Genomic DNA, 52,500 nt, shown 5'->3' on the forward strand with positions numbered 1-52,500 from the left:
CCTAGCGCGTCTGCCATTCCGCCACGACCGCATATGTTGCAGCGACATTTACAATCATACCAGATTATGAACTGTTTTTCAAGAGTTAATAATTGGTTGGTGCGGGTGAAGGGAGTCGAACCCCCACGCCTTGCGGCGCCAGATCCTAAGTCTGGTGCGTCTGCCAATTCCGCCACACCCGCATTATTGAAAATTTATTTCGCTATCGCGAAAGGAAGATTATTTTGCTAGCGCAAAAAATCTTGGTGAGCCATGAAGGACTCGAACCTTCGACCCTCTGATTAAAAGTCAGATGCTCTACCAACTGAGCTAATGGCTCTTGGCTGGGCTAGCTGGATTTGAACCAACGCATGTCGCAGTCAAAGTGCGATGCCTTACCGCTTGGCTATAGCCCAATATTGATTATTTCATAAAAAATGGCGGTCTGGACGGGACTCGAACCCGCGACCTCCTGCGTGACAGGCAGGCATTCTAACCAACTGAACTACCAGACCGAATGATATTTTAGATAAGAAACAGGAAATGAGTTATATTCATCTCCCGTCCCTGATGACCCCTACGGGATTCGAACCCGTGTTACCTCCGTGAAAGGGAGGTGTCTTAACCACTTGACCAAGGGGCCTAAATTTTTATGGCGGAGAAGGAGGGATTTGAACCCTCGCGCCGGTTACCCGACCTACACCCTTAGCAGGGGCGCCTCTTCAGCCTCTTGAGTACTTCCCCATAAAAATGGCTCCGCAGGTAGGACTCGAACCTACGACCGATCGGTTAACAGCCGATAGCTCTACCACTGAGCTACTGCGGAATAATATGATGTTTCTTCAGCCGAACAAGCAGATCATCTTGTCGACTCTTTACATTATAATGACGTTGTATTATAAAGTCAATACGATTTTTCGATAAAATAAGTTGCAAAATATTTCCTTAATCCCCTTGTAACTCTTTTACCTTTACTAGCTTACCTCTACACTTTCCACACACGTAACGACTTGTATTAATACTTCGTTTTCTTTTGTATTGCTGATGGCATGTTGTACATTGATACAGGAGGATTTTTGTGGAGATGCGTTTCTTAGGTTTGTCTAGCAGCGGACTGCAAAATCTCGGTGCACCTACTTTTTTTAATAACATCTTAAAATCGGAATCACGGTGCTGATATCCTCTTCCTTCTATATGAAGATGGTAATGGCAGAGTTCATGTTTAATAATTCCAATTAGTTCATTTAATCCTAGTTGATCTAAATATTTTTTATTAATATCGATATTGTGAGTCCCAAGCAGGTATCTTCCCCCAGTGGACCGGAGCCTGTTATTAAAAGAGGCTTTATGCCTAAAGGGCTTTCCAAACGATTCAATTGAGACTTTTTCAACCAGTTTTTGTAGTTCTTTATCCTCCATTTAGATTCCCTCCTACTTAAAGCGAACGTGACAACCTATTATAGCATATATTGTATATACCTTTAATGATCTACTTTTCGGGAGGTTGAACTATGCCGACTTGGTTTCAAAACCAGATGAAAAGAGCTTTCTACGAGAAGGACCGATACCAAATTAAACTGTTAAATCAATGCTGGTTTTTTTACAGAAAAAAACACATTTCGTGAGACTTCCAGTTTGCATCAACAAAATCTATTGGTTACCATTTTTCTATTTTCCTTTTTGCTATGGTAGCCAATAACCTCTATTGGTTACCACTTGTTCAATTTTTTTCTAATGTTGATCATCACGAACGCTCTTTGGTTACCACCTTTTCAATTTCTCCCTAATTTTGGTCATTATGAACGCTCTTTGGTTACCACTTTTACAGTTTCTTTCTAATTTCGGTCATCATAAACGTTCTTTGGTTACCACTTTTACAGTTTCTTTCTAATTTCGGTCATCATAAACGTTCTTTGGTTACCACTTTTACAGTTTCTTTCTAATTTCGGTCATTATAAACGTTCTTTGGTTACCACTTTTTCAATTTCCCCCTAATTTCGGTCATCATAGACGTTCTTTGGGTTACCACTTTTTCAATTTCCCTCTAATTCCGGTCATCATGGACGCTCCAGGTGTTATTAAAACACAAAAAAGATGACCATCCATATTAAACGGTCATCTTCTATTAAAATTTCTTTATTTTGACGGCGGCAGCATGGTTAACGCGACTCTGCCCTTTTTCATATCGACTGAGTCTACCCAAACGGTTACGACATCACCAACCGATACGATATCTAATGGGTGTTTTACAAATCGATTACTTAACTTCGATATATGAACCAATCCATCCTGCTTAACACCGATATCGACAAAGGCACCAAAGTCTACTACATTTCTAACCGTTCCTTGCAGCTCCATTCCAGCGCTTAAATCTTCTAATTTAAGAACATCCTTTTTTAATAAAGGACGCGGCAAGTCGTCACGTGGATCGCGTTCTGGTCTTACTAGTGCATCGATGATATCTTTTAATGTTAGTTCTCCAATAGATAATTCAGCAGACATTGCTCTGAGGTCGAGTCCACTAAGCGCATCCCGTAATTCAGCTGTTCCTAAATCCTTGGCTGAAAAACCTAAGCTAGTTAATAGTTTCTTCACTTCATCATAGTTCTCCGGGTGAATTCCAGTTCGGTCTAAAGGCTGCTTTCCATCTAATACACGTAAGAAGCCAATTGCTTGTTCATAGGTTTTCGCTCCCAAACGCGGGACTTTCTTTAATTGCACCCTGCTTGTAAACTTCCCTTCCTCTTCCCTTTTCTTAACAATATTGTGTGCAGCGGTTTTGGTTAATCCCGCTACATATTGGAGTAAGGACGCTGAGGCTGTATTGACATTAACACCTACACGGTTTACTGCTGTTTCCACCACAAAATGCAAGGATTCTGAAAGACGCTTCTGCGTTACATCATGTTGATATTGACCCACACCTACGGATTTAGGATCAATCTTTACTAACTCCGCTAGTGGATCCTGCAGTCTACGTGCAATGGAGACTGCACTTCTTTCTTCTACTTGAAAATCAGGAAACTCTTCTCTTGCTATATCAGAGGCAGAGTACACACTAGCACCCGCTTCATTCACAATTAGATAGTAGATTTCCTCGTCCATTTCTTTTAGGATATCTGCCACAAATTGTTCGGTTTCTCTAGAAGCAGTTCCATTACCAATCGCAGCCATCTCCACTTTATAATCGCGAAGAATTCGAATGAATTTTTCCTTAGCTTCCTTTGTCTTAGATACAGGCGGATGCGGATAAATCACATCAATTTTCAGCACCTTACCAGTTTCATCTACGACAGCAAGCTTACAGCCTGTCCGATACGCAGGGTCAACACCAATAACCACTTTCCCTTTCAACGGCGGCTGTAAAAGCAGGTTTCGAAGATTTTCAGAGAATATATGAATGGCCTGCTCTTCACCTTTATCATTAAGCTCACTTCGTATTTCCCTTTCAATCGAAGGCTGAATCAGACGCTTATAGCTATCTTCAATAGCTTCTATAACATATGCTGCTGCAGGTGAATGCTGAACGCGCACCCATTTTCTTGTTAGGTAGGATAAGATAATATCATTATTTATTTTTATAGATACCCTTAAGATATCTTCCTTTTCTCCACGATTTAACGCAAGGATTCGATGTGGAACAATCTTATTTACAGGTTCCTCATACTCATAGTACATTTCGTAAACCTTTTTCTCGTCCTTCTCTGCGTCTTTAACGGTTGATTCTACTTTTCCAGACTTAAAGGTTTCATTCCGAATCCACTTTCGGCTTTCAGCATCGTCAGAGATCATTTCAGCAATGATATCCTTTGCACCAGCAATCGCTTCTTCAACAGTAAGGACTTCTTTTTCATCAGATAAAAATTCCTTAGCTTTATCCTCGATTGGTGTCATCGGAAAGGTTAATAACCATTCTGCTAACGGCTCTAAACCCTTTTCCTTAGCAACCGTTGCTTTTGTACGTCGTTTTTGCTTATACGGCCGATATAAATCTTCAACTTCTTGCAGCTTTTCTGCTTTCGTTATTTTATGTGTAAGTTCGTCGGTTAGTTTACCTTGCTCCGCAATAGTACGAAGTACTTCTTCTTTCCTTTGCTCAAGGTTTTGTATGTATTGCCAGCGTTCCTGGATATCTCGTATTTGGACCTCATCTAGGGCCCCTGTCATTTCTTTACGGTAGCGGGCAATAAATGGCACGGTATTACCCTCATTCAATAAAGAAATAACACTTTTCACCTGTTTTTGAGATATCGCTAATTCGGCAGCTACCTTTCCAAGAAGCTGTTCATCTTTCACAACTGTATCGTTCACAACACAAACCTCCATTCCTATTACCATATTGTATCAAATTAGCTCAATCGATTCACATAAATAAAAAAAGCAAGCTAATTAGCTTGCTAAAAGCAGAAACAACTATGAGGGCAGAACATCCGTATAAAAAAACGCTCTTTCTTAAAAGAGCGTGCATACATGCTAAAATTCGATGAGACCTATACTTACTCGCAAGGCTTCATCCACTTTTTCCATCATTTCGTCATCGAGATGGGTTATTTTATCGGTTAACCGCTGTTTATCAATTGTACGAATCTGTTCTAAAAGTATGACTGAGTCTCGTTCAAAACCGTAGCGCTTCGCATCAATTTCTACATGAGTGGGAAGCTTCGCTTTTTGAATTTGTGCTGTAATCGCTGCAACAATAACTGTGGGACTAAACCGATTCCCGATGTCGTTTTGAATGACAAGTACAGGACGGACGCCGCCTTGTTCAGAACCAACAACTGGGGATAGGTCCGCGAAATATACGTCACCACGCTTGACAATCAAGGGATTACCCTCCGCTTACAAGACGTTCAACTGTGTGCTCTGCCTCAAATTCTGCTTGAAACATTTCCGATGCAATCGTTAAATTGATCATCGCCATTTCCATGTATCCACGTCTCATGGATTCGCGAATTTGTCTCTTTTTTCGTTCGCGTAAATACATTTTAGTTGCTTGATAAATAAACTCGCTCCGGTTAACGTTTTCTAATTTTACAAAACCATCTAACTCGGTTAAAAGATGTTGCGGTAATTTCACTAAGATTTCCGTAGTTGCGCCGGATTCAGACACAAACATACACCTCCACCATCACTACACACCAATTTTTCTATCTACCATATTTTATAATAACACTTAATGCCCAAAATGCATAGACTAATTATAATACTACTGTATTATAGGCCAAACAAACTACCTTTTATGCACTAAAATTCCGCATTATCATAAATATGTTACATTTTCATTATTAGCCCACTTATTCGTGAAGAAGGTAATTTTTTAATACGACAATTTCCCCACCCTGTTTATATAGACGAGGTACTCTCGTTGATATAATACACGGTACTTCGTAATTGATCGTTTCTAACTTTCGAGCAATTTCATTAACAGAAATGAATTCATCTTCCTGTTTGCCAATTAAGGTAACAGTCGTCCCCACTGGAACAGCATGTGGTAATTTTACCATACATTGATCCATACAAATCCTGCCAACAATTGGAACCCTTTTCCCCTCAACCAATACTTCCTGACCCTGGAGCCGGCGAATCCATCCGTCTGCATAACCGATTGGAATGGTACCTATCCACTCTTCTCCCTCCGTCTCATACGTAGCTCCATAGCTAATCTTCTCACCCTTATCCAGTTTTTTCACATGGACAAGCCTTGAACGGAGTGAAAAAGCTTCATTTAACGCGAGTGGCAGTTCATGTTCAATCTCGGGAGAGGGTGTTAATCCATACATCGCGATTCCAAGACGAACAGCATTAAAATTAGCCTTCGAGAAGCGTAATGCTGCTGCACTATTACTGCAGTGCACGTACTTCGGCCGTTCTTTTAATACAGATAATAAATCATGAAATAACTTCAGTTGTTGTTCGAAATAAGTTAGATCCACTTCATCTGCTGTAGCAAAGTGTGTAAATATCCCCTCAATATTAATACGCTCATCATTAGTTATTAATTGCACAACCGCTGATAACTCTTCCTTAGTACGGATTCCTATCCTCCCCATGCCTGTATCTAGCTTAAGGTGAACGGAAAGGACCTTATCAGAAGGTAAGTAGGATTGAGCTGCTTTGACCCATTCCAATTGGAAAACCGTAATCGTGATGTCCAACTTGACTGCAAGTTCTACATCCTCTGGTCGAGTTGCACCTAATACTAACATAGGCGCTTTTATCCCTTTATTCCTAAGCGCAATGGCTTCATCCATGAATGCAACTGCTAAATAGGTCGCTCCCGCCTGCAGTGCACTCTCCGCAACTTGTACATCTCCATGGCCGTAAGCATTTGCCTTAACCACCGCTATGATATCGACATTTTCAGGCAAAAGTTTTTTAACCGAGGCAACATTTTCAGTAATACAATCTAAATCGACTTCTGCCCATGTATCTCTATAAAAAAAGCCTTGTTCAGTCATTATTCCACTTCCTAATTAACTAATGTCCCTTTATTTTATTTTAATTTTTACCTTATTGATTATCAAACTACTTATTTTAATTGTCAAATTAAAAAACAGGCCCTATACAGAGCCTGTAACCGTAAATCCTATTTTTCTATATCCCCTTGGACAGTTCTCGCAATCTCAACTAGTTCTTTTTCGGTTAAGTCGTTTGAGGCAATCATGTAGTCTACACCATCCATGGTCCATGTAATCGAACCTTCTGATACAGCACCGATTGTCACACCTAAATCAACTAAGTCTCCATCCACATATGTTGGTGATGCAGAAGCTTCTTTCACAGTTACCTTTTCTTGTACAAGTGTAAACGACTTTTCACCCTCATACGTTAAGACAACGCGCTTGCCATTTTCAAGTTTCACTTCTTTTTCATCTATTAATTTTGCGCCTAAATCAGATGTAGGATATTTAACGGTAAATGCTGTGTCCTTGCTATCTGCCATCACAGGCAGGTTAAGATCAGCACGAGTCATATTCTTTTTCATATCAAAATCACTGTCGTCGAAACTTGCATTAAATTTAACCTTAGAAAATTCCACAGTCACAAGAGCATTTCGATCAGGATCCATTACTTTTACAACCGCAGGTGATAAATCTTCTTTGTTAAGTTTAATTTCTTGTATTGGCAGCATACTATTGTTTTGATAGCGAGTTTTCGTTTCAAATACATAATGTTCTTTCGTAGAAGAAAATTTCGCTTCTTTATCCTCAACGATATCTTTGATCAATGATTCGTATAAATAGGCCTGGCTGCTGTTTTGCGGCCAATCACTTTGGAATTTGAAACTCTTCTTAAGAGCAGGAGTTAACACGAATACTCCTTCATTATTCCGTAAAATCATTTGGCTTTGGTCTTTTTCAGCATTTTTTAAATTAACGCGATAAAATGTTGGATCTTTATGCCAAATTTCCACGTTATACACCTGTGAATCAGCACCCATTTTTAACGTCATTTTTGCGTCTACTTTATACCCTGATAAATCATTTAGTTTTCCATTTAACTCTTTCACCACATCTTCTTTTGACTTTGAGCCACAGGCTGCTAGTAGAAAGACGACCATTAACCCCGTGATCAAAAGCAACAACCTTTTCTTCAATTCCTTCAACCCCTTCTTGTCTCATTTTCATATGAATTTAAAGAAGACTTGTCTCTCCCATTTCCCTATGAATATATGAGACAACCTTTTGGAATATGATAAAGGATTGAAAGAAAAGTAAAAGCGCCTCGAGGGGCTGGGCGCCGGAACTAGACAGTCCGTGGACATCATTTTTTCTAATTTTCTTCGATTACTACCTGGGCAACAGCATAATCACGACTGTGTGAAATGGAAAGAAAACCATTGGTATCAGGTTTTACGATATAGGGCTTGCCTAGGGAATCAGTTTCAATTTCAATATCTAAAAACGATAGTTCTTTCCCTATTCCCGTCCCGGCGGCCTTGGAATAGGCCTCTTTTGCAGCAAACCTTCCCGCTAAAAATTCAATCTTCCTTCGGTCCGGAAGCTGTTCAAATGTTTGTTTTTCATTATCAGTCAGTATTCGATCAATTAATTTTCGCTGTCTCGTGACAATCTCTTCAATCCTTGAAAGTTCGATTATGTCAATTCCAATCCCTTTAATCATGGCTAGGTCCCCTTCTATTTATATTAAACAATGCATAATAGTACAACAGGAGCAAAATTCAGTCTATTATAGAGGTAAGTCTATTCAGGAGGTCATTATGTTTACGAGAACAGAAAGTTTTCGCGAATTTATCCGTTATTATCCGGTTGTTTCTACTATTATTGCCATCCATTTCCTATTATATCTTTTTACTGCCTTACCTATTTTTCCAAACTTTTGGTTTAAATCCACCTTTTCAGGGGTGAACCTCTATATTACGGAAGGGGAATATTGGCGGTTGGTAACCCCCATTTTTATGCATGGCGGTTTTACTCATGCTTTATTTAACAGTTTTTCACTTGTCCTTTTTGGCCCAGCACTTGAAAGGCTGCTAGGGAAAAGTAAATTCGTATTGGTTTATCTTGTTTCCGGCATCCTAGCTAACATAGCGACACTGCTGCTTGAACCGTTAACCTATGTACACGTTGGTTCAAGTGGAGCCATCTTCGGATTATTTGGTTATTATATTAGCATCATTCTCTTTCGTAAGCATATGCTCTCACAGCAAAACTCTCAAATCATCCTTATAATTTGTGCCCTAAGCTTAATCATGACCTTTATACAGCCCAATATTAATATTACCGCCCATATATTCGGATTAGCAGGTGGATTTTTACTAGGAGCTGTTTTTTATAAAAGGCTGGGTTAAAGGTTTTTGTTGATTTTATTAATTTTAAGAATCAAAATAGACGGAGTAATTCCGCTAAATTAATTATTTCCATTAAAAAAAGCTCAAATAGACGGAGAGATTCCGCCTATTGGCTTGAAAATTTTAAAAATGAGAGGTTTTGGTTTGGATAACCGGAAAACCTCCTCTTATATGACCCCAAACAGGCTCCATTCTGCCTTTATCCGGAAAGTCTCCGCTAATTCTACTTAGGCTGGTTACTGGGGCACACATCACCAGCATTATATAACCATCGCCTTGTAATTAAAAAAGGGGTTGAGCCATTTATTGGGTTCAATCCCTTTTTTCAGATTCCCTCGAAAACCAAGTGTAGACCTTTTTCACATCATTTCGGTCCATATCGCTTACACGGCCTCCCGCACCACCAAAGCCCACTTTCACAAAAGCCTCTAATGTCACCAGGTCTTTCCTTCTCTGAAAATAACTTTCTTTCAATTCTAGAACTTGAAGTTTATTTTTCTTAATAAACACAGTGGTCCGTACCATAGATCGATAACGAAGACTCAATTGCTGCTCTTCCAATCTCCAGCCGGCGTCCTTATATCTTAATACTCCCCAGAATGTTACTAGGGCAAGAATAAGCAAGGAAAGAAGGCCCCAACCCTTTAGAAAAACTATTGAAGCGACAGCAAGTGGAACGATTATGATCCAGCTTCGAAAAACATATCGGTTCATGGCTCTTTTAGGAACGGGCGTGAAATTTGAAGCGAACCGATAATCCGTAAGAACTGGCCCTAAAATTTTTTCAATGTCCTGCAGTTTAACAAGCGGAAGCAGTAATACCTTTGAACCTTCTTTATTACTAGCTGAACCACCAGCACTTTCAACCATAACAGAACCGTAACCCAGCCATTGCCGGACGATATTTTCATTAATCCTTATGGCTTGAATTCTGGTTAACGGAATGGTAATTTGTCTTTTTTCTAATAGACCTTGAGAAATAACTAAATCATGTTCTGTTTTTGCAACTTGGAAATTTGCATATTTTAACATTGTTCCAAAAAGAGCAACAATCCACGCTGCCACAAAGCCGATAAAAACAAAAATGGCGATTACAATCATATTACTTACCGCCAATTGTCCGACGCCGCGGAATAATTTTTCGTAAGGAATAAAATCATCCAACTGAGAGAAAAAGGCCAATACAGCTGAGATTACTACCCCTACTCCTCCTGATGTAAGTGATAATAAAATAAGCTGTGCCGAAGTCATTTTGAATACTGTGTGATTAGAAGGTTCTTGAACATCTTCAATGTCTGGAACAGAAGGATTTTTAGCTACAGCAACATACTCTTGTATATAGCGTGCCTCTGATTTAGAAATGGCTGACAGAACTGCCTCTGCCTCATCGGTTCCGCTCCCGCCAGCTGTTTCAATCCGAACTTTTACCATCCCACATAAACGCTGAAGAATCCCCTCTGAAATATCCAGACTTTGGATACGTTCCAACGGAATATACCTTTTCTTCCGGACAAAGACGCCGTATTCTATTCGAAGTTCATTCTCCTCTAACCGGTAAGTATAGCGCAGCCATGAAAGGATGCTGATTAGAATAATTCCTATAATCACAATAGCGGAAGCACCAAAAAGCAGCAGCTTCCCGCCATCACCTTTATTCCAAATAAAGAACAATGCGATAAATGAAAAAATAAAATCCTTGATTCGTTTACCGATCGTTAACACAATCACAATGGGATGGAGCCGTTTTGGTTCAGACATCTTCATCCGCCACCCTTGCTAGATTAGAAATAAAGCGCCTTAATTCTTCCGCTTCACTCTCTTCTAATGCAGGAATTTCATGAGCTGTTGCTGCCGTATTAATAATGATGGAGGCTAATTGATAATTACGCAAAATTGGTCCCTGCACAGTATCTACATGCTGTACTCTAACCATCGGAATCAATGTCCGCTTCACAATAAAGATTCCTTCTTGAAGCTCAATTTCCTCTTCCCTCACATCATACCGCCAACGCTTCCACCTAAGTGATGGTAATAAGTAAATAATAAAATACGAAGAAATAAGTTCAATTGCGATTAATAATGGTGATATCCAAAATGGACCCTTAAAGATATGTAAAAGATATATCGCTACGCCAGCTAAAATCCAACTGATTGCAATTTTTATCGCACCTGAGATTCTCCAAACCGTTAATGCTTTCACAGAAATTCTTTTTTGCGGCTCTAGAATCATATTTCCCCCCTACTTCCATACTTTCCCTTAAGTATACACGGAAATGGGTTAGGAAACATCCTTGTTATTCAACAACAAAGCTTGATTGGTCTAGTACCTTAATTCCCCGGCTTTTCAGGTCATCTATCAGTTGAAAGAGTGCCGCATCTTTTTGTTTGGCTTCTATCATGCAATGGATCTCTGGTACAGTTCCTTTTATTGTGTTTAAAAATGTTAAAAGCATTTCTGGATCAACAAAATCAGCATGTGCCCTAAATTCATTTTGTGAACGTGGACTTGATATATGCATTTTAACCGGAAGTGGAGAATCCCTCCAGGTAGTGACAATTCGTTCCCAATCCCGCTGCCACTCCACGTCTTCATGATTTGCCAAATGGTGGTGATAGTCAAATACCATTGGAATCCCTAGCTTTTCACAAAGATACAGCGTTTCTTTTACTGTAAATGTTGTATCGTCGTTTTCAAGCATAATCATTTTTTGAATGGCTGGCTGGATGAATCCCCAATTGTGAATAAACTGTTCAAGCGCCATTTCTTTATCTTCGTAGCCGCCGCCTACATGTAGGACACAGCGATGTTCTGTATCGATACCCATACCTTTTAGCAATTTCTTATGCATGACAAGTGTCTTTAGTGCGTTGGAGAGTATCTCTTTATTCGGTGTGTTAAGCACTACAAAATGGTCAGGGTGAAAATCAACCCGCATGGGGTGGAGGTTAAGATAGTCACCAATCCTTTTTAAAGATCCCTTTAGTGGTTTAATATAATCCCAATCCAGCAACTCCTCGTGGTTAGCAAGAGGAATCAGGCGGGAGCTTAGGCGAAAGAAATGAATTTGATTCCCAGCATTGTGTTTTAATAACCGAAGGCAATTATCTATATTTGACTCAGCAATTCGCTCAAGCTTACGAATAGCTGCATCACGGTCTTTAATTTTGCTAAATTGTGCAAATGTCATCGTTTGAGAAGGCGAGGCGTTCTGAAGCTCCACACTCATTGCAACATAACCAAGTTTAACAATCATCTTAATCACTCCTAACAAGCTGTTACCATTAATGTTCCCAATATACAATTGTAAAATAGAGGCTTGTTAAACTTGTCTGTTGATTTCTTTTTCTCCTTAGCCTCAAATACTTGTTCATATGATGAGTCTGTTAATTTTGAGAGGTGGATGCCTTAATATGGTATAGTAATTACTCGTTACCGTTTACCCCCAAAATATCGCGGTACGGGCATGAATAGACTCTATTTGTTACCATTTTTACTAAATTCCCTCCCCCACGGGCACGAATTACTATTATTCGTTACCGTTTTCACTTAAAATGCTGCGGTACAGGAACGAATATCCTATTCGTGCCAAACCAGCTCCAATACACACTCCTTTGTCCTAATCAAAAGCCAAAAAAAGAGAGCACGGACATTATATGCCCATGCTCCCTTACATTATTATCGGTTAAAGCTTCTTGGTTTTGATGATTTTCCTGATGTGCGTGTTTCACCTGTTCTTGGCTTTCCAGGTGCCTTTTTACGATCACGATTACCGCCGCTGCGTTCCCCGCCACGAGATGAATTATATCCGCCTCTATTGTCGTCTCTTCTTCTGCGATCACGGTCTTGAGGCTTTCTGTCTCTCTTAGAATGAAGCGGTGCTTCTTCTGTTAACTTTACCGGAGTTTGATCTGGTTCTTTTGTTAACATTTTCAAAACTGCTGCAATTACAGTTGAAGCATCATTTTCTTCAAGTAATTCGTTGGCAGCTCGTTTATAATACTGAAGATTATTTCCTTCAATTGTTTGAACAATCTTATCGACTACTGCGCGTTGTTGACCTTCTAACGCTTCATCTAGTGTAGGAGCAGTCATTCTGTCCATCTTATGTCGAGTTGTTCTTTCTAAAATTGAAAGGTAAGACTTCTCACGCGGTGTGATGAATGTCAGTGCCATACCAGATTTACCGGCACGTCCTGTACGACCGATACGGTGTACATAGCTTTCTGGATCTTGTGGGATATCAAAGTTGTAAACATGTGTTACACCAGAAATATCTAGACCCCTTGCAGCTACATCCGTTGCAACAAGGACATCAATCGTTCCTTCTTTAAATTTACGAAGGACTTGAATACGCTTTGCCTGTGTTAAATCTCCGTGAATTCCTTCAGCAGTATAACCTCTTAGCGTTAGTGCTTCAGATAATTCATCAACACGGCGTTTTGTCCGTCCGAAAATAATCGCTAATTCAGGTGATTGGATATCAAGCAGTCTTGTTAAAACGTCAAATTTATTTTTTTCCATTACCTCTAGGTAATATTGTTCAATCGCAGGAACTGTCATTTCCTTTGTTTTAACTCGAACAATTTGTGGATCCTTCATAAATTTCTCTGCCATTCTTTGGATTGGAGCTGGCATTGTAGCAGAGAAAAGCAATGTTTGTCGTTCTGCAGGTGTTGCTGCAAGAATCGATTCAATATCTTCAATGAATCCCATATTTAGCATTTCATCCGCTTCGTCAAGAATAACAGTATTTACTGTGTCAAGACGCATAGTTTTTCTGTTGATATGATCTAAAACACGTCCAGGTGTTCCAACAATAATATGTGGGAATTTCTTTAATGAACGGATCTGGCGGCTGATGTCCTGTCCTCCGTAAATGGATAAAACGCGGACTCTTTTACCAGAACCGATTTTATAAAGCTCTTCCGAAACTTGAATTGCAAGCTCACGAGTAGGAGCGATAATGATCCCTTGAATCGCGTCCTTCGTTACATCAATTTTTTCAACCAAAGGAATACCAAATGCAGCTGTTTTACCAGTTCCTGTTTGGGCCTGCCCAATCAAATCCTTACCGGCTAAGCCCATCGGAATTGTTTCTGACTGAATTGGTGTAGCTTCCTCAAAACCCATTTTAAGGACAGCTTGTAAAGTTGCCTGACTTAGGCCTAAATCTTCAAACTTTGTCAATGTTTTCATTCTCCTTCATTTATATAAAAATTTAATCTATGTGCTGAATACTTGTGATTCGCATCAAAATGCCGTAACTAGGTAACATCTTTATTTTACCAAAAAAAAGACATCCCTCCAAAGGAGTATGCCCTATTTTACTCGTTCTTTAGACACGTTGCTGATAATCATAACATTATTACAAGTATATTGCAATTAATGTAGTTTATTTACGAGTCCCATATCAGCATTACCGCTCCATCAAAAAGTCATAAACTTGGGAAAATAGGGCCTCTTTTTCCTGACAGTGACAAATATGATGGCTAGAATCCTTAATATACGTAAGTCTTTTTGTTTTCGCATTTATTGTCCGGTATAAGTATTCAGCACTTTTGGGAGGGACGATACCGTCACACTCTCCCTGTGCAATCAGCGTTGGCACTTCTACTTGAGGGAGAAGTGGTTTAATGTAAGAAACAAGTCTTCGAAATTGGAAAGTTGCTTTTATGGGAGTTGCTTTTATTTTTCTTTTGTAACGTTGAAATAATTCATTTTCTTCTAAGTTTCCTTTAAATAAATCAACCATCATTGATTTAATTTCACTTGCCATCTGTTTTGGGTTAAGATAATAAGCAGCTGCACTAAGTAGTACAAGCTTGTCCACAGGGTATTTCGCAGCCAGGAGGCTTGCAATCATTCCCCCCATAGAAAACCCAATTACATAAACTTGATCACAGGTTTCAATCAATTTCTTTAATTCAGACTCTGCATGTTCTATCCATTGTTGATAATGGATATCTTTTAGTGAAAGATTTTCGCCATGGCCAGGAAGAGTAGGGACACTGAATACCCAATCCGTATGCTTCGTTAAATACTCAGCAAGCGGTTCTACTTCATATGGTGCCCCTGTAAAGCCATGAATACATAAACAGCCAATCAAAATTCTCCACCTACTTTGCTATAAATGAATTATTTTTCTTTAGTGTTCCATTAACAGCACTTAGCATACAGTCTAGACTTCGATCTTTTATTAATCCTGCTTTTGTTGTAAGGCGGTCACAATTTCCTCCAGTTTCATCCCTCTTGAAGCTTTTACCAGTACTAAGGTACGGTTGTCTACATGTCCCTCTAATACTTTAATTAACTCATTTTTATCGGTAAAAGAAAAAACTCTTTGTTTTCCTAAAGTGGATCGTGCACCTTCAGCCATATGTTCCGCCAATTTTCCATAGGTGAACAACAAGTCTATCTTATCCGGATTTAATCCCTCGCCGATTTGCTGATGATACTGTTCTTCTTGAGGCCCTAATTCAAGCATATCACCGAGGACGAGGATAATTTTTTCATAACCTTTTAAATGTGAAACTAGTTCAATGGCAGCCATCATGGAGGTAGGACTAGCATTATAGGCATCGTTGATGATTTTTTCACCATGACTACCTTCAACTAACTCCATTCGCATATTGGTTAGTTTTACACTGGTTAAACCTTCATTCATTTTTTCAAATGGCACATCAAAATAATGAGCAATAATCATGGCAGCAAGGGCATTTAATATATTATGTGTACCCAATACAGGAAGTTCGAAACTTTCCGAAGACTTATTGATTTTAAACATATTTCCTTGTTCTAATTGAGTAATTTCTGTTGGAAAAAAGTCATTACTATCGGTTCTTCCAAATGTTTGTACATTCACATTGCCTTTATATTTATGAATCCGTTCCATCAGAAGGGGCTCATCTCCATGAAGAACCGCTAAACCATGTTCTTTTAGACCTTGTAAAATTTCTAGCTTGGCTTCTGCAATTCCTTCTCTCGAGCCTAGGTCAAGAAGATGGGATTCACCGATATTGGTGATGACAACTGCATCGGGAGAAGCAAGTTTTGTCAGGAAGGCAATCTCTCCTCTGCCGCTCATCCCCATTTCTAGAACCGCAATATCAGTATCCTCATCCAAACCTAAGACCGTTAAAGGCAAACCAATATGGTTATTATAATTCCCCTCGGTCTTTTGAACTTTATAGTTAGTGGATAACAAAGAATACGTCATATCCTTAGTCGTGGTTTTCCCGTTACTGCCTGTTATACCTACAACTTTTACTTGTAACTGTTTACGATATTCTCTCGCTAATTCCTGTAACGCCACTAAGCAATCCTCAACGATAAGAATCGGTAAATGCAGGGGTGGATTCGGTACATCGCTTTGCCAAAGTGCCGCAGCGGCTCCTTTTTTCAAGGATTCCTCTACAAATTTATGACCATCTGAGTTTTCCCCTTTAAATGGTATAAACAGGTTTCCCCCTTCAATTTTTCTAGAATCGATTGAAACACCACTAATTTCTGTATCAGCAAAAGAGGTAATCTCATTTTTTACAGAAATCATCTCCGATATCTGCTTTAAAGTTCTTTTTATCATGTCAATCCTCCAGTAGGATATTTTAATAAAGACACGGCACTTAGCCGTGTCAATGTTTTCTAGAAGGTGTATTTAATGTTTTGCTTCTGGGCATGGCGTTCCCTTGCAAGATTTACCAATGTTTCAATCAATTGTGGATACTCAACACCCGTATGCTTCCATAACAGCGGGAACATGCTAAATGGCGTGAATCCCGGCATTGTATTCACTTCATTAATTAAAGCCTTACCATCCTTTGTTAAGAAGAAGTCCGCACGCACAAGGCCTGAGCAATCCAACGCCTTAAAGGCTTGAATAGCCATCTCTTTAATTTGCTGATACTCTTCCTTCGTGACATCTGCAGGAATGATTAAAGCTGTGTCACCGTCTTCATATTTCGCTTTATAATCATAAAAATCCTTCTTTGGAACAATTTCACCTGCAACTGAACACTTGGGATCGTCGTTCCCAAGAATACCTACTTCAATTTCACGTGCTGTAACACCTTCTTCGATGATTACTTTTCGGTCAAATTGAAACGCTTCTACAAAGGCTGCTTCTAATTCCGTTCTGTTTGTACATTTGCTAATTCCTACACTCGAGCCTAAGTTGGCAGGCTTTACAAAGCAAGGGTAGCCGAGTTTTTCTTCCACTTTTGTATAAATTGACTCTTTCGTCTTTTCCCATTCTGTTCGAACGAAAGCAACATAATTTACTTGCGGAAGCCCCGCTTGTGCAAATACATTTTTCATCATAACCTTATCCATACCAGCTGCGGAAGCTAATACACCATTACCGACATAGGGCAGGTTTAACAATTCCAATAATCCCTGAACCGTTCCATCCTCACCATTTGGTCCATGAAGCAGCGGAAAAATGACATCTAATGGTTCGCTGTTTTGTTTTTGATCATTGAAAAGAGTCGGTGCCAATGATAAAGGAGATAACTGATTTTCATTTGAAAATTCTAATGCCTGAACATTTTCTGCAGGCGCAGTAAGCTGAGGTCCCTTTATCCACTGACCCTCTACATTTATGTAAATCGGATGAATTTCATATTTTTCCAGATCGAGCGCGCTTATCACCGCAAGAGCTGTTTGTAACGATACTTTATGTTCAGCGGATTTACCTCCGTATAGTAAACCAATTTTTGTTTTCATACTAAACCTCCATTTTCGCATTCACGTTTTTATTTTATCACTTTTATTATTTTATGAAACCTACAGCTTGGCTAAAAACCACTAGTTATACAAACACAAAGAAATCTCCCCAGCAAAATGGAGAGATTAGATAACTGTAAGCTTCCATTCTTTTGTTTTTTTATCAAAGATGATTTTAGCATGGCAGGTTTCGCCTGAAATTTGCTGATATTCTTCGTACATATCATCCATCGATGCAAAATCACCAATTACCCAAATCGGTATTTCCAGCTTGTTTCGCTGATGATCAACATCACGTAAAGAAATACAGATACCTTCCTTAATAAAGGGCGTTAAAGATAAGAGAATTTCCTTATTAATTGGTGGATATGAACGTTTTTTTCTGATTCCGAGAAGTGTCTTTTCAAGCTTCAACTTTCCCAGCTTACTGGAAAGCGCATAACTTAAAAGATGAAAAAAGTCCTTAAAGCTTCGATAATATACTTTATTAAAGAATCCATCGTCGTGCGCCAAATAAACAAAACGGTTCCCTAGCTTATTATAAAAAGGCAGTTTTAAATGCTGCTTTTGATGTCCCAAGTATAATATTTCCGCTATTTCTTGTCCTGTTAGTTCATTTAATCCTTCTTCTTCAACAAAGTCAATCCAGCAGAAATCACCGTAGCCATAAATATCTTCCGCAGCTAAACTTTCGATTCGCTCATCCGGACAATATTCTAGCAGAGTATGCATATTAAAATCACTATCTTCAAAGCGATGTTTTAATAATAGCAAATGATTCAATGTACCCGAAAAAGCAGCAGCAAATTCAGCAAATTCAATACCGTAAGATAGTACATACTGATCATTTTGATTTAAGTGGACATAGACAAGATCCTGTATGTCTTGATGGTGCTTTTTCAAAGCCAAACTCCTCCGATCAGGAAAATAAACATTATGGTAATGAGTTAAAATACTCATTAAAACGCTCACCAATATTAACCAATCTTTCACTATTTTATCATTAATAGTCCAAATAGCTTATTTCAATTCTTTTACAATTCTAAAGAGATTTGTGATACTTTTGAAACAGTTAGCTTTATTCCTTTATGTATAACACATACTAGTCGATAGTAGTATTAACTGCAGTACAATCAACAAATCATTTTTTACATACATGTATAGAAGGATTAAAACGCACCGTTAGAAAGGAGCGTGCTGTCAATGATTAAAGATATGACGAAAGACGAAATGACCCTCCATATTATAAAGTTATTAAAAGAAAACAAAAAGGCAGATTTTCTTACCATCCTTGAAGAATTGCAGCCATATGATACAGCAAAAATATATGAGGATTTACCTGAAAAGCATAAACTTCGTTTTCTCTTATTCTTAAATTTTGAAGTACTCGCTGACCTAATGCAGGAACTTGAAAAAGAAGAGCAGCTTGAGGTTTTAAATAAACTCGGGTTAGAGAAATCCAGTAAAGTCCTTGATCTAATGGACAATGATGATTTGGCCTTGTTCCTTGATGAACTATCACCAGAGAAAAAAGAGTCACTGCTCTCTGGTATGAAGGTAGAAGAGTCTCAAGCTGTTACCGATATTATGAATTACCCTCCTGAAACTGCAGGCAGAATGATGACGAATCGCTTTGTCTGGATTCGAAGTTATTACAGCGTAAGGGAAGCGGTGGATAAGTTAAAAACGTTTGCTGAGTTTGCTGAATCCATTAATTATTTATATGTTGTTAATGAAGAGAGAAAGCTGGTTGGTGTTGTTTCTTATCGAGACCTACTGCTTGCTGACATCAATGAGAAAATTAATAACATCATGTATGAACGTGTAATATCTGTTTCCGTGACTACCGACCAGGAAGTCGTCGCCAGAATGACGGAACGATACGATTTCCTTGCAATTCCTGTGGTTGATGAAAGTAACAGACTTGTCGGTATCGTTACCGTCGATGATATTATTGATGTCGTCATTAAAGAGGCAAATGAGGATATAGAGAAATTATCTGCCTCTGGGAAATCAATTGACTTTGATACAAAAACATTTGTTGCAGCTGCTAGGAGGCTTCCATGGCTTATATTGCTTTTATTTATCGGGTTGTTGTCCGGCAGAATAATCAGCAGTTTTGAACATACATTGGAACAAGTCGTCGCCATTGCCTTTTTTATGCCCATGATTGCAGGAATGACCGGTAATACTGGTACTCAATCACTAGCCGTAGTGGTGCGAGGACTTATTTCTCATGATATCGATAAAGGGGTCATCCTTCGCTTGATCGCCCGTGAACTTGGTGTCGGCGTGACAATCGGGATTACCTGTGCCATCCTTATCTCCATTATCGCTTATATATGGCAGGGAAGCTTTATTTTAGGTGCAGTGGTCGGTGTTTCACTTTTCTTTACACTCATTATTGGCACCCTTGCTGGTACAATCATCCCGCTGATTTTATTCCGTTTAAATATTGACCCTGCTGTTGCCTCCGGCCCGTTAATTACGACAATTAATGATATTTTTTCTCTACTCACTTACTTTGGTATTGCCACAATGTTTCTAAACTATCTCATGTAAGCACGGTCATAGACCGTGTTTTATCTTTTTGAAACATTTTGTCCAGTGAAATCGTCATAATAGTAAAGTTGTTGTAATAAATTACCTAAATATATTGTTACCAAATATTTTCTTTGTTAGCATATCACTATACAAATAGACAAAAATTGGGTGTGGCATATGGACAATTTCACTAAAAAGGCAGACCGCTTTGATTGGACGTTAACATTAATTTTGTTTCTATTTTTTCTCGTAAGTTGTTTAGGAATTTATAGTGCACAAACAGCTGGACAGTACGATGAAAATTTCCTAGTTAAGCAAACTTTCTGGTATGTGGTTGGAGCAGCCATCATTTCCATTACCATTCTTTTTGACAGTTTTCAATATAGACGGCTTTCCTGGTACTTGTATGGATTTGGTCTTATTTTGCTTATTGGTGTCCTTGCTGCCCCAGAAAGCATTGCTCCCATTAGAAATGGTGCCAAAAGCTGGTTTATTACGCCTCTTGGGTCGATTCAACCATCTGAATTTGTTAAAACCTTTCTCATTTTAGCACTTAGCACTGTCGCAACCCAGCATCAAGAGAAATATCTAGAGAAAACATTTAAAAGAGACGGTTGGTTATTACTTAAATTAGTAATCACAACATTCGTACCAATCTTCTTTATTATGAAGCAAAATGATCTAGGTACTTCGCTTGTCTTATTATCAATTTTAGTCGGATTCATTCTCGTATCTGGTATCACATGGAAGATTATTTTGCCTATCTTTAGTACCGGTGCTTCACTTGCCGTTTTCATTATTTATTTGGTTGTTCAAAGACCAGATATACTCGAAAAATACCTGCATGTACAAGAATACAAATTTAATCGAATATATGCATGGCTTGACCCGTTCAACCATTCAAGCAGTTCAGGTTACCATCTGTTGAAATCCTTAAGTGCGATCGGGTCCGGATTGATAACCGGTAAAGGATTTGGCAATCGGGAGGTTTACATTCCTGAAGGTCACACAGATTTTATATTTAGTGTGATTGGTGAAGAGTATGGCTTTGTTGGCGGCAGTGTCGTCATCGGACTGTTCTTTCTATTAATCTATCACTTAATTAAAACAGCATTCGATACCAATGATCCGTTTAATACATATGTGTGTACGGGAATTATCTCTATGCTCACCTTTCATGTATTCCAAAATGTCGGTATGACCATTCAAGTACTTCCGATTACAGGTATTCCCTTACCTTTTATCAGCTATGGCGGAAGTTCATTAATGGGTAATATGTTTGCGATGGGTATCGTCTACAGCATTCGCTTCCATCATCGTAATTACATGTTCTCATCATCAAAGTCTTTAAGCAGTTAAATCAAGGCAGCGGTAAAATCCGCTGTTTTTATTTCTTTCTTCTCTAAACTGTTATAAACTTAGAAAAGCGTAAGTGCCCTGGTCAGCGGCGTATGGCCTCCTCGAAAAAGCTAACGCTTTTTCTTCGTGCGAAGCTTATGCTGCCGAAGCATTCCTTGTGGAGCGCTCCATCTGAGATAAAGGAAACACGAAGAGCCGGAGGCGCATTCGTGCTTGACTTATCGTAGGGCGGAGAGCGAAGGACACTAGCCGCTAGGGCGCTGGAGCTAGACACTTAGAAAAGCGAAAATATTTAAGGTGAAGGTGAACTATGAAAGAATTTATTTTCTCAGTACTAGAGTTCTTATCAGAGTTAGGCTACTTCGGAATTGCTCTAGGGTTAATGATAGAAGTTATCCCTAGCGAAATCGTCTTAGGGTATGGCGGTTATATGATTTCAGAAGGAATCCTCGGCTACCCTGGCGCAATTATTGCTGGAACAGTTGGCGGAACCCTTGCACAGTTATTTCTCTATTGGGCAGGATACTACGGCGGGCGGCCCTTCTTAGAAAAATACGGCAAATATGTCTTTATTAAAAAGAAGCAAATTGACCTGTCCGAACAATGGTTTCGAAAATATGGAGTCGGCGTCATTTTCTTCGCCCGATTTATTCCCGTTGTCCGACATGCGATATCCATTCCTGCTGGGATTGCGAAAATGTCTGCGACCAAATTTACGCTTTATACGGTAGCTGCAGTTATTCCATGGACCATCCTTTTCCTATATTTAGGACATACACTAGGGGAAAATTGGTCACATATTAAAGAATATGCTGCGCAATATACCTTGCCTATTATTATCGGTGCGGTTATTCTTGGTGTTATTTACTTCTTAATAAAGAAAACAAAAAAATCAACTACTGATTGATTACAGTGGTTGTTTTTTTTTGTCATCAAAGCATCATTTGACTTTTTATCGGGTTAGAAAATAAAATAGAAAAGATACATTGTGTTTGTCGATAATAACAGATTTATGTCGAAAGGATTGATTTTTTGAAAAAGTTTGGTTTAGCATGGCAAATTTTAGTCGGATTAATCCTCGGGATTGCTGTAGGTGCAATTTTTTACGGAAACCCTGAGGTGCAAACATATTTACAACCAATAGGTACAATCTTTATACGCTTAATAAAAATGATTGTCATACCAATCGTAGTTTCCAGTCTAATTGTTGGGGTTGCTGGTGTAGGAGATATTAAAAAGCTTGGATCATTAGGCGGCAAAACGATCCTTTATTTTGAAATTATTACGACCATAGCGATTATTATCGGATTAGGTGCAGCTAATCTCTTTCATCCAGGTACCGGCATTGATATGGATCATTTAACCAAGAAAGATATTGGCGGATATATTTCTACCACAGAACAGGTAGAAAGTCATAGCTTTGCAGATACATTTGTTAATATTGTTCCTCAGAATCTATTTGAATCACTTGTAAAAGGCGATATGCTTGCAATTATATTCTTTTCGGTCTTCTTTGGCCTTGGGGTCGCTGCTATTGGGGAAAAAGGGAAACCTGTTCTCGCATTTTTCCAGGGAACGGCTGAGGCGATGTTTTATGTAACAAATCAAATTATGAAATTTGCTCCATTTGGTGTTTTTGCCCTTATCGGAGTTACGGTTTCAACCTTTGGAGTTTCCTCATTAATTCCCTTAAGTAAATTAATTTTTACGGTCTATGGAGCAATGGTCTTCTTTATTCTAGTTGTTTTAGGTTTGATTGCTAAGCTTGTCGGTATTAATATCTTTAACATTATTCGTATTCTAAAAGATGAACTAATCCTTGCTTATTCAACAGCAAGCTCTGAAACAGTACTTCCAAAGATTATGGAAAAAATGGAGCGCTTCGGCTGCCCGAAGGCTATTACCTCCTTCGTCATTCCGACAGGATATTCATTTAACCTTGATGGATCCACCCTTTACCAAGCCTTGGCAGCGATATTTATCGCACAAATGTATGGTATTGATCTTTCCATAAGTCAGCAGATATCACTTATGCTGGTACTTATGGTAACCTCAAAGGGAATCGCCGGTGTTCCAGGTGTTTCGTTCGTTGTTTTATTGGCGACTTTAGGGTCAGTTGGGATTCCACTTGAAGGCTTGGCATTTATCGCTGGTATCGACCGAATTCTAGATATGGCTAGAACAGTTGTAAACGTGGTCGGGAACTCGCTTGCCGCGGTAGTCATGTCAAAATGGGAAAAGCAATTTGATACAGAAAAAGCCGACAACTATATTAAAGAGATTCGTGATGTTAAACCAGTGATGGAATAAAAAAGGGGCTGCTTGGAATCATTTCCAAGCAGCCTTGTTTTTATAGCATTATGCTCGTAATAGCCGCTGTTAATAAGCTTACAAGTGTTGCTCCGTAAAGTAATTTCAGTCCAAACTTTGCTACTTGATTTCCCTTTGCTTCATTTAAGCCCTTAACTGCCCCCGTGATAATTCCAATCGAGGAGAAGTTCGCAAAGGATACAAGAAACACAGAAATAATCCCAACTGTTCTACTTGAAAGAGAGTCCGCGATCTTTGCTAAATCCATCATCGCCACAAACTCATTGGATAATAACTTCGTTGCCATAATCGTACCGGCTTCAACCATATCGACTGCTGGTATACCAACGATAAAGGCAAGTGGTGCAAATATATAACCTAAGACCATCTGGAAGCTAATTCCGAAAATAGCTTCAAAAACTTGGTTAATCATACTAATTAATGCAACGAAACCAATTAACATGGCCCCTACAATAATAGCGACCTTGAATCCATCCATAATATATTCCCCAAGAACCTCAAAGAAAGTTTGTTTTTCCCCTTCTTGAATATCAATAATATCCTCTTCCGGTGGAACCTCGTAGGGATTAATAATATTGGCAACCATAAATCCGCCAAATAAGTTTAACACCAAGGCCGTAATCACATACTTGGGATCAATCATCGTCATATACGCCCCTAATATCGAGGCAGATACCGTAGACATCGCAGACGTACATAAAGTATAAAGGCGGTGCTGAGGGATATATGGAAGCTGCTTTTTTACAGAGATAAACACTTCAGATTGACCGAAAACAGCCGATGCAACCGCATTATAGGACTCCAACTTACCTAAACCATTGACCTTACTTAAAACAATACCAAGATAACGGATGATAATAGGGAGGACCCTAATATGTTGGGCGATCCCAATTAAGACAGAAATAAACACGATAGGTAAAAGGACATTTAAGAAAAATGGTCCTGCCCCCTCATTTGCCATTCCCCCAAAAACAAAGTTAATTCCTTCTGCTGCATAGCTTAGAAGGTGATCGAACAATGTGGAAACAGCTGTAATAATCACAAAACCTACCTCAGTATTAAGCAGCAAAAAAGCAAAGAGCAGCTGCAGTACGAGCATAGTGATAAGCGGTTTAACCTTAATCTTTTTCTTATTGTTACTAGCAATATAGGCTAATAAAAAGATGATAACGATGGCTGCTAGAAAAAGTAAATATTTCAATCCTATTCCTCTCCTGTTCTGGATGTTCTATCAATTATGTAAGGTGATAGAAAATACAATTTATTTCGACAAATAACGACATTTTTATCAAACAACAAAAATGAGTATAATGTTACCGTTTTCTCCTGTCAATTGAATCAGAGATAGTGGTAAAATTCAGGTTTTTCACTTTTTTATTATTCCATCCCGCCTTTTTCTTACTCTTTTGCAAAAAAAAATCCACCTGAAAAGGTGGATGATTAAAATGATGGTCTTTTTATTTTTTTTCCGTTTCAATAACACGTTTCATTGCTTGAATCTGTCCAAGGTGCAAATTCTCGTGAAAAAGAGCAAAATTAACGAGCTCACCAAAGGTCTTCTGACCAAGAAATGGCTCTTTTAACTCCACGCTGAGGCTTTCAACAGGAATTTCCTTCATTCTATTTAATTGGTCTTTTAACTGGCCTACTAAGATAGAAACAGACGGAACATCCCCTTTCCAGTCAGTGGGTTTCGTCCCTCTTGCAAATAGCCCAATATAGTTTGCAGGCAAATGGCTTGTATTTTTCGGAAAGCCAAATACCAAACTCTCGGTTGTTGTTAACACATGCCCTACATGCCAGTGAATGTTGTTGTTAAATCCTGCAGGTTGAACACCAACTAGCCCCTCATCAACAGCAGCCACATTCTTAAGAAAGAAACTTCTTGTTAACTCCATATTATTTAGCAAAAGTTCGCTCATCTCTTTTTCCTCCTCTTTATCTCCCTTTACACTTCTTCATTTTATAACAAATTAACCCACCCATTAAACTATTTTCACTTACATTTCCTCAGGAGCTTCAATCCCTAATAATCTTAAACCTTCCTTTAAAACAATCGTCACAGAATAGACCAGTGCCAAGCGGGCTTGTTGTTCTTCGTTGTCTTCAAGGATTTTAACATCCCCATAATATTTATTAAAGGCTTGTGCGAGGTCCACAATATATTTGGCAATTTGAGAGGGATCAAACTGCTCATATGCCCTTTTAATTGCATTTGTAAATTCAGTAAGCAGACTAACAACCTTCCATTCCTTTTCCCAGGATGGCGACGAGACTGGGGCTGTTACAGCCATCTGCCAGTTCCCTTTTCGTAGAATAGAGCAGGCACGTGCATAGGTATATTGTACATATGGTCCTGTTTCACCTTCAAAACGGAGCATATCTTCTAGTGAAAATTCTATATCATTCATTCTAAAATTCTTTAAGTCATGAAACATGACTGCCCCTACTCCTACCTGTTTTGCCACTGTATTCTTGTTCGTAAGGTTCGGATTTTTTTCCTCAATATTATGTTTTGCCATCGCGATGGATTCATTTAATACTTCCTCTAATAGGACGACCTTCCCTTTTCTTGTTGACATCTTCTTGCCATCTTTAAGCATCATTCCAAATGGAATATGGACCATATTGCTTGCCCATGCGTATCCCATCTTTTCTAACACAGCGATTAACTGTTTAAAATGAAGGCTCTGTTCATTACCAACAACATATAATGACCAATCAAAATCATAGTTCTCTTTACGGTAAAGCGCTGCAGCTAAGTCACGAGTTGCATACAGGGTAGCTCCATCAGATTTTTTTATTAAACATGGAGGCAATCCTTCATCTGTTAGTTCCACCACTTGAGCCTGGTCGGATTCTACCAGCAATTGTTTTTTCTCTAGAAGCTGGACAACATGGTCCATTTTATCATTATAGAAGGCTTCCCCGGCAAAAGAATCAAATTGGACATTCATCAAATCATAAATTCTTGAGAACTCTTTTAAGGACTCATCACGGAACCACTGCCATAGCTTCGCAGCTTCCTCATCACCATCTTCAAGTTTTTTAAACCAGTTTCTTCCCTGTTCCACAAGTGAAGGATCATTTTCTGCTTCATCGTGGAACTTTACATAAAGCGTTAGTAATTCCTTAATAGGGTTCTGTTTAACCTTCTCTGCTTCTCCCCAAAGTTTAAAAGCCGTAATGAGTTTACCAAACTGAGTGCCCCAGTCCCCAATATGGTTAATTCGGATTGGCTTATATCCGCATTTTTCAATAATAAATGCTAAAGAGTTACCAATGACAGTAGAACGCAAATGGCCCATTGAGAACGGCTTGGCGATATTTGGTGATGACAGGTCAATGGTTACAGGTCGGTTATTGCCAATATCTAAAGCACCATACTTCTCCTGCTGCTTAATAATTTCCGCAACCGTATCTTCCGAAACCATTTTTTTATTTAAGAAGATATTGATATAGGCCCCCACCACTTCTACCTTCTCGATAGTTGGTGATTGGATCTTTTCACTTAACTCTTGAGCAATAACTGCGGGTGATTTTCTTTTTACTTTTGCTAATATAAAACAAGGAAAGGCGAAATCACCATGCAGGTGGTTTTTAGGTTTTTCAATTAACATTTCCAGTTCTTTCTCTTGAATTTCATGGTCGAGTGCTTCATATAAAATCTTTGCAAACTCCTGTTTATACTTCATTTTTTAAGACCTCCATTTTTATCTCTTTTGGCTGTGTTAAATTGGGCTGTTGAATGGCGTTCCAATCAACAGGTTCTATAATCAACAGTATTCTGTAGCCATCTCTTTATAAAAACAAAAAACTCCCGTCTCTATGTTGAAGAGACGAGAGTTAACTCGCGGTACCACTCTACTTGTTCTATAAGAACCAGCTTGGCTTGTTAACGGAGAACAACTCCGGTTTGCCCTACTATTTTCAGGCAAACATCTCAAAAGTGCGCTTCATTCTTTGCTTCGTATCAGGCTCCCACCATCCCTGACTCGCTTCGACTTCCCAAAGAACTACTCTCTTTTTCACTGATTTTTTCCGACTTGATTGTTGTTATTATACTGGATAAAAAAGGATTTATCCAGTCGTTGCTGATTATTTTTTAAAATGGGCATCCTACTAATAAAGGAGGGATAGTATGGCCAGAAGAAATAGAAATAAAATTCTCGTCCCTGAAGCAAGGAATGGATTAGACGCATTAAAAGCAAGGGTCGTCCAGGCGCAAAATCCTGAAAACGCCAAATTTGAGGCCGCCGAGGAGGTCGGTGTTCCTTTAAAGAAAGGTTATAACGGTCAGCTCACTTCACAGCAAGCTGGTAAGGTCGGCGGCAGACTAGGCGGAAGCATGGTCCGTGAACTTGTCAAAATGGCACAAGAAAATATGGCTAAAAAAAGGTAAGCAGTGGCCCCCCACTGCTTACCTAACCTTAAGATCCGGTGGATCGATAGTGCCTTACTCCAAATTGCCAGACGAAAATACACGGAAGAATAAAGAGGCTTCCAGCAAGAGGAGTCAGCATATATAGAAGCTCATTCCCCTTTGTTTTTCCAAGAATAAATAAGAGTGGAAGGTAATTTACCGTTCCAAATGGGATGACATAGGTAAAGAATTGAGCTACCCACTTTTGATAAATATTTAATGGGTATTGCGCCATCTCTCTGCCTCCATCTGTAAAGATATTGGCCACTTCTAGACCTTGCACTGTCCAAAAACACATCGTCGCAGCAAGCATATAAATACCTGTAAAAATGAATACCCCGCTCGTAATCATAAAAAACAGAGTGAATACCTTAACGAAGCTCCATTCAATGGGAAGATTATTCAACGCCCAAATTAAAACGATACCACTTTGAAGGAGCCTGCCTATCCGCGTGAATTCAAATTTTGAACCGAGCACCTGAAGAAATGTACTCCGCGGTCTTACAAGGACCCTGTCAAAATCCCCCTTAATGATTAGACTAGAAAAAGTGTCAAAGCCGCGTGCAAAACACTCGCTTAATGAAAAATCCATGTGAATCACAGCAAAACAAAGTGCCACTTCAAAAAAACCCCAGCCTTTTATATGTCCAAACCTTTCAAACAAAAAGTAAAGCCCCGCAAAAACCGAGAAAGGAATAAAAAACTGTCCAATCGATAAAAGCCAAAATGACGTTCGGTATTGCATTTGTGATTTAAATAAAATAAGCAGATACTTAAAATAAAGACTCATCTCCCATTATCCCCCCTGTACGACTACTCTCTTTAATACGCTGTTAAGTGCTAATTTCCCTAACCATAGCAGTCCTAGAAGATAGCCAAGTTGAATAAACACACCTATTAGGGCCTCACTTTGTGCAATATGTCCTGAATATACTCGGAATGGAAAATCAGCTGTCCAACGAAATGGCAGGACATAAGCAATTTTTTGCAGCCACAGCGGCATTAACGGAATCGGAATAATCAAACCTGCAAAGAATTCTCCTAAAACTCCAAATATCAAAAGTGAACCCATTGGAGATAAAGTCACAAATACAGAAATATATAAGAACATTGATATGGCTACTAAGAGAAGTAAGCCTAATAAAAGGGTTATAACAAATAAAATAAAGGTTGTTACATCTGGAGGAAGAGTCATGTTGTAGGGTTTTGGCAAGAAGAAAGCCACTAGTAAAATAGGATAAAAGCGCAATAGTGCACTGGATAACCGCTGTGCTAAAAGTTTGGCATACCAGAAGCCATATAAATCTGTTGGCCGGCAAAGTTCATAGGCAATATTGCCGCTAGTTATGAGATCAAATAATTCATTGTCCCGAAACCAAAGCATAATAAATGCAAGAAAAGCCTGCTGCAGCCAAATATATGTAATTAATTCTTGTAAGGAAATTGGCGGCGTTATGGATGAATGTTCGTAAAAGGCTTGAAAGACCATAATCGAGATAAATCCCCAGAAAAATTGGGTTGCTACTCCAGCTAGTGCAGCAGACCGATACTGCATACCAATTAACACCCTTAGTTTTAGTATCGAAGCATATACCTTCATATTTGGAACTCCTTATAAAGCTGGATGATTACGTCTTCTATTGGCTGTGATTCAATTGTCACATCTAATAGGTCCACCTTTTGGGATAACTCGGTAATAACTTCCGATGTAAGGATTTTTTCTGTATCAATGCTGAGGACAGCATGTTCAGGAGACCAGTGGACGATCGAGGTCCCTGGTATATCAATAGAATTTTTATTTTTACGGTAGTCCACGGTTATCGTTTTATGGGATCCGAAGCGTTTCTTCAATTCCTCAATTTTCCCATCATAGAGCAAACTGCCTTTACCAATTAGAATCACTCGGTTGGCCAAGGCTTCAATATCATTCATATCATGGGTAGTCAGGAGCACTGTTACGCCTTTTTCTTGATTGATGGTCTTGATAAACTGGCGTACGGCTATTTTTGAAACTGCGTCGAGTCCAATCGTCGGTTCATCTAAAAATAGAATCTGAGGATTATGTATAAGTGAAGCAGCAATTTCACAGCGCATTCGTTGGCCCAAACTTAGTTGCCTGACCGGAGAGTTCATTATTTCCTTTAATTCTAATGTTTCTATTAGCAGATTTAACGTAGTTTTATATTCCTGTTCCGGTACGTTGTAAATATCCTTCAATAGCTCAAATGAATCAATCACCGGAACATCCCACCAAAGCTGCGAGCGCTGACCAAAGACGACGCCTATATTTTTCACATAATCCACGCGGTTTTTCCAAGGTGTGTAGCCCATGATACTGCAGTTTCCCCCGTCAGGCACTAATATGCCGCTCATGATTTTAATCGTTGTCGATTTACCAGCACCATTCGGACCAATATAACCAACAATTTCTCCAGGCTCAATACTGAATGTGATATCTTTTAGAGCTTCTACAATCGTATGCTCCCTATAAAAGAGTGCCTTGGTAGCCTGCCTTAATCCGGTGGAACGCTTTGCCACTTTGAAGGATTTAGTAATGCCCTCTAATTTAATCAAATACTTTCCCTCCTTTTTGTCACGGAAGAAAATAGTATCATTCGAGGTTGATAAGTGTCAAGAATTTTCTAAATTGTTTTTTCACCATCCATATGGGCATTTTGTGCAATACTGAATATCATGGTGAAGAGGTGAGCTTCCTTTGACAAACACATATGTTGATAATAACCTACAGTGCATTGCTTCCCTTCAACGTGATTTAAATCTAGTGACTGCCTTCTTATTGTTAACCGGGCAAATTACCGTAGTTGGATTATTTATAACATCAGGAGGATTTCGTGTTTCATTAAGCGGGCCGATACTGGGCGGAGAACGAATCATAGGAAAATACGAAAGTAAATTTTCAAATGCAGTTATTGATATCATTGATGTTGTACTTGCAATCTTATTAATTACCGATCAAATTAGGTTAACTGGTGCCGTAATCGGCCCTAGCCGATTTTCAGTAAATGTAAGCGGCCCAATCTTTGGTGTCCCTTTATATCAGCCTACGCTTCCAGTATTAAAACAAGACTATCACTTTTTTCAGCAGATTGTATCAAAACATTTTAATATTGACCGCAGTATTTTTAAAAATATTGGGAAGGAATGATTACAATGGCTTTAAATCAATTACCCACCATTAGATTATCTGACAATAGCGTGTTTCTCATTGCTATTTCAATTGCTGCTTTTATCTTTTTCTTTACGCGTGTAGAACGGATCGACGGAGAAACTTCTATTTAGGTGTTCATTTTTAAAAAAGGTCTATGGATTTAACTGGGTTTGAAAAATAAACGGCAAAATTCCGTTTAAATCGGGAAATATCCATATTTCCTTAAAAATAAAGGAAGTTTTTCCGTTTATATGATCCAAATCGGTGAATTCTGTCTTATGTAGAGCAGTTAATCGGAATATCTCCGCTTAAATCTGCTTCTTAAGCTTCCTCTATATACTTAGCCGGAAATTCTCCCCTTATCAAAAGTGAAGCAGAGCCTAAACATAAAGAGAGGTTGCGAACAACCTCTTTTTCGTGGTTAATTGGAATGGTGTTTATTTTTTTCCAATGCAGACTTGACGGCCGTTTCAATTTCGATATAGCTTGTGCAGCGGCAAATATTCGATTCAAGCCACTCTTTAATCGTCGAATCATCCGCATCCGGTTTCTTGAGAATAAGGGAATGACAATTCATGATAAACCCAGGTGTGCAATATCCGCATTGAAAAGCAAAATGTTCAACAAATGCCTGTTGGATCAGGGTATTACCTAATCCTTCAATCGTTTTAATTTGCTTTCCCTGCCCTTCTACCGCCATCATTAAACAAGACTTCATTGGCCAGCCATCGACATTAATCGTGCAAGCTCCGCAATCCCCATTCAAACACCCCGGTTTTGCCCCTGTTAATCCAAGCTTCTCCCTAATCGTATATAAGAGTGTGTCTCCAGTTCTAACAGTAACCGTGCGCACTTGATCATTAATGTTTAAAGCAATCGTGTGTAGTTTCACAAAAATCACTTCCTTCCCTTAGTCGAATGCCCCTAAAACATCCTCAAGCAAATTTTGCAAAACGAACAGCCTGTATTCTGAAGAACCTTCAACATCATTAAGAATGGGGCTGGGCACCTCGGCTAATGCACTTTGAATCCGCGCCTTTACGGATAATTCATGGTTATTTAATGCAGCCTCCATCTTCTTTGATCGAAACGGAAACGGGCAAAGGCCGCTGAGCGCCGTCCGTACCTCTCCATCTATTTTTAATGCGGCAACTGTTATTAATGGGTACCCTGTTTCCCACTGCTGCCGGCGTTTAATGCTGATAAAAGGGGCATGGATATATCGATCATCTGTGGCAACTTGGATAAGAAACTCACCTTTTTTCAATTTCAGCTGCTTATTGAAAATCTCATTAATTGGTTTTACTGTTACACCTTCCGGCCCAACAATCACTACTTGACTGTCGGCTAATAAAAACGGCAGTACTGCCTCCCGATAGAATATTTGCCCGCAGATATTACCGCCGAGGGTTATTTTTCCGCGAGCGGTATGGTCTGCTATGTTACTTGATGTATTGGTCAGTAATGGAAACAAATTCGCTTCTTCAATTTTCGTGAGTGTTAAATTAGCTCCTAATACCAGATAACCCTGTTCAAACTGCATAACGTTTCCTTCTACAATGTCTTTTAGATCAATGGCTGCTTCTGTAAAGGCAAGATTAATCCTTCCGAGAGTAAGTAATTCGGTTGCACCCGAAATATACATTGGTTTTTTTCCATTTCGGTCAGCATTTTGAAAAAGCCCAACTGCTTCCTGCAGCGTTTTTGGCCGATAATAGTCAAAATCAAATGACAGCATTATACTTTCCCCGCCTTTGTCTTCCAAATTAACTCTGGGGTTAAAGGAAGGTGGTGTAATGAGACATTTGCCGCCAAAGAAAGGGCGTTCCCGAGCGCACCAGGCATTCCGAGAAGACCATGCTCACCAACCCCGCGGGCCCCGTACGCAGCCTGCAAATCAGGGGTATAAACAAAATCAACAAGATATTCAGGATTTTCGCCGTAACGGAGCGGACGATACGTACGTAGCTGCGGGTTCAGGACCTGGCCAAGCTCATCATAGTAAAAGGTTTCTCTTCCCGCAAAGGATAGCCCCATACTCATTGCTCCCATCACCTGCCCTAATGCCGCTTTTTCGTTTAATACAATTCCTATATCAATGACCGAAGCTGCTCTAATTAATCGATAGGTTAAATCACGGCGGTCAAATTCCACTTCAACACCATAAGCGGCTACCGTCCATTCCGGTCCTGGATTTCCTTCTCCTGTCTCGGGATCCAGATAGGTAAGGTGACGGAGGATAAAATTTCCCCTTCCGATAATTTGGCCGCCAATCGAGTTACCATTTGGATATTGATAGCCGTAGCAAATCTCCTTAAAATCAACACCTATCCGAGGATTGTCTTTTATAAAAACCCTGCTGTTTGCTACCTCTAAATCTTCAGTTGGTGCCCTCAAGACAATAGAGGCAATATTCTTTAATTGGGCAATGACATCGTCTGCCGCCTCTAATAATGCCCTTCCTGCCATATAGATTCCTCTGCTTGCGACCGTCTTCCAATGCTCCGGTGTAGTTTCGGTATCCACTTTCATTCGCACGTGGATTTTTTCTACATTCATCTTCATTTTTTCAGCAAGTATCTGAGCTAATACAGTTTTCGTCCCAGTTCCAATTTCCACAACACCAGACATTAAATTAATGCTTCCATCGCGGTTAAATGTCAGGATTACACCAGAAGGAGCGTTAGGATCAATTGTTGATGTTTTCCAACTGCAGCTAATCCCCTTAACCCTTACTAGTCTCTCATTAATCTCCTTAACCTGCCCCTCCTCCCAACGGATTAATTTTCTTAATTTCTCAATACATTCTTGTAAATTCCCCACGTTACTTTGATTAAGCAGGACTCTTGTTGGAGTGGTATGACCTGGTTTAATTGCATTTCGGTAGCGCAATTCCAGCGGATCTATTTGCAGCTTCTTTGCCAATAAATCTACTGTTCTCTCAATAGCAAAAGAGAGTTCGGAATGACTAAAACCGCGAAAAGGGGTTGCATATGTATGATTGGTGTACATGCCATAAGAATCACACCATACATTGTCCACCTTATAAGGACCAGTACAGTCAACTGCCCCTGCTCGCGTCAGGTCAATCAATTTATCAGAGTAGGCGCCGCCATCCCATAAAAATTGAATTTTCATTGCTTTAATTATGCCATTGGGGTCCGCACCAATTTTGACCTTTGCGTCCAGGCCAATATGACAAGGTGACATGATTATGTCTTGTTCTCGTTCATTGAAAATTTCTACTGGCAGTCCTCCGACTGCCTTTGAGCCTAAATAAGCGAGTAGCTCCAGCTGGACAGCAGCCTTTCCCCCGTAAGCACCACCTACGAGTGGTGTGTCGACTACAATCTTTCCAAGATCTTCATTGAAATAACTAGCAATTAATTGTTTTACCATAAAGGGTGCCTGTGATGACGTCATAATCTTAATTGTCCCGTCCGGCCTAATCTCTGCGATGGAACTTCTCGTCTCCATTGCTGCATGATCGGATGGAGAAAACGAATATTCCGCCTCTACAGTAACCGAGCTTTCCGCCAAGCCTTTTTCCACGTTGCCTTTGCGTATTTTTACATGATGAGCTATATTCGTTCCAGGAACGGGGTAGACATCTTTTTCCTTTTTATACTCACCTAAGCGCTCATGCACTAACGGAGCATTGTTTTGAAAGGCCTGTGTCGGCGTATGAACAACAGGCAGTAACTCATACTGAATGTTAATCAGGCTGGCAGCAAGATCTCCTTGGGCCGGTGTATCGGCAACCACAAGTACAACAGCCTCCCCATGATACCGTACCTTATCGGTCGCTAATGGGGGGCGATCCCGCATTGATTCACCTGTGAGCGGGATATTTTCCCCTGTTAAGATAGCACGTACACCAGTGACTTTTCTTGCATTACTCGTATCAATACTAGTGATTCTTGCATGGGCATAAGGACTGAGCACCACCCTTCCGGAAAGCTTTCTTGTGGTGTGGTAATCGTGTGTATAAAGTGCACGGCCTGTCACTTTTTCCTGTGCCTCTTTACGAATAACGCTTTTCCCGATAACCTCCATATTCATCCCTACAATCCTTTTTTATTTGTTCAAATAGGAATTTTACCAACTCATTACCTATGTATATTCAGCGCCTTTTTAGATTATTGATGGTTTATGTTTCATTGAGAATTGGACAAAACAAAAAGACTAGATCCACGATTGGATCCAGCCCGTATTTTGATTTATTTTTGATTAAATGTACGGTACCAATTTTGGCTGGTGTTACATCGTTGTACATTTTTTGCGTTAAAATGATTTGTATATTTGTAGATATTTCGTCACAACCAAGTTATAAGATTTTCTATATGATTAGGTAGAAAGGATGTGGATTATGTTCTTAAAATCTAGAACTGAATCAGACTTATTAAAGCTATTAGGATTTTTAAACAACCGAAGGAGCTTAACGGAAGACGACCTGAAGCAGTATTTATATTTGAAGAAAGGATACGAAGGAGAATTGGCCTTTGACCGGTTAACGGCTGCAACCCTTAATAGTGACGTATATATTTTAAACGATATCATGCTCGAAATAAATCATTCAAAATTTCAAATTGATTCCTCCCTGATTATACAAGACACCATTTTCCCTTGTGAAATAAAAAATTTTGAAGGTAATTATTTTTACAATGATGGTGAGTTTCACTTTTCTGGCTCAAAAAGTCTAATCACAAATCCATTGCACCAAGTAAAGAGAGCCGAAACTTTACTCCAACAATACCTCAAAAAAAATGGATTCCATTTCCGAATTGTTCCCTATCTAGTTTTTATCAATCCTAAATTCTTCTTATATCAAGCTCCTCAGAATGATTCAATTATTTTTCCTCCACAGCTGAGCTCCTTTATAGAAAAACTAAACTCAAAGCCATCCAACTTAAATGGGATGCAGCGAAAACTAGCTGACAAAATGATAGCGGATCACATCATTGAATCTCCCTATCCCAAATTGCCTCTCTATGAATACCATTCACTGCGAAAAGGGTTTACTTGTGCTATCTGTAATTCCTTTCAAATTGCATGTGGCTAGAGGAAAGTTACATGTAAAGATTGCGGTTTTGAAGAGGAGGTTGAATCAGCTGTTGTCCGGAGTGTGGAAGAATTAATCCTACTTTTTCCAAGTCTAAAAATCACTACTAATATTATTCATGACTGGTGCGGGGTGGTGGAGTCTAGAAAGACGAGCCGAAAGTTCTTAACTAAGAATTATAAATTAATGGGACATGGGAAGTATTCATATTTTGAGGTCTTATTGAAGGAATGAGGATCTCTGTGTATTCTAGTAGATCTACAGGATCCATGGTTACCACTTTTTTGATTTTTCTTGGATTTCGGTCATCATGACTGCTTCATGGTTACCACTTTTTTGATTCTTCTTTGACTTCGGTCATCATGACTGCTTCATGGTTACCACTTTTTTGATTTTTCCTTGATTTCGGTCATCATGACTGTTTCATAGTTACCACTTTCTCGGTTTTTCTTGGATTTCGGTCATCATGACCACTTCATGGTTACCACATTTTTAAATTTCTTGGATTTCGGTCATCATGACCGCTTCATGTTTACCACTTTCGGTTTTTCTTTGATTTCGGTCATCATGACCACTTCATGGTTACCACTTTTTTGATTTTCCCTTTATTTCGGTCATCATGACTGTTTCATGGTTACCACTTTCTCGGTTTTTCTTGTATTTCGGTCATCATGACCACTTCATGGTTACCACTTTTTTGATTTTCCCTTGATTTCGGTCATCATGACTGTTTCATGGTTACCACTTTCTCGGTTTTTCTTGTATTTCGGTCATCATGACCACTTCATGGTTACCACTTTTTTGATTTTCCCTTGATTTCGGTCATCATGACTGTTTCATGGTTACCACTTTCTCGGTTTTTCTTGGATTTCGGTCATCATGACCACTTCATGGTTACCACATTTTTAAATTTTCTTGGATTTCGGTCATCATGACCGCTTCATGGTTACCACCTTTTTGAAATTCCCATTAAAATTGGTCATCATGAGCACTTTATGATAACGACTTTTCGATTTCAATCATCATATAGGTTATTAATATAATCACAATAAAAGGACGCCCCAAAGTTAACTTTGGGGCATCCTCAATTATTAATCAACATAGGAACCATTATAATAATCATCCGTTTAGCATAGTCCCCAAGGACGATTCTGAAGTTAAAGCCAGCCCCAACCAGCTTTCTTAATGGAACCATTGTAAGGGAACCATAACGATGGATGGAAAGAGAGTTAAGATGATTAGAATAATAATTTCTGCAATTAAAAATGGCCAAACGCCCTTCATGATATCATCCATACCAATTTTCCCTACCCCTGCCGCAACATTAAGAACTGTTCCAACAGGTGGTGTTAAAAGACCGATACAGTTATTCAATACGAATAATAACCCAAAAAATACTGGATCAATTCCTGCTTGTGTGACCACAGGCATAAGTACCGGTGTAAGAATTAATATAGTTGGTGTTACATCCATCGCCGTTCCAACAATAAGGACAATTAAATTGATGATGATGAGCAGCGAAAGTTGATGATCCATAAACGGCTCTAGCAATGTGATAAGTTGGCCAGGTATATTGGCCACTGTGATTAACCAACTGGATACCATCGCTGCCGCAGCTAAAAGCATGACAATACTAGTTGTTTTGGCTGCAACCACTAATACCTCATAAAGTTTTTTAAACTTTAATTCCCGATAGATGACCAATCCAACAAACAAAGCATAAAAAGCAGCAACAGCAGCCGCTTCGGTCGGTGTGAAAATACCACCCCGTAATCCGCCGATAATAATGAGCGGCATAAGTAATGCCCAAAAGGCAGAGCGTGTGGCTTGCCATTTCTCCTTAGCTGTCTTACGCGGCTGGGCAACTGTCTTATCTTTTCTAACTACAATTGTCCATGTTATGGTTAATGATATCGCAAGCAACAAGCCGGGAACGATGCCAGCCATAAATAACTTAGAAATAGAAACTCCTGCTGTCACCCCAAATACAATCATCGGAATACTAGGAGGAATGATTGGTGCAATAATTCCTCCTGCCGCAATTAGCCCTGCCGAACGGTTCCTATTGTACCCTGCACTTACCATCATCGGAATAAGAATGGCACCAAGCGCTGCTGTATCCGCTACAGCTGAACCGGATAATCCGGCAAACAAAACACTCGCAAGAATCGCTACGTACCCTAACCCACCACGAATATGGCCCACATAGGCCATCGCAAAGCTAATGATACGTTTGGATATTCCTCCTGCGTTCATTAACTCTCCAGCAAGAATAAAGAAGGGAATTGCCATAAGCGGAAAATTATCTGCACCATCAATTAAGTTGGCTGCTAAAATTTGCGTATCAAAATTACCCAAAAACAACATGAGAATAATGCCGCTGAGTAAAAGTGCAAAAGCAATGGGAACGCCAAACGCCATTACACCTAGAAGTGAACCTACAAAAACGGCCAATGTCATGGCGTCTTCACTCCCTTTCCATTATTCGTATGTTCAAGCTCAATTTGTTCGACAAGTTCCTCCGAGTCGGTAGTCATGATAAATTCATTTTCACTCATTTTGTTAAAGAAAACCCGAAATAGTCTTAGAATAATTATAAGGCCCATGCATACACTCATAACCATACCAATCATATAAATATAGGCATAAGACATACCTGTAGCAGGTGCTGACTGGTCTATATTCATTACGGTCAACTTCCAACTTCCGTCGAATACAAGAATCAGCGTGATGAGCATAAGTAAATTACTAATTATATACATAATCTTTTTCCCTTTTAATGGAAGCTTCTTTACAATCGAGTCGACTCCTAAATGCTCATTATCCTTCAATGCAAGAATGGCACCTAAGAAAATTAACCAGATAAATAAAAACCGTGATACTTCTTCAGACCATGTAATTCCTGAATTAAAGGCGTAGCGCAATACAACATTTCCAAATACAAAGATCGCCATAAGTGAGAGAAATAGTGCGATGATAAATTTTAAGAAGGAATTAACCTTTTGGATCAATACTTCCACTAAACACATCCCCTTACAAAAAAGTAGAGCAGGGTTCCATAAGAACCCTCACTCTTTCAATATGATTAATTTCCCTGCTGTTTAATTTTCTCTACCATTTCTTTTGCCCAAGGATATTCTTTATAGTAAGACTCGTACATTGGCTGAACGGATTTTTCCATTTCATTCAGGAACTTTTCATTTGGAGTAACAAATTTCATCCCTTTTTCAATGAGGAACTTTTTATCAGATTCGTAGTTTTCTTCAGATAGCTTCCACTCGTAATCAGCATATTCTTTCGCAGCCTCTTCTACAGCCTTCTTTTGATTATCGGATAGCTTATTCCAAAAGGCTTGGTTTACAATAAGTACATTGGGAGTAAAGCCATGACGCGACTCTAAAATGTGTGTTTGAACTTCATAAAAGCCAGAAGACTTAACAACCCCAATTGGATTATCTTGCGCATCAACTACTTTTTGTTCCATTGCTGTAAATACTTCAGATAGCGGCATTGGTGAGACATTGGCTCCTAATGCTTTACCCAACTCTACAAACACAGGTGTATTAGGCATACGCAGTCTTAGTCCTTTAAAATCATCCATACTGGCAACCTCACGATTCGATGAAACCATTCTAAAGCCGTTGGCAGTCCATGCTAACGTATGAACACCATGAACCTTTGCCAGCTCATCCGTCATTTCTTTTCCGATAGGACCTTCCAATACTGCCTTTGCATGTTTGAAATCTTTTACTAAGAAGGGTCTTTCAATAACACCCATTTTAGGAACATCCGCCTGCATAATCATTCCAGGGATCCCCATCTCAATTGTCCCATTACGAACACCGGTATAAAACTCTTTTTCCCCGCCTAGTTTATTGTTTTCATAGATTTCTACTTTTAACGTTCCACCCGACTTTTCTTCAACTAGCGGTTTAAACTTTTCCTTCAGTGCAACATTTTGAGGATGATCGATTGCGTAGTAATTAGCTACCTTGATTGTATAAGATTGGTCTTTACTGCCCTCGCTGCCCTTACTATCCTTGTTAGTCGATGCTTGATCAGCTTTACTTCCGCAAGCAGCTAAAATAGTTGTGATCATAAAAACGATTGCTAAAATCATACTCCACTTTTTCATTACCTTATCTCCCCTTTTTTTATTGTGTTTTTCCCCCGTATTTAACTGAACTAGAATGTAATCATTGCCTTTATTGTGTTTGACTCTGGTTTAGATAGGGTTTCAAATTCTCCAATAATTTCCTCAAACGAAGTTTTTGAGGTAATAAAGGAATTGGTATTCACTTGCCCTTGTTTAATGGTTTGAATTACATACTCAAAGTCTTGCCTTGTCGCATTTCGACTTGATAATAGAGTTAATTCCTTTCTATGAAACTCTGGATCGGGGAAAGAAATATCTGCCTGAACCAGTCCAACAAAAACAAGTCGTCCGCCATTAGCAGCATATTTGTATGCGTTATTCATTGAATTTACATTACCAGTAACATCAAAGACAACGTTTACAAAATCACCATTTGTTATTTTCTTGATTTCTTCAATGGCATTAGAAGAAGAAGGATCGATCACATAGTCAACATCTGCCCAATTTTTGCAAAAGTCCAACCGTTTTTCATTCACGTCTATGGCAATCACCTTTGCTCCGGCTAGTTTAGCAAATTTCATTACCCCTAAACCAATCGGTCCAGCACCGATGACAGCCACAAATTCAGAGGGTTTAATGTCTGCACGTCTCACTGCATGTGCACCAATACTCAAGCATTCGACTGTAGCTGCTTGCTCTAACGTGATATCGTTCGTTTTCATTAAGTGAGAAACAGGAATTGTCATATATTCCTGCATACCACCATCAGTATGTACCCCCAAAACCTCTAACTCTGTACAACAATTTGGTTTTCCATTACGGCATGCAATACATACTCCGCATTCTAGATAAGGAATAATCGTTACTTGATCACCAATAACATAATTCTTTTGGTTGGTTTGAATTTCGACAATTTCCCCTGCCAATTCGTGACCTAACACCCGCGGATAACTAAAATACGGCTGGCGCCCTCGATAGGCATGAAAGTCCGTTCCACAAATGCCAACGCGACGAATACGAATTAATGCTTCACCTTCTTTTATAGAAGGCTTTTTAACATCATTCATAACAAACTGATTAGGTTTTTCACAAACAAGACTTTTCATGTTGTCTTCCTCTCTTTTCCGTTTGAAATCTAAATGAAAAATTAATTGTGTCTACAGACATAGAACCATCCCCTAATGGCAGCGTTTACATATAATCCATAACATAATTCCTTCATTTAAAAATACATTGTTTATTTCTTGTGAAGTGTGACATGTCACACTTCACATTTTTAGAATAAATGCCTTCTGACTAATTGTCAACACTTTTTTGAATTGACTGATAAGTGAGTTGACATTGACTGATAAGTGAGTTGACTCAGAATATGAAAATCTGTTATCTCCACACTAATACTTGAAGATCTCCTTTCAAAAAGAATTGACGATTTGCAGATCATTCATTATAATTTTTATTGTATCTTAATTTTACTAATATTTACTTTTATTCATTTGTGATATGTTACACATTACAATCTAAGATCAAGGGGGTGAATAGAGTTTGTCCAGTGAAATCGAAACTTCACTTTTAACGAACCAAGTTTATAAGGTACTTAGGGGAAAGATTATTGATGGAAAATATAAACCAGGTGACAAACTAGATATTTATAAGCTTGCAGACGAGTTCGAAGTAAGTCGTTCTCCAGTAAAAAGCGCAATTAATCAGCTTGTTCATGAAGGCCTGCTCGAAATCGTCCCTCGTAAAGGAACCTATGTCACACAATTACAATTTACTGACTTTATTGAAGTCCTTGACGCACGCTTAATGATAGAAATGTGGGCAGCACAGAAAATTATCCACACAGTCTCCGATACTCAACTTGAAGAATGGGGAAATATTGTAGAGAAAATGGATTCGTTAATAGCGGTGAATCCATTCCCTTTTGAGTTGTATATTGAATTAGATGTTGCATTTCATAAAGCCTTAGTTGAATGGTCAAATAATAAAAAGATCAAGGATATATATGGTTCTCTAAATACACATGTTGCCTTGTCTCGTATTGTGCATCCAACCTCCCTTGAAAGCACAATTAAAAGACATAGCCACCACCATCGTTTAGTTGAAGCCATGCGGGAACGTAATCTCCCCACTTTCCTAGGTGTATTAAAGCTTCATATCGAAAGCCTAAAAAAAGAATCAGAGCTATGCTGGAACGATTTTGCAAGATAAATCCCTCCCGTTATGGCTGAACAAAAACAATCTCTTCGGTGGGTATTAAACTGTAAGAGGTTGTTTTTTTGTTTTTATGCAATTCCTAAGCCAATGGAGTTGACTAATTTAGTCTCCCTTTTCTGTCTTTTCCTCTCAGGATTAAAAAAAACGAGAAAAACTGGAGGAAATACTCCAATTTTCACTCGTTTTAGGGTAGATATAACAGCTTATTCACATATTGCCTTTGTTACTCCACAGTTACCGATTTAGCTAGGTTACGTGGTTTGTCAACGTCGCAATCACGGTGCAGTGCAGCGTAGTAGGCAAGTAATTGTAATGGTATTACAGAGATAAGTGGTGTTAATAAATCATGTACTTCTGGAATGACGAAACTGTCTTCGTCCATGTTTAAACCCTTCATAGAAATAATGCATGGGTTTGCACCGCGGGCCACAACTTCTTTTACGTTACCGCGAATGCTTAAGTTCACGCTTTCTTGCGTTGCTAACGCAATTACTGGTGTACCTTCTTCAATTAAAGCAATGGTTCCATGCTTTAATTCTCCACCGGCAAAGCCTTCAGCTTGGATATAAGAAATTTCCTTTAGCTTTAATGCACCTTCTAGACCGACATAGTAATCAATTCCACGTCCGATAAAGAAGGCATTGCGTGTTACCGCTAAAAACTCTCTGGAAATATGCTCAATAATCTCTTTTGAATCACAAAGGACTTCTATTGCATTCGCTACAAGACCAAGTTCATGGATAAGGTTAAAGCCCGGCTCAAGATTACGGCTTTTCGCTGTCACTTCCGCTAAGATCGCTAAAACAGCTAATTGTGCCGTATACGCCTTAGTAGAGGCTACTGCAATTTCAGGTCCAGCGTGCAGCAATAGTGTATAATCTGCTTCACGGGAGAGAGTTGAACCAGGAACATTTGTAATCGTTAATGCTTGATAGCCCATTTCTTTAATGTTAACAAGAACGGCACGGCTATCGGCAGTCTCACCACTCTGAGATATAAAGACAAATAGAGGCTTCTCAGAGAGAAGTGGCATATTATAGCCAAACTCACTAGAAATATGAACTTCAACAGGAATTTTAGCCAATTTTTCGATGAATTGCTTTCCAACAAGACCTGCATGATAAGAAGTTCCAGCGGCAATAATGTACACACGGTCGGAGTTGTTCATAGCATTAATGATTTCAGGGTCAATTGTTAATTCACCTTGTTCATTTTGATATGCTTGAATAATCTTGCGCATAACAGCAGGCTGCTCATCAATTTCTTTTAACATGTAATGAGGATATGTGCCCTTTTCAATGTCGCTTGCATCTAGTTCGGCAACGTAAGAAGTACGAGTAACTGTTTCCCCATCAAGGTTTTGAATGGTTACAGTGTCCTTTTTAACGATTACAACTTCTTTATCCATTAGCTCTACGTATTCATTTGTTACTTGAAGCATTGCCATCGCGTCGCTTGCCACAACATTGAAGTCAGAACCTAACCCAACAAGTAATGGACTTTTGTTTTTTGCAACAAAAATCGTATCACTGTTTTTTTCATCCAATAAAGCAAGGGCATAAGAACCGTGTAACAGACCCAGTGTCTTACGGAAAGCCTCTAACACTTCTAAGCCTTCGTTTACAAACTTTTCGACCATTTGTACAATGACTTCTGTGTCAGTTTCACTAGCAAACGAAACATCCGCTAAATATTCGCGCTTTAAAAGATCGTAGTTTTCAATTACTCCATTGTGAACTAACGTAAAACGTCCAGAGGTACTTTGGTGTGGATGGGAGTTTGTTCTGCTTGGCACACCATGAGTAGCCCAGCGTGTATGTCCAATTCCGATTTCAGCCAAAACATTCACATCAACGATCTTACGTAAATCAGCAATACGTCCCTTTTCCTTAAAAACATGAACTCCAGTTTCGTTCATAACAGCAATACCTGCTGAGTCATATCCTCTATATTCAAGCTTTTCTAAGCCTTTTAGTAAAATTTCTTTTGTATCATTTAATCCAATATATCCAACGATTCCACACATTTTTCTTTTCCTCCCTGATACAGGGGGCAAGAATGCTTTGGAGGCTCACCTTGCCCCCTTATCTCTGTTTTGAAAGGTATCTGTATATACCTTTTTCTTTTTGTTGCTATGTTTAGTATGCGCATTTCCTTCTCTTTGTGCACCGAGTTGCCTCGATGTTTTAAAGAAGAAACAATCGGTTGTGCGTTCAACCGGGAGGTATCCGCCGAACATTCGATAAACCTCCTCCTCGTCAACTAACCCACCATGGTTAGTTCAGGCGCTTTTGGTTATACTTTTTTCCTGCTATCCTCCTTTTGTAAAAATATGTTTGCTTTTGAAAAACAAAGCAAATTAATCGTAACTGATGAACCAACATTCGTCAACTAAATAATAAAAGACAAACCTGTTTACTATTACCAGTTACAAAATAAAATATGCATAGGGACTCATTAAGGTTCCCTATGCATATAGAATATACCATAAACTATTCTTTTAATTCCATTTCTGCTTTTACGACAGAAACAATTCGGTCTACATACTCCTCACACAATTCTTCAGTTGGTGCCTCTGCCATTACACGAACAAGAGGTTCTGTACCAGACGGACGAACGAGAATACGTCCATTTCCGTTCATTTCTGCTTCAACCTGCTCTATAATGGTTTTCACCTTTTCATTATCTGTTACATGGTGCTTATCTGTTACACGAACATTAACAAGCTTCTGAGGGAATTTTTTCATGTCTGCCGCTAATTCAGATAATGTTTTCTTTGTTGCCTTCATAATATTAACTAATTGCAGCCCCGTTAATAAGCCGTCTCCTGTTGTATTGTAATCCAAGAAAATGATGTGTCCAGATTGTTCACCACCGAGATTAAATCCATTTTTCTTCATTTCTTCCACAACATAGCGGTCACCCACGGCTGTTGGTACACTGTGAATTCCAAGCGCTTCTAGACCTTTATAAAATCCTAAATTACTCATTACGGTGGAAACAATTGTACTATGCTTTAGACGGCCATGTTCCTTCATGTACTTACCGCAAATAAACATAATTTGATCACCGTCTACAATATTACCCTTTTCATCGATTGCAATTAAACGGTCTCCATCACCATCAAAGGATAATCCCACATCGGCACCTTTCTCTTTCACTATTGCCGCTAAGGCTTCTGGATGAGTCGAACCAACTCCAGCATTAATATTAATGCCATTCGGTGAAGCACCCATAACTGAAATGTCTGCATCCAAATCAGCAAATAGATGTGTCGCAAGTGATGAAGTAGCTCCATGAGCACAATCTAAAGCAATATGGATACCAGAGAAATCTTCATCCACTGTATTTTTCAAATATTGAAGATACTTTTGTCCGCCCTCAAAATAATCCATGACCTGGCCGAGATTAGCACCAACCGGTCTAGGTAATTGATCCTCTGTCATATCAATTAATTCTTCAATTTCATATTCCTGCTCATCAGAAAGCTTAAATCCATCAGGTCCGAAAAATTTGATACCATTGTCTGCCACCGGATTATGCGAAGCAGATATCATTACTCCCGCCTCAGCCCCCAGTGCTTTTGTTAAATAGGAGACACCTGGTGTTGAAATCACACCTAAGCGCATTACCTCTGCACCAATTGAAAGTAATCCAGCAACCAGTGCTCCTTCAAGCATATGTCCTGAAACCCGAGTATCACGACCAATCAGCACTTTTGGTCTGTCCTTGTCCTTTGTTAATACAAACCCACCGAAACGTCCCAGCTTAAATGCCAATTCAGGTGTTAATTCACTATTCGCCACTCCGCGGACGCCATCGGTTCCAAAGTATTTTCCCATTATCAAAATCGCTCCTTATCGTGTATACTGCTGTGTTTTATGCGTTGTCTCTCGTAATCGTAATTTTTGCTGATGATTTATCAGGTTTCCAATTTACATCAGATGGTCCATTGACTTGAATTGGTACATTATGATTACCTTCTGTAAATCCTGTTAAATCAACGAATATATTGAAGTTGTTTGGTCCAAGAACTTTAGAAGCTGCGCCGGGTCCAAAGACTAATAAATTTACTAATTGATTGGATGGGTCACTAATAACCGCTTCATATTGTTCAGATAATCCCCTGATATTTATAGGAATGCCTGATACAGTCGTCTCTTCCTCTTTTTTAACGACTACGGTGACCTGTACTGTTTCAGGTGTTACTTTCGTTATTCCATTTGAGATAATCACTGGTAAAGTAATCGTCGTATTTTCACTTATCTTACTTACATCGACCTCAACTCGGACACTATCAGTATCTTTTAGTACATCTTCTCCACCAGATATTACTGCTTCACTCACATCCAAGCCAATGGATTCAATCGTGACCCCTGCTGGCGGCGTTCCTTTTTCTAAAATATTAATAGGAACTGTTTTTTCATTTCTTTTTATTGGTATGGTGACCTCAACTGTTGCCGGTTCAACCACTACATTGAGTTTATTGAACTCCTTATCAAGTACCTGTACCTGTACCTCTTTTGAGACTGTACTTTCAAGGAGATCTCTGCCACCAAGCGCTGCCTTAACATATGTAATTCGATCAATTACATCTTTCGCACCTGTTATTTTCACCATTTTCGGTTTAACGGAGGGTTGTCCCGCTGCATAACCATCTTTTATCAGTTCACTATTAAATTCAGCTTCAACCGAAAACTCGGTCGTTACTTTCTCTTGAATGGCTACGGTTAAAGAGCTAGGTTCGATTGTTGCTTTTAACTTTTCGGATAACCCGCTAACTTCAAATTTCACCTTTTGATTACCTATTTTAGCATTGGTTAAATCAACAAAAACCTCAAAGTTCTTTAAAGCCTTTGCGGACTGAACATGCGGCATTGGACCTTGTATGGTTACTTCCACCGTATCAGGGATTCCAGAAACTACAAGATTCTCGGTATCATAATAAGCTTTTACTGGAATATCAGCTAAAGTTTCTGTGGTATTTTCCCCTGGTACATTTATCTCTGTTGTTTTCCCTCCAGAATTTGGAACAGCAGAATAAAGCAGGACCGCCATTAATAATGCCAATATTTTTATAAACCAAGGATTATCCATCAGTTTATCCATTATTTTTCCCCCTCCAGTTCCAACGAGCTGAAGAAGCCGGTTTTACTTTCGTACTAGTAATAATTAAATCATGAGAAATCAATTCTTTAAATGCGTCTAATGTTAAATTTCGATGAAGCTCCCCATTTTTGGTTAAGGAAATATTTCCGGTTTCTTCAGAAACAACTATTGTAATACTGTCTGTGACTTCACTTATCCCTAAAGCAGCCCGGTGTCTGGTGCCCAGCTCCTTTGAGATAAAAGGGCTTTCGGATAAGGGAAGATAACAAGCAGCGGCAGCTACAATATTTTTTTGGAGTATAACTGCCCCATCATGAAGCGGTGTATTTGGAATAAAAATATTTATGAGTAATTCGGAAGAAATTTTCGCATCTAGCGGGATACCCGTTTCTATGTAATCACTCATCCCTGTTTCCCTCTCAATGGAAATCAAGGCACCAATACGCCGTTTTGCCATATAGTCGGTCGCCTTAACAATGGCATCCACCATTTTCTCCTGCTCCTCATCATCCGGTCCATTGCTTCGTGAAAAAAAGCGCCCTCTGCCTAATTGCTCGAGTGCTCTCCGAAGTTCCGGCTGAAAGATAATGATAATAGCTAGGAATCCCCAATCAATCGCTTGCTGCGTTAACCAGCTAAGCGTATTTAGACCAAAAAACTCACTAACAACTCTTATTAGGAGAATAACAACGATTCCTTTTAATAATTGTACGGCTTTTGTTCCTTTTATTAGGTTTAACAGTTTATAAATAACCCAAGAAACAAGGAGAATATCAACAATACTAGCTAAATACTTCCATATAGTAAAATCCTCAAAAAACGGCATTGTTTTTCCTCCGTAAATTTGTCTAACTTATAACCAATTTATTATACCATAAATTAAACATGTACTTATTATTAATCATTCTAATCTAAATCATTAAAAAAGAAATCACTCACTACGAGTGACTTCTTACTATTATTCTTCACCTTCATTAAAGATATCAATTACTTCGAAAGCGACTCTTTTCATGTGATACCAGATCCAGTCGAAGACTTCATTAACCTCTTCTATTTGCCCTGTTACATGGCCAGCGGAAGCTAAATACTGTTCCCCATTAATCACTGTGACATCACCTTGGACTTCACCTTCAATTCTTAGCTCGCCGTTTCGGACAATTACATCACCTTTGACAACTTCTCCTTCCGGTACAATCACAGTACCGTTCTGAACAACTAGATTCTCTTGTTTGGAGACGGAAAACTCACGTTCCTGATTCCAAGTTGAAAATACACTTCCTGCCATAAGGATTAAAAATAATGACGCTGCCGCAATTAATGGATGATTTCGTAACCATCTTTGCATGCTGACTTTTTTCTTTTCTTTTGGCAGGCTGGCCATTACCTTCGCAGTAAAATTGGGAGGTGCCTGCATTCTAGATGTTCCTTTTACAACTGCAATCGTTCTTTTATATTCATTGAACAGAGTCTCACAGTCCTTACAGCTTTTGAGGTGGTTTCTTAAAATCATCTCATTTTCGGGGTCAATTTCTTCATCTAAATATTCATGCATTAACTCAACGATTTCTTCATCACACTTCAACGTGTTTCACCTCTTATCACACATAACGTAATTGTTGACGTAACGCCTCACGTCCTCGATGGATTCGCGTTTTGACTGTACCTAATGGTAAATCAAGAATTTCACTTATTTCATTTAAAGACAACTCTTCAATATATTTCAAAACAATAACAGACCTGTATTTTTCAGGAAGCTTTAAAATTTCCTTTTGAACGGATTCTTGAAGTTCAAGACTTTCTAACTCATTTTCAGGTAAAGGAGAATTGGATGCCAGCTGCGAGTACATCGTGAGGCCGTCAGTTCCCGAGACCTCTGCATCAAGATAGTAATCTGGCTTTTTCTTCCTCATCCTGTCAATACACAAATTTGTTGCAATCCGAAATAACCAAGTTGAAAACTTTAAATCCTGATTAAATGATTTGATATTAACATATGCACGGATAAAAGCTTCCTGTGCAATATCTTCTGCTTCGTGGCGGTTTCCCAGCATTCGATAACCTAACTGATAAATACTATTACTATATAGCTCAACAATTTCAGCAAAAGCATCTTGATCGCCTTTTAAAACCTGTTTAATTCTTTTTTTTATAAGGGCTTCCATCTATTTTTCTCAGCTCCAATACAGCTATACAATCTTACGAATCAATAGCAAAAAGGTTTCACTATAAATAATTTCTTTCTTACATACTTTTTATATTAACAAATATTAACTATTTTGGATAAAGGGAAGCTTAAAAGTTTTTTAAAAGTTGGAAGGAAGTAGTGGAAGGAAAAATAACAGCAGCTTTCTGGGAAAGCTGCCTGCTTATGATTATAGTAATTTTTCACCAAACAAGGAGCCCATCAATTCAACTGCCGCCCTTGCTGTTTTATTCTTTTCGTCTAAAATCGGGTTAACCTCTACAAACTCTGCTGATGTAATAATCCCTGCTTCCTCAAGCATTTCCATTGCCAAGTGACTCTCTCGATAACTAATCCCGCCCATAACTGGAGTTCCTACACCTGGAGCATCATTTGGATCTAATCCATCTAAATCTAGTGATAAATGAACACCATCTGTATTTGCCTTTAAATATGCAATTGTTTCTTCCATCACTTTTGCCATACCTAGCCTGTCTATCTCATGCATGGTGTATACTTTAATGCCTTTATCTTTAATTAAGATTTTTTCACCTTCATCAAGAGACCTTGCACCAATAATAACCACGTGCTCTGGTTTTACTTTTGGAGCATAACCTCCTAAATCAGTTAAAGAGCGATGACCAATCCCTAAACTCGCTGCTAATGGCATACCATGTATATTTCCAGAAGGCGAGGTTTCTGCCGTATTTAAATCACCATGTGCATCATACCAAATTACCCCTAGGTTCGTGTAATGCTTGGAAACACCAGCTAAAGTTCCAATAGCTATGCTATGGTCTCCACCTAAAACAAGCGGAAATGAACCAGATTGAATGACTTCGTCCACCTTTTCTGCAAGCAAGGTACTTTTTTCAGCTACAAGATCTAGATTTCTTAAGTTAGATTCTTTATCGATAACCACTTCAGGTCTTCCAATCGGAATGTCACCCATATCATGAATTTCATCAAATAGTGGTTTCAGTCTCTCATTTATCCCCGCATATCGGATAGCACTAGGTCCCATATCAACTCCACGTCTCATTTGACCCAAATCCATCGGCATTCCAATTATAGATAGCTTCCTCATATTCTACCTCCTACCCCTTGTTATCTACTATTTTAACCGCTTTCAAGGTAATGACTCAACTCGACAAAATTATGTATATATATACGGGGCAGAAAAGGATGTTATGTAAATGTTTCGACGGCTGATTAGTGATTGCATTTACTTTTGTCATACAGGTTTTAGTTTCAATGAGAATAAGAATATAAAAAAGCCTTAAATCAAGGTGATTTAAGGCGAAGTTTTTATGTAGTGTGATGGTTTTTAAGTCAAACCTTGATTACTTTCACTATTGTAAAAATATCTTGGTGGAGCCTAGCGGGATCGAACCGCTGACCTCCTGCGTGCAAAGCAGGCGCTCTCCCAGCTGAGCTAAGGCCCCATATGGAGCGGAAGACGGGATTCGAACCCGCGACCCCCACCTTGGCAAGGTGGTGTTCTACCACTGAACTACTTCCGCTTTTCATAGATATAGACCCAAAGAGATACCATCTCTTAGGGCCGTTTGTACAATGATGAGCCATGAAGGACTCGAACCTTCGACCCTCTGATTAAAAGTCAGATGCTCTACCAACTGAGCTAATGGCTCTTGGCTGGGCTAGCTGGATTTGAACCAACGCATGTCGCAGTCAAAGTGCGATGCCTTACCGCTTGGCTATAGCCCAATGTTTAGTACAATTACTAGTATGTCCATATATTTTAAAAATATAAGTGGTGGAGGGGGACGGATTCGAACCGCCGAACCCGGAGGGAGCGGATTTACAGTCCGCCGCGTTTAGCCACTTCGCTACCCCTCCACTTATAAAAAAAGTGGTGCCGGCGAGAGGACTTGAACCCCCAACCTACTGATTACAAGTCAGTTGCTCTACCAATTGAGCTACCCCGGCGAAATATGGAACATTATTTTCGCTATCGCGAAAAAATGTTGTTTATTTTGCTTTGCAAAATAATTTGGTGGAGAATGACGGGATCGAACCGCCGACCCTCTGCTTGTAAGGCAGATGCTCTCCCAGCTGAGCTAATCCTCCATATATGGTACGTTATGTTGCGAAAAAACGTTGGTGACCCCTACGGGATTCGAACCCGTGTTACCGCCGTGAAAGGGCGGTGTCTTAACCGCTTGACCAAGGGGCCATATATTTAGTAAACAGGTAAGCTTCCAAGCGGGCTCGAACCGCTGACCTCTTCCTTACCATGGAAGTGCTCTACCTACTGAGCTATGGAAGCATAGCCAATAATCTTTAAAATAAAAATGGCTCCGCAGGTAGGACTCGAACCTACGACCGATCGGTTAACAGCCGATAGCTCTACCACTGAGCTACTGCGGAACAATATAAAGGCCTGGCAACGTCCTACTCTCACAGGGACAAAGTCCCAACTACCATCGGCGCTGAGAAGCTTAACTTCCGTGTTCGGTATGGGAACGGGTGTG

At 39.2% G+C, this 52,500-nt stretch carries 45 protein-coding genes, 18 tRNA genes, 1 rRNA gene and 1 other annotated feature (2 of these 65 cut by a window edge); of the genes, 10 read left to right on the top strand and 54 right to left on the bottom strand.

Annotated features, from left to right (window positions below; genetic code table 11):
• From ACN6MT_RS02665 to ACN6MT_RS02705, 9 genes are all read right to left on the bottom strand, one after another.
• Positions 1-31: transfer RNA gene (locus tag ACN6MT_RS02665), tRNA-Leu, on the bottom strand; it reaches 55 nt to the left of the window's first position.
• Positions 32-97: 66 nt separating this feature from the next.
• Positions 98-182, bottom strand: a tRNA-Leu gene (locus ACN6MT_RS02670).
• Positions 183-243: 61 nt separating this feature from the next.
• Positions 244-319: transfer RNA gene (locus tag ACN6MT_RS02675), tRNA-Lys, on the bottom strand.
• A gap of 1 nt (position 320) precedes the next feature.
• A tRNA-Gln gene (locus ACN6MT_RS02680) sits at positions 321-395 on the bottom strand.
• A gap of 22 nt (positions 396-417) precedes the next feature.
• A tRNA-Asp gene (locus ACN6MT_RS02685) sits at positions 418-494 on the bottom strand.
• 56 nt (positions 495-550) lie between these two features.
• Positions 551-622, bottom strand: a tRNA-Glu gene (locus ACN6MT_RS02690).
• A gap of 10 nt (positions 623-632) precedes the next feature.
• Positions 633-723, bottom strand: a tRNA-Ser gene (locus tag ACN6MT_RS02695).
• A 7-nt stretch (positions 724-730) separates the two neighbouring features.
• A tRNA-Asn gene (locus ACN6MT_RS02700) sits at positions 731-805 on the bottom strand.
• Positions 806-924: 119 nt separating this feature from the next.
• Positions 925-1,398 carry a SprT family protein gene (locus tag ACN6MT_RS02705; RefSeq protein WP_419954712.1) on the bottom strand — a complete coding sequence of 158 codons (474 nt, stop codon included), beginning with the start codon at positions 1,396-1,398 and terminating at the stop codon, positions 925-927.
• A 92-nt stretch (positions 1,399-1,490) separates the two neighbouring features.
• Between ACN6MT_RS02705 and cmpA the strand changes: the two genes are divergently transcribed.
• Positions 1,491-1,604, top strand: coding sequence for a cortex morphogenetic protein CmpA (cmpA, locus tag ACN6MT_RS02710; RefSeq protein ID WP_095251326.1), 114 nt, complete (start codon positions 1,491-1,493; stop codon positions 1,602-1,604).
• A 511-nt stretch (positions 1,605-2,115) separates the two neighbouring features.
• On the opposite strand, the gene ACN6MT_RS02715 is transcribed toward cmpA, so the two are convergent.
• The 6 genes from ACN6MT_RS02715 to acpS all read right to left on the bottom strand — a co-directional run bounded on the left by ACN6MT_RS02715 (position 2,116) and on the right by acpS (position 8,103).
• Positions 2,116-4,290 carry a Tex family protein gene (locus ACN6MT_RS02715; protein ID WP_419954713.1) on the bottom strand — a complete coding sequence of 725 codons (2,175 nt, stop codon included), beginning with the start codon at positions 4,288-4,290 and terminating at the stop codon, positions 2,116-2,118.
• Between the two features lie 162 nt (positions 4,291-4,452).
• Entirely contained in the window at positions 4,453-4,803 is a 351-nt protein-coding gene (locus tag ACN6MT_RS02720; protein ID WP_034673264.1) for a type II toxin-antitoxin system PemK/MazF family toxin, read from the bottom strand.
• Between the two features lie 4 nt (positions 4,804-4,807).
• Complete coding sequence (locus ACN6MT_RS02725; RefSeq protein WP_034673267.1) at positions 4,808-5,089, bottom strand: CopG family ribbon-helix-helix protein; 282 nt, start codon at positions 5,087-5,089, stop codon at positions 4,808-4,810.
• A gap of 184 nt (positions 5,090-5,273) precedes the next feature.
• Positions 5,274-6,437: an alanine racemase gene (gene alr / locus ACN6MT_RS02730; protein ID WP_419954714.1), complete on the bottom strand. Its 1,164-nt coding sequence runs from the start codon at positions 6,435-6,437 to the stop codon at positions 5,274-5,276.
• A 128-nt stretch (positions 6,438-6,565) separates the two neighbouring features.
• Positions 6,566-7,576 (bottom strand): LolA family protein, encoded by a 1,011-nt coding sequence (locus tag ACN6MT_RS02735; protein WP_034673288.1) that lies wholly within the window; start codon positions 7,574-7,576, stop codon positions 6,566-6,568.
• A 176-nt stretch (positions 7,577-7,752) separates the two neighbouring features.
• Positions 7,753-8,103: a holo-ACP synthase gene (acpS, locus tag ACN6MT_RS02740; RefSeq protein ID WP_419954715.1), complete on the bottom strand. Its 351-nt coding sequence runs from the start codon at positions 8,101-8,103 to the stop codon at positions 7,753-7,755.
• Positions 8,104-8,200: 97 nt separating this feature from the next.
• Between acpS and ACN6MT_RS02745 the strand changes: the two genes are divergently transcribed.
• Positions 8,201-8,791: a rhomboid family intramembrane serine protease gene (locus ACN6MT_RS02745; RefSeq protein WP_419954716.1), complete on the top strand. Its 591-nt coding sequence runs from the start codon at positions 8,201-8,203 to the stop codon at positions 8,789-8,791.
• A 312-nt stretch (positions 8,792-9,103) separates the two neighbouring features.
• Here ACN6MT_RS02745 and ACN6MT_RS02750 read toward each other — a convergent pair whose 3' ends face one another.
• From ACN6MT_RS02750 to ACN6MT_RS02785, 8 genes are all read right to left on the bottom strand, one after another.
• A complete protein-coding gene (locus ACN6MT_RS02750; protein WP_419954717.1) occupies positions 9,104-10,549 on the bottom strand; it encodes a PH domain-containing protein in 1,446 nt (481 codons plus the stop codon).
• Positions 10,542-11,021, bottom strand: coding sequence for a PH domain-containing protein (locus tag ACN6MT_RS02755; protein WP_419954718.1), 480 nt, complete (start codon positions 11,019-11,021; stop codon positions 10,542-10,544). The genes ACN6MT_RS02750 and ACN6MT_RS02755 overlap by 8 nt, the downstream gene beginning before the upstream one ends.
• A 64-nt stretch (positions 11,022-11,085) precedes the next feature.
• Complete coding sequence (gene uvsE / locus ACN6MT_RS02760) at positions 11,086-12,045, bottom strand: UV DNA damage repair endonuclease UvsE (protein WP_419954719.1); 960 nt, start codon at positions 12,043-12,045, stop codon at positions 11,086-11,088.
• Between the two features lie 422 nt (positions 12,046-12,467).
• On the bottom strand, positions 12,468-13,979 hold the full coding sequence (locus ACN6MT_RS02765; protein ID WP_419954720.1) for a DEAD/DEAH box helicase: 1,512 nt from the start codon (positions 13,977-13,979) through the stop codon (positions 12,468-12,470).
• A 229-nt stretch (positions 13,980-14,208) separates the two neighbouring features.
• Positions 14,209-14,898: an alpha/beta hydrolase gene (locus ACN6MT_RS02770; protein ID WP_419954721.1), complete on the bottom strand. Its 690-nt coding sequence runs from the start codon at positions 14,896-14,898 to the stop codon at positions 14,209-14,211.
• A gap of 90 nt (positions 14,899-14,988) precedes the next feature.
• Entirely contained in the window at positions 14,989-16,374 is a 1,386-nt protein-coding gene (locus ACN6MT_RS02775) for a UDP-N-acetylmuramoyl-tripeptide--D-alanyl-D-alanine ligase (RefSeq protein ID WP_419954722.1), read from the bottom strand.
• 59 nt (positions 16,375-16,433) lie between these two features.
• Positions 16,434-17,513, bottom strand: a complete 1,080-nt coding sequence (locus ACN6MT_RS02780) for a D-alanine--D-alanine ligase (RefSeq protein ID WP_419954723.1) — start codon at positions 17,511-17,513, stop codon at positions 16,434-16,436.
• A gap of 126 nt (positions 17,514-17,639) precedes the next feature.
• On the bottom strand, positions 17,640-18,416 hold the full coding sequence (locus ACN6MT_RS02785; RefSeq protein ID WP_034673315.1) for a hypothetical protein: 777 nt from the start codon (positions 18,414-18,416) through the stop codon (positions 17,640-17,642).
• A 300-nt stretch (positions 18,417-18,716) separates the two neighbouring features.
• Between ACN6MT_RS02785 and mgtE the strand changes: the two genes are divergently transcribed.
• The 4 genes from mgtE to gltP all read left to right on the top strand — a co-directional run bounded on the left by mgtE (position 18,717) and on the right by gltP (position 23,726).
• Complete coding sequence (gene mgtE, locus ACN6MT_RS02790) at positions 18,717-20,075, top strand: magnesium transporter (protein WP_034673317.1); 1,359 nt, start codon at positions 18,717-18,719, stop codon at positions 20,073-20,075.
• Positions 20,076-20,234: 159 nt separating this feature from the next.
• The gene (locus ACN6MT_RS02795) at positions 20,235-21,416 is read left to right on the top strand and encodes an FtsW/RodA/SpoVE family cell cycle protein (protein ID WP_419954724.1); all 1,182 of its coding nucleotides are present in this window, start codon (positions 20,235-20,237) and stop codon (positions 21,414-21,416) included.
• Positions 21,417-21,726: 310 nt separating this feature from the next.
• A complete protein-coding gene (locus tag ACN6MT_RS02800; RefSeq protein WP_034673322.1) occupies positions 21,727-22,323 on the top strand; it encodes a DedA family protein in 597 nt (198 codons plus the stop codon).
• Positions 22,324-22,448: 125 nt separating this feature from the next.
• Positions 22,449-23,726 (top strand): glutamate/aspartate:proton symporter GltP, encoded by a 1,278-nt coding sequence (gene gltP / locus ACN6MT_RS02805; protein WP_419954725.1) that lies wholly within the window; start codon positions 22,449-22,451, stop codon positions 23,724-23,726.
• A gap of 40 nt (positions 23,727-23,766) precedes the next feature.
• On the opposite strand, the gene ACN6MT_RS02810 is transcribed toward gltP, so the two are convergent.
• The 3 genes from ACN6MT_RS02810 to argS form a co-directional block, all read right to left on the bottom strand.
• Entirely contained in the window at positions 23,767-24,948 is a 1,182-nt protein-coding gene (locus ACN6MT_RS02810; protein WP_419954726.1) for a NupC/NupG family nucleoside CNT transporter, read from the bottom strand.
• 256 nt (positions 24,949-25,204) lie between these two features.
• Positions 25,205-25,669, bottom strand: coding sequence for a DinB family protein (locus tag ACN6MT_RS02815; protein ID WP_419954727.1), 465 nt, complete (start codon positions 25,667-25,669; stop codon positions 25,205-25,207).
• 78 nt (positions 25,670-25,747) lie between these two features.
• On the bottom strand, positions 25,748-27,442 hold the full coding sequence (gene argS / locus ACN6MT_RS02820) for an arginine--tRNA ligase (protein WP_419954728.1): 1,695 nt from the start codon (positions 27,440-27,442) through the stop codon (positions 25,748-25,750).
• 137 nt (positions 27,443-27,579) lie between these two features.
• Positions 27,580-27,788 (bottom strand) — a binding site (T-box leader).
• A 100-nt stretch (positions 27,789-27,888) separates the two neighbouring features.
• Between argS and ACN6MT_RS02825 the strand changes: the two genes are divergently transcribed.
• Positions 27,889-28,149, top strand: coding sequence for an alpha/beta-type small acid-soluble spore protein (locus ACN6MT_RS02825; RefSeq protein ID WP_034673335.1), 261 nt, complete (start codon positions 27,889-27,891; stop codon positions 28,147-28,149).
• A 28-nt stretch (positions 28,150-28,177) separates the two neighbouring features.
• Here ACN6MT_RS02825 and ACN6MT_RS02830 read toward each other — a convergent pair whose 3' ends face one another.
• From ACN6MT_RS02830 to ACN6MT_RS02840, 3 genes are read right to left on the bottom strand one after another with little or no spacing between them, the layout of a single operon-like run.
• Positions 28,178-28,960, bottom strand: coding sequence for an ABC transporter permease (locus ACN6MT_RS02830; protein WP_419954729.1), 783 nt, complete (start codon positions 28,958-28,960; stop codon positions 28,178-28,180).
• A 6-nt stretch (positions 28,961-28,966) separates the two neighbouring features.
• Entirely contained in the window at positions 28,967-29,770 is an 804-nt protein-coding gene (locus ACN6MT_RS02835) for an ABC transporter permease (protein ID WP_419954730.1), read from the bottom strand.
• Positions 29,767-30,744: an ABC transporter ATP-binding protein gene (locus tag ACN6MT_RS02840; protein WP_419954731.1), complete on the bottom strand. Its 978-nt coding sequence runs from the start codon at positions 30,742-30,744 to the stop codon at positions 29,767-29,769. Before ACN6MT_RS02840 ends, ACN6MT_RS02835 begins: the two co-directional genes overlap by 4 nt.
• A gap of 142 nt (positions 30,745-30,886) precedes the next feature.
• Here ACN6MT_RS02840 and ACN6MT_RS02845 point away from each other — a divergent pair, with 142 nt between their 5' ends.
• Positions 30,887-31,336: a hypothetical protein gene (locus ACN6MT_RS02845; protein ID WP_419954732.1), complete on the top strand. Its 450-nt coding sequence runs from the start codon at positions 30,887-30,889 to the stop codon at positions 31,334-31,336.
• Between the two features lie 424 nt (positions 31,337-31,760).
• Here the strand turns inward: ACN6MT_RS02845 and ACN6MT_RS02850 are convergent, their stop codons facing one another.
• The 3 genes from ACN6MT_RS02850 to ACN6MT_RS02860 are packed head-to-tail and all read right to left on the bottom strand — an operon-like array spanning position 31,761 to position 35,395.
• Positions 31,761-32,231: a (2Fe-2S)-binding protein gene (locus ACN6MT_RS02850; RefSeq protein WP_419954733.1), complete on the bottom strand. Its 471-nt coding sequence runs from the start codon at positions 32,229-32,231 to the stop codon at positions 31,761-31,763.
• An 18-nt stretch (positions 32,232-32,249) separates the two neighbouring features.
• Positions 32,250-33,077 (bottom strand): FAD binding domain-containing protein, encoded by an 828-nt coding sequence (locus ACN6MT_RS02855; protein WP_419954734.1) that lies wholly within the window; start codon positions 33,075-33,077, stop codon positions 32,250-32,252.
• Positions 33,077-35,395: a xanthine dehydrogenase family protein molybdopterin-binding subunit gene (locus ACN6MT_RS02860; protein WP_419956368.1), complete on the bottom strand. Its 2,319-nt coding sequence runs from the start codon at positions 35,393-35,395 to the stop codon at positions 33,077-33,079. The genes ACN6MT_RS02855 and ACN6MT_RS02860 overlap by 1 nt, the downstream gene beginning before the upstream one ends.
• Before the next feature lie 313 nt (positions 35,396-35,708).
• Between ACN6MT_RS02860 and ACN6MT_RS02865 the strand changes: the two genes are divergently transcribed.
• Positions 35,709-36,401: a nuclease-related domain-containing protein gene (locus tag ACN6MT_RS02865; RefSeq protein ID WP_419954735.1), complete on the top strand. Its 693-nt coding sequence runs from the start codon at positions 35,709-35,711 to the stop codon at positions 36,399-36,401.
• A gap of 1,182 nt (positions 36,402-37,583) precedes the next feature.
• On the opposite strand, the gene ACN6MT_RS02870 is transcribed toward ACN6MT_RS02865, so the two are convergent.
• The 4 genes from ACN6MT_RS02870 to ACN6MT_RS02885 form a co-directional block, all read right to left on the bottom strand.
• Positions 37,584-38,861, bottom strand: coding sequence for a TRAP transporter large permease subunit (locus tag ACN6MT_RS02870; protein WP_419954736.1), 1,278 nt, complete (start codon positions 38,859-38,861; stop codon positions 37,584-37,586).
• Positions 38,858-39,421, bottom strand: coding sequence for a TRAP transporter small permease (locus tag ACN6MT_RS02875; protein WP_419954737.1), 564 nt, complete (start codon positions 39,419-39,421; stop codon positions 38,858-38,860). The genes ACN6MT_RS02870 and ACN6MT_RS02875 overlap by 4 nt, the downstream gene beginning before the upstream one ends.
• Positions 39,422-39,486: 65 nt before the next feature.
• Positions 39,487-40,536: a DctP family TRAP transporter solute-binding subunit gene (locus tag ACN6MT_RS02880; protein ID WP_419954738.1), complete on the bottom strand. Its 1,050-nt coding sequence runs from the start codon at positions 40,534-40,536 to the stop codon at positions 39,487-39,489.
• 50 nt (positions 40,537-40,586) lie between these two features.
• Positions 40,587-41,603: a zinc-binding alcohol dehydrogenase family protein gene (locus ACN6MT_RS02885; protein WP_419954739.1), complete on the bottom strand. Its 1,017-nt coding sequence runs from the start codon at positions 41,601-41,603 to the stop codon at positions 40,587-40,589.
• A 436-nt stretch (positions 41,604-42,039) separates the two neighbouring features.
• Between ACN6MT_RS02885 and ACN6MT_RS02890 the strand changes: the two genes are divergently transcribed.
• Entirely contained in the window at positions 42,040-42,708 is a 669-nt protein-coding gene (locus ACN6MT_RS02890; protein ID WP_063255579.1) for a GntR family transcriptional regulator, read from the top strand.
• 229 nt (positions 42,709-42,937) lie between these two features.
• Here ACN6MT_RS02890 and glmS read toward each other — a convergent pair whose 3' ends face one another.
• The 18 genes from glmS to rrf all read right to left on the bottom strand — a co-directional run.
• Positions 42,938-44,740 (bottom strand): glutamine--fructose-6-phosphate transaminase (isomerizing), encoded by a 1,803-nt coding sequence (glmS, locus tag ACN6MT_RS02895; RefSeq protein WP_419954740.1) that lies wholly within the window; start codon positions 44,738-44,740, stop codon positions 42,938-42,940.
• Between the two features lie 466 nt (positions 44,741-45,206).
• On the bottom strand, positions 45,207-46,556 hold the full coding sequence (gene glmM, locus ACN6MT_RS02900) for a phosphoglucosamine mutase (RefSeq protein WP_419954741.1): 1,350 nt from the start codon (positions 46,554-46,556) through the stop codon (positions 45,207-45,209).
• Between the two features lie 37 nt (positions 46,557-46,593).
• Positions 46,594-47,823 carry a YbbR-like domain-containing protein gene (locus ACN6MT_RS02905; protein WP_419954742.1) on the bottom strand — a complete coding sequence of 410 codons (1,230 nt, stop codon included), beginning with the start codon at positions 47,821-47,823 and terminating at the stop codon, positions 46,594-46,596.
• Entirely contained in the window at positions 47,816-48,649 is an 834-nt protein-coding gene (cdaA, locus tag ACN6MT_RS02910) for a diadenylate cyclase CdaA (RefSeq protein ID WP_419954743.1), read from the bottom strand. The genes ACN6MT_RS02905 and cdaA overlap by 8 nt, the downstream gene beginning before the upstream one ends.
• A 132-nt stretch (positions 48,650-48,781) precedes the next feature.
• On the bottom strand, positions 48,782-49,405 hold the full coding sequence (locus tag ACN6MT_RS02915) for a zf-HC2 domain-containing protein (RefSeq protein ID WP_419954744.1): 624 nt from the start codon (positions 49,403-49,405) through the stop codon (positions 48,782-48,784).
• A gap of 16 nt (positions 49,406-49,421) precedes the next feature.
• Positions 49,422-49,985: an RNA polymerase sigma factor SigW gene (sigW, locus tag ACN6MT_RS02920; RefSeq protein ID WP_419954745.1), complete on the bottom strand. Its 564-nt coding sequence runs from the start codon at positions 49,983-49,985 to the stop codon at positions 49,422-49,424.
• Positions 49,986-50,195: 210 nt separating this feature from the next.
• Positions 50,196-51,092, bottom strand: coding sequence for an arginase (gene rocF / locus ACN6MT_RS02925; protein ID WP_419954746.1), 897 nt, complete (start codon positions 51,090-51,092; stop codon positions 50,196-50,198).
• Between the two features lie 282 nt (positions 51,093-51,374).
• Positions 51,375-51,450, bottom strand: a tRNA-Ala gene (locus ACN6MT_RS02930).
• A gap of 3 nt (positions 51,451-51,453) precedes the next feature.
• A tRNA-Gly gene (locus ACN6MT_RS02935) sits at positions 51,454-51,528 on the bottom strand.
• Between the two features lie 56 nt (positions 51,529-51,584).
• Positions 51,585-51,657: transfer RNA gene (locus ACN6MT_RS02940), tRNA-Lys, on the bottom strand.
• 1 nt (position 51,658) lies between these two features.
• Positions 51,659-51,733 (bottom strand) — tRNA-Gln (locus ACN6MT_RS02945).
• A gap of 47 nt (positions 51,734-51,780) precedes the next feature.
• Positions 51,781-51,865 (bottom strand) — tRNA-Tyr (locus tag ACN6MT_RS02950).
• 14 nt (positions 51,866-51,879) lie between these two features.
• Positions 51,880-51,955 (bottom strand) — tRNA-Thr (locus tag ACN6MT_RS02955).
• Positions 51,956-52,020: 65 nt separating this feature from the next.
• Positions 52,021-52,096, bottom strand: a tRNA-Val gene (locus ACN6MT_RS02960).
• A 31-nt stretch (positions 52,097-52,127) separates the two neighbouring features.
• Positions 52,128-52,202: transfer RNA gene (locus ACN6MT_RS02965), tRNA-Glu, on the bottom strand.
• A gap of 20 nt (positions 52,203-52,222) precedes the next feature.
• A tRNA-Thr gene (locus ACN6MT_RS02970) sits at positions 52,223-52,295 on the bottom strand.
• 26 nt (positions 52,296-52,321) lie between these two features.
• Positions 52,322-52,396, bottom strand: a tRNA-Asn gene (locus ACN6MT_RS02975).
• Between the two features lie 11 nt (positions 52,397-52,407).
• A 5S ribosomal RNA gene (rrf, locus tag ACN6MT_RS02980) occupies positions 52,408-52,500 on the bottom strand; it runs 23 nt beyond the window's last position.

Source organism: Neobacillus niacini, assembly GCF_048572935.1.
GTDB lineage: Bacteria > Bacillota > Bacilli > Bacillales > Cytobacillaceae > Neobacillus > Neobacillus niacini.

Excerpts from the sequence above, each read along its gene's own strand:
- ACN6MT_RS02880 (WP_419954738.1), bottom strand. The coding sequence starts at position 40,536 with ATGAAAAAGTGGAGTATGATTTTAGCAATCGTTTTTATGATCACAACT.
- ACN6MT_RS02905 (WP_419954742.1), bottom strand. The coding sequence starts at position 47,823 with ATGGATAAACTGATGGATAATCCTTGGTTTATAAAAATATTGGCATTA.
- ACN6MT_RS02885 (WP_419954739.1), bottom strand. The coding sequence starts at position 41,603 with ATGAAAAGTCTTGTTTGTGAAAAACCTAATCAGTTTGTTATGAATGAT.
- glmS (WP_419954740.1), bottom strand. The coding sequence starts at position 44,740 with ATGTGTGGAATCGTTGGATATATTGGATTAAATGATACAAAAGAAATT.
- acpS (WP_419954715.1), bottom strand. The coding sequence starts at position 8,103 with ATGATTAAAGGGATTGGAATTGACATAATCGAACTTTCAAGGATTGAA.
- ACN6MT_RS02860 (WP_419956368.1), bottom strand. The coding sequence starts at position 35,395 with ATGGAGGTTATCGGGAAAAGCGTTATTCGTAAAGAGGCACAGGAAAAA.
- ACN6MT_RS02780 (WP_419954723.1), bottom strand. The coding sequence starts at position 17,513 with ATGAAAACAAAAATTGGTTTACTATACGGAGGTAAATCCGCTGAACAT.
- cdaA (WP_419954743.1), bottom strand. The coding sequence starts at position 48,649 with ATGCCGTTTTTTGAGGATTTTACTATATGGAAGTATTTAGCTAGTATT.
- rocF (WP_419954746.1), bottom strand. The coding sequence starts at position 51,092 with ATGAGGAAGCTATCTATAATTGGAATGCCGATGGATTTGGGTCAAATG.
- ACN6MT_RS02745 (WP_419954716.1), top strand. The coding sequence starts at position 8,201 with ATGTTTACGAGAACAGAAAGTTTTCGCGAATTTATCCGTTATTATCCG.
- cmpA (WP_095251326.1), top strand. The coding sequence starts at position 1,491 with ATGCCGACTTGGTTTCAAAACCAGATGAAAAGAGCTTTCTACGAGAAG.
- ACN6MT_RS02825 (WP_034673335.1), top strand. The coding sequence starts at position 27,889 with ATGGCCAGAAGAAATAGAAATAAAATTCTCGTCCCTGAAGCAAGGAAT.
- ACN6MT_RS02750 (WP_419954717.1), bottom strand. The coding sequence starts at position 10,549 with ATGTCTGAACCAAAACGGCTCCATCCCATTGTGATTGTGTTAACGATC.
- ACN6MT_RS02870 (WP_419954736.1), bottom strand. The coding sequence starts at position 38,861 with ATGACATTGGCCGTTTTTGTAGGTTCACTTCTAGGTGTAATGGCGTTT.
- ACN6MT_RS02775 (WP_419954722.1), bottom strand. The coding sequence starts at position 16,374 with ATGATAAAAAGAACTTTAAAGCAGATATCGGAGATGATTTCTGTAAAA.
- ACN6MT_RS02865 (WP_419954735.1), top strand. The coding sequence starts at position 35,709 with ATGTTCTTAAAATCTAGAACTGAATCAGACTTATTAAAGCTATTAGGA.
- ACN6MT_RS02835 (WP_419954730.1), bottom strand. The coding sequence starts at position 29,770 with ATGAAGGTATATGCTTCGATACTAAAACTAAGGGTGTTAATTGGTATG.
- mgtE (WP_034673317.1), top strand. The coding sequence starts at position 18,717 with ATGATTAAAGATATGACGAAAGACGAAATGACCCTCCATATTATAAAG.
- sigW (WP_419954745.1), bottom strand. The coding sequence starts at position 49,985 with ATGGAAGCCCTTATAAAAAAAAGAATTAAACAGGTTTTAAAAGGCGAT.
- ACN6MT_RS02855 (WP_419954734.1), bottom strand. The coding sequence starts at position 33,077 with ATGCTGTCATTTGATTTTGACTATTATCGGCCAAAAACGCTGCAGGAA.
- uvsE (WP_419954719.1), bottom strand. The coding sequence starts at position 12,045 with ATGATTGTTAAACTTGGTTATGTTGCAATGAGTGTGGAGCTTCAGAAC.
- ACN6MT_RS02705 (WP_419954712.1), bottom strand. The coding sequence starts at position 1,398 with ATGGAGGATAAAGAACTACAAAAACTGGTTGAAAAAGTCTCAATTGAA.
- ACN6MT_RS02830 (WP_419954729.1), bottom strand. The coding sequence starts at position 28,960 with ATGAGTCTTTATTTTAAGTATCTGCTTATTTTATTTAAATCACAAATG.
- ACN6MT_RS02795 (WP_419954724.1), top strand. The coding sequence starts at position 20,235 with ATGGACAATTTCACTAAAAAGGCAGACCGCTTTGATTGGACGTTAACA.
- ACN6MT_RS02800 (WP_034673322.1), top strand. The coding sequence starts at position 21,727 with ATGAAAGAATTTATTTTCTCAGTACTAGAGTTCTTATCAGAGTTAGGC.
- ACN6MT_RS02815 (WP_419954727.1), bottom strand. The coding sequence starts at position 25,669 with ATGAGCGAACTTTTGCTAAATAATATGGAGTTAACAAGAAGTTTCTTT.
- ACN6MT_RS02755 (WP_419954718.1), bottom strand. The coding sequence starts at position 11,021 with ATGATTCTAGAGCCGCAAAAAAGAATTTCTGTGAAAGCATTAACGGTT.
- glmM (WP_419954741.1), bottom strand. The coding sequence starts at position 46,556 with ATGGGAAAATACTTTGGAACCGATGGCGTCCGCGGAGTGGCGAATAGT.
- argS (WP_419954728.1), bottom strand. The coding sequence starts at position 27,442 with ATGAAGTATAAACAGGAGTTTGCAAAGATTTTATATGAAGCACTCGAC.
- alr (WP_419954714.1), bottom strand. The coding sequence starts at position 6,437 with ATGACTGAACAAGGCTTTTTTTATAGAGATACATGGGCAGAAGTCGAT.